This is a genomic window from Holdemania massiliensis (genome assembly GCF_022440805.1).
Classification (GTDB): domain Bacteria; phylum Bacillota_I; class Bacilli_A; order Erysipelotrichales; family Erysipelotrichaceae; genus Holdemania; species Holdemania massiliensis_A.
Map to the genome: position 1 here is coordinate 3973489 of NZ_JAKNTK010000001.1, position 57671 is coordinate 4031159.

Here is a 57671-nt window from a genome sequence, read left to right on the forward strand (position 1 = left end):
GTATCGCTCAGCAGTGTATCGACATCTTCACCAGCCGCCCCCACAACCGTGATCGACTGGTAGCCCTGGTTCGCTTGGGTGATCTTCTTACCCACAGCGGCAGGCACATACATCGAAGTCGTCAGATTGTCGCTGTCTGAAAGCGCCGTCATCATGCTGCTGGAAGTGTCGTAATGATAAATTCCTACAACGTAAAAGATCTGAACCTGGTTATTCAAACTGACTTCCAGCTTTTCCCCCATCGCTTTTTCCACTGATCCGTACAGCTTTTCAGCCAGATAATCAGAAATGACGGCCGAACGCTTGGTGTCAGCATTGTCTTTATCGTTAATAAATCGTCCGGTGATCATGTCCAGATCTTCGACCATCAACGCATCGGGATTGACTCCGGTGACATTGACGCTGCCGGACACTTCTGCCTGCGTGATCGTTCCGCTGCCGACACTTTCCGTGCAGGAAACAGCGGTGATGCGTCCGTCAAAGAGGGACCGATATTCCGCGATCATGGCTTCCGAGATCAGATCCTTTTCATCGGGATTACTGGGGCCGAACATGAACGTCCGGCCGCCGCCGCTGAAGTTGGAAGAGGAACTGCTGCTTTTTTTCTGCAGGGAAACCGTGATGTTGCTGGCCCCCATGCCGGCCATGCTGTCGGTGATGGATCCGGTCAGTGAGTCGCCGACCGTCATGATCGCGATTACGGAACTGATGCCGATGATAATTCCCAGCATCGTTAACAGCGAACGCATTTTATTGGCTTTTAAGCTGGAAAGCGCCATCAGAATATTGTCAAGCACGCCCATGAACGCCTGCTCCTTTCCGAACGCTGATGATCTGACCATCACGCAGGGTGATCACCCGCTGGGTTTCCTCGGCCAGTTCCGGATTATGCGTAATCAGCACAATCGTTTTCCGCTGTTCTTCATGCAGCTTATGAAACAGATCCATCACGATCCGGCTGGTCGCCGTATCCAAGGCGCCGGTCGGTTCATCCGCCAGAATCAAGGAAGGATCATTGGCCATGGCCCGGGCGATCGCAACCCGCTGCTTTTGACCGCCGGACAGTTCATTGGGCTGATGTTTCTTCCGCTCGCCCATGCCCACCAGCTCCAGCAGCCGGCCAGCCCGCTCAGTCCGTTCCCGGGCGGCAACGCCGGCATAAAGCATCGGCAGCTCTACATTTTTAAGCGCGCTCATCCGTCCGATCAGGTTAAATGTCTGAAAAACAAAGCCGATCTGCTGATTGCGGATCCGCGCCAGCTCCTGATCCCCGGCCGTTTGAATATCGACGCCGTTAAGCCGATAATGTCCTTCGGTAGGACGGTCCAGTGCGCCCAAGATGTTCATCATCGTCGATTTGCCGCTGCCGCTCTCCCCTACGATAGCGACAAATTCACCGGGTTCAACCTGCAGATCAATCCCATGCAGGATCTCAAGTTCATTGGGCTTGCCTATATAGTAGCGCTTGATGATGCCCTGCATGGTGATGACCGGCAAATGCGGCGTACTCATCCATTGCCTCCCCGGCCGCCTGGCGCACCGCCGCCGTTTCCGCCCGGTCCGCCGCCGGAAGGCATCTCACCGGAAGGCATGGAGCCGCCCATGTCAAACTGAATTCCGGCATTGTTGGAAAAGTCCTGAGAATTGCTTTCCGTCATGTTGACCTGGGCCTGTTCTGGATCGGCACTGCTGCGCACTTCCATCCCTTCACTCAGTTGGGAAGAACTGATTTCAATATAGTAATCATTTTCCTCGCCGGTCGTGACGCTTACTTCCTTAAAAACCGCCTCTGCGCCGGAACCTGACTCCTTGACGAAGACAACCGCTTCGCCCTGATCATTGGTCCCTACCGCGTCAATCGGAACGACAAAGACATTGTCTACCGTAGATTGGATGATCTCCACCGTTGCGTTAATTCCTACATATAAGCCGCTGTTGGGTGTCGTTACGGTCACTTCCGCTGAGAAGCCGGTGCTGTTCTGGGATGAAGCCACAGGGGAAATCTGCGTCAGCGTGCCTTCAATTTCACCCTCGGTCGCATCCGTTGTGATTTTCGCACGCATTCCCAGTTCAACATTCTGAATTTCATACTCTGGAATGGTCACTGAAATTTTCAGCGCTTCGGTATCCTGAATCGTTGCAATCGTCGTGTTGTTGCCGGCCATGGAACCGACGGTCACATTGATTGCCGTCACCTTTCCGGCTGTTTCCGCGGTCAACGTACAATTCGCTCTTTTTTCATATAAATCATCCAAGGCATCACTGGTGGACGCTTTTTCCAGCGCTTCCTTGGCATCCGTGACTTTTGTTTCCCAAGTATCCCGTTGGTTTCTGGCTGTGTTCCAGGCATTCACCGCATTGTTGTAAGCGGTCTGCGCAGAAGTATAAGCCGCGGCCAAGGCATCATAATTCATTGCGGACTGCGCTGTTTTTAAATCCTGCTGGGCACTGTCAACCTTGGATTTGGCTTCATTAGAAGCTTGTTTGGCATTCTGATAGTTCGTTCCGGCGGTGCATGCCGTATCCTCCAAGCCTGAACACTCTCCCGAATTGATCGCTGCATTCCATTGAGAAAGAGCCTCATTCTCAGCTTCCATTAAACTTTGATACGCAGCCTGTGCCTGATCAACATTAGCCTGGAAGGCATCTACAGAACTGCGCGCTGATTCATAAGCGGACTTCGCACTGTTCATTGCGGTTTCTTTTTCCGCCATGGTATTCCAGGCGCTGTCGGCATCACTCTGCGCCCATGTCAGATTCTCCTCAGCGCTGGCTAAGGTTTCTTTGGCCTGATCGACCGAATCCTGAAGACTTTCCAGTGTCTTTTCAATATTCTTGTCGATTTCCTCAGTGTCGAGCACACAGATGATATCCCCGGCTTCCACCCAATCCCCGACTTGGACGGGAATCGATTTAACGGACAGCGACTGATTGGTCGTCACGTTGGACACCGCCGCACTTTCCACCGTTCCGGTCAAACTGATTGAATTGTTGAGGGTCGTTTTCTTCAATACGGTTGTCCGCACAAACGAAGCCTGGGTGTTATTCCGCCGAGTTGTTCCCCGACGGGTAAAATAAAAGCTCCCCGCTCCCAACAGACAAACGCAGATCATGGTGATCCACGTTTTCTTTTTGTTCCAATGCAGGGATTTCCGCAATCCTTGGAATTTCATTTCATCACGCTCACTTTCCACTCTTTGATAAGCACCGCTATTCTCCCATGGCAATGTGAATTGTTTTTGAATTGTTCATGACAGTAAACTGAATTTTAAGCGAAGTTTCAGCGAAGTCTGCGCGTGCTCCGGTTTTCCCTCTTGAATTCTGACAAATTGCGTAATTTTTCACCTGCTCACTTTCTTTCAATATCGAATAGGTGTAAACTTAGCTTATCTGAACTACCGCTTCCTATGATCCCAGATACCGCGAAAGGAGATGTTCTATGAAAACCTCCGCGTCCCTTGTTGACTCCTGCATAAATCGTTTTATCCGGGCCTTGTTTGTCGATAATGACTGGGACACTCTGCAGTCACTCTTTGATGAGAATATTCGTTGGCATTCGGCCGAGGCAGGAATCGTTTTTACGAACAAAGAAGCCATTCATGAACATATTCAGCAGCAGCTGCGCCGACATCCAGAATTGTTAATCCAGACGACGGTGCCGGTCTGTTCCCAGCTGAATGATCGATATCAATTCATTACAGTGAAAGCCCTGATGCAGGGCGAAAACTGGTATACCTTGTACCTGTCTTTGATTCAGGATTGCAGCAGCGGTCTTTTCTGCTTTGTTCAGGCAGCCCCGGCACAGAGCAGCTCGAATTCACTGCAGCATCAGGAACTGACCCTGACATTCCTGCCGGATCAGATGCCGGGCGGGATTTTCCATTGTTTGTTTGACGAACCTTTAACGCTTCTGCAGACAAGCGACAGCTTCCTTCAATTGACCGGTTATACAAGAGAAGAAATCAGCACGGAGCTGAACAACAGCTTCCGCGCCTTAATCGATCCGCGGGATTATGAAAATACGCTGAAAGAAGTGCGGGAACAGCTCAGTCACGGCTGTGATAAAGAGCTGCAGTTCCGGCTGCTGCGCAAAGATAAAAAACCGATCTGGGTGCTGGACAAAGGCCGGTATTTACAGGACGAATGGGGCCGTCAGTATTTCTGCTGCATCCTGGTCGATATTACGGAGACCAAAAAGATCCAGGAAGAACTGCGGCTGAGTCTGGAACGTTATGAAATCATCATGAAGCAGACCCGAGATATCATTTTTGAATGGAATCTGGCAACCGATCAGCTGTTGTTTTCGGATAACTGGCAGCATCGTCTAGGTTATGCGCCGCCGGCCACAACGGCGATGATATTGAACAAATCAAAGCTGCATCTGTCCGATGAGCATCGCAATCTGTTTGTCAGCCTTCGCGATCAAATTCTTCAAGGCCAGCCGGTTCTTGAAGGTGAAATGCAGCTGTTGGATTGGGAATACCAGCCGATTTGGTACCGCGTCCGGATTACAACGCAGTTTGACGCTCTCGGCCATCCCGTCAAAGCCATCGGCATTCTGACCGATATCGATGAAGAGAAATACAAATCTCAGCTGTTACTGGACAAAGCCCAAAAGGATGCGCTGACCCAGTATTATAATAAGGAAACCGTCCAGCGGCTGATCGAGGACTGGCTGGCTCAATACCCCAAGGCTTTCAATGCTTTGATGATTATCGATATCGATGATTTTAAGCATGTCAATGATACGCTGGGGCATTTGTTCGGTGATGCTTTCTTAATTGAAGTGACTTCCCGAATCCATCAGCTGTTCCGCAGCGAAGATATTTTAGGCCGGATCGGCGGCGATGAATTCCTCATCTTTCTGAAAAACATTCCCAACCCTTCTCTGGCAGAGCGAAAAGCCCAGGAAATTCTTGAGGCCTTCCGCACTTTTGAGATCCGCAATCAGAAGATCGCCAATGTTTCCTGCAGCATCGGCATTGCCCTGACGACGGACTCCCGACTCAGCTACCATCAGTTATTTCAGCGGGCGGATCAGGCTCTGTATTCGATTAAGAATCAAGGCAAGAACCGCTATGCCTTTTACAGTGAGCTTTTACGCTCAGAAACCTTCCCGCTGCGCGACGGCATGACCGCAGTCAACACCCGCATCGATTCCGACACCAATCAGAAAAATGCTTATGCGCAAGTCAGCGATTATGTATTCAGTACGTTATACAACACCCAGAATCTTGAGGAATGCATCGAACATATTCTGGAAGTTGTCGGTCTGCATTTCAACGTCAGCCGTGTTTACATCTTTGAAAACAGTGAAGACGACCGTTTCTGCAGCAATACCTTCGAATGGTGCAATGCCGGGATTCTTCCGGAAAAAGACGCGCTGCAGCGGGTTTCCTATGAAGAGGATCTCAATGGCAATTATCTGGACAATTTTGATGAGAACGGAATCTTTTATTGTCCGGACATCATGACGTTGGATCCAAAACACATTGAAATCCTTGAACCGCAGCACATCAAATCCTTGCTTCAATGTGCGATCCAGGATCAGGGTGTAATTAAAGGCTATATCGGGTTCGATGAATGTCAGGAAAAACGGCTTTGGGATCAGGATCAGATTGACGTGCTGACGCATGTCGCGGAAATTCTCAGTGTTTTCCTGCTCAAACGCCGGGCTGAAAAACGCATCGAATCACTGCAGGCTCAGCTTAGCCAGTCTGAAAGCACCCGATGTTAATGCCCTTGCTTAGTCCCCGCTTAAAAACAGGATCAGATTTCCGGAAGTTTTTCACTTCAGGCTCTGATCCTGTTTTATTGTAAGCCATTGGAGCTCCCTAAAATTAAGACAGCTTTCCTCATCGGGAAAGCGGGGAAGCTTCCCGATTGGACTCGATCAGCAGCCGGCGCTGAACGTCCAGAGGCAAACTCCGGTACAGTCCCATTTCAAACGCATAATAGCCTAATAGATTCCCGTCCTTTTCAATATCCAGCTGGCCAGCCAGAAGGGTCTGCAGCTGTTGATACAACGCTTGTTCACCGCCGGTTTGAAGACGTCGAACCACCTCCGCCACCAGCTGCTGCATCTTTGTCAGATAGAGGCGGTATTCCGGATTATACTCAGCCATCAGCGTTCCCAGCGGACCGTTGAAAAACTGTACGAGCGGCAGCGTTACCTTTTCATAATTGAGCTTCCAATAAGCCTGTTCACGGTCATCCTCCGCCAAATGATGCAGGCAGTCCAAGATTCTCTGCGTATAGATCGGAAAGGTCGTTTCATCCAGCTTGAGTATCGCCTGGGTATCGCGGTATCGCTGCCGGGCATCTTTTTCAATCCATTCAGAATCCAAAGCATAGATGATCCGGGCCACATATTTCAGTGATCCTTTTAAATCCTGCTGCGCCTGTTCCGTCATTTTCCGCCACAGAAACAACCGGTATTCACTCTTCGAAACGTTGAGAAAAGAACTCCAGATAAAAATCGAGATCATGCGGGCATCCTGATCCGGACACAACAGATCCAAAGTTGACTGATCGGCTTCGCTGGGCGCGGTACTGCGGCCGATCTGTTCCTGCATGCTGCTCATGTTGTACTGCGGCGGCAGTTCCGTCAGCAACGCGGATAAGGAATGCACTAACCCCAGCTGCCGCAGCAGCTGATTGCGCAGCGCATTGAGCCGGCGATGCAGATAAAAATTGGTCATGCTGGGATAATCGAACAGCTCATGAACCTCACTGACCGGCATATCCCATTGTCTTAACAACGCGATGATCTGTAAGCTGCGGACATCGTCTTCACTGAACTCCAGGTAATGATTTTCATCACAGCGCTGCGGCGACACCAGACCTTCCTCAATATAAAAATAGATCGCTTTTTTCGTCAGTCCCGTTCGCTGGCAGACTTGTTGAATACGCATGCGGCTTCACCTCGATTTCCTCTTCATCCAAACCGTTCCCTAAGGGAATGGTTTTTTTAGCTCTTTTTCGTGAAAGCACTATCATTTCTCACATAGTCACCTTGTTTTCTTCATTATACACGAATTAAACGGACCAAAAAAGAGGGGATTGACCTTCCTGTCACAGGACATTGTATAATGAGCTTGCGAAAGCCTTAACAAAAAAGGAGTGGAAAGAAATGAAGAAACAAGCAAGCAAGTTCACAGCGCTGCTTCTGTGCGGAGTCCTGGCCTTGTCCTTGACCGCCTGCGGCACCAACGACAAGCCGGCGCCAACCCCGGACGCCAATGCGAAACCATCCTACACAGCCGGAACCTATACCGGAACTGCCAATGGCATGAAGGGTGAAATCAGCGTGGATGTCACCGTCAGCGCCGATGCGATCACCGATGTCACCGTTAAAAGCCATCAGGAGACCTATGGTATCGGCTACGGCCTGGAAACTTCTCCAGTAGAAGTTCTGCCAAAGCAGATCGTCGAAACGCAGTCACTGGGTGTGGACAACATCACCGGCGCGACAATTACCACTGCCGCAATCAAAAACGCAGTAGCCAGCGCGGTTACAGAAGCCGGCGGCGATGCTGAAGCCTTAAAGAATGTACCGGTGGAAAAGAATCCGGAAGATCTGACGCTGGACGCTGACGTTGTCATTGCCGGCGCTGGTGCTGCCGGTTTAGCCGCAGGCATTGAAGCGACTCGTGCCGGCGCAAAAGTCATCATTCTGGAAAAGCAGGGTGTGACTGGCGGCGCCACAACCCGCAGCGGCGGCAAGCTCTTGGCTGCAGGAACAGAATGGCAGAAAAAGCAGGGTTATGAAGATACTCCGAAAATGATGCTGGACTACATGAAAACCATGGACGGCGCTGCCGAACAGCTCAATGATGAAATGATCACCGCTTTCTGCAACGATTCTGTGGAAAACATGACGTGGCTGGAAGACATGGGCGTTATGATCTTTGACGTTGAAGCCATTCATCAGTCTTTAACTCCATGGCGTGTTCATAACACCACCAATGCGGCAGGCCACAGCGGCGGCGGCATGACCGACGGCTTCGGCGGCAACATCACCGTGCCGATGACAGAAGAATACCTCAAAAACAACGGCGAAATTTATTACAATACAACTGCAGAAACCATTCTGACCGATGCGGATGGAGCGATTGTCGGCTTAAGCGCAACCAAGGCCGATGGAAGCAAGCTGACAGTCAACGCTAAAAACGTTATCCTTGCGACCGGCGGTTATGCTCAGAACAAGGAAATGATGCAGCGTTATGCTGAATCCACAGAAGGCTTTGTAACATCCGTTCCGGCTGGCAACCTCGGCGACGGCTTAACGATGGGCAAGCAGGTCAACGCTCAGATCTTTGATGCTCCGGCGACTCAGACTGTTTACCTGGATTTCAATTCCGGCGTCGGTATCAATGAAGAAGCCGGCTTGATCGTCAATGCCGAAGGCAAGCGTGTCGCTAACGAATATACCTATCAGTATCATGTCGGCAATGCCCTCGCCAAGAGCGAAAGCAGCTATGGCTGGTATCTCGCCACAGCCAACGACACAACTCCAACTGTACAGTATGCTATGTCGTTAGAGAAGACGATCAAAGCCAATTCGATTGAAGAACTGGCTAAATTGATGGAAGTCGATGCCGCTGAACTGCAGGCAACGATCGACCGTTACAATGAATTATGCGCCAGCGGCAAGGATGAAGATTTCGGCAAGCCGGCAGAACACATGATGTCGGTTGAAGGCGAAACTTACTTCGCCCTGAAGCTGCGTCCAAGCGTAACAGTCACCTTCGGCGGTTTAGTCACCGATGTTCAGGCTCAGGTGCTGGATACAGAAAACAACCCGATTCCAGGTCTGTATGCGGCCGGTGAAGTCGCCTTCACCGGATTGTTCGGCGACGAATATCCATGCTGCGGCATGGCGATCGGCGGCGCTGTCTATTTCGGACGGATCGCAGGTCAGCAGGCAGCAGCCAACAAATAAGTTTTTCCCCTCGTTTCAAGCGGTTCGGCTTTCTGCCGGCCGCTTTCTTTTTGTCAGCTTACAGCCGCGCTTGCTTTTTCCTCGCTCAGCCTGCTATGCTTAAGCTAAAGAAAGAAGGAAACGTCATGAAAATTCAGGATGCCTGTCTGCCTTGTATCGTGTCGCAGGCAGTCCGCTGTGCCGAACAGATCTGTGAACCCAAACGCCCTGCTTTTTACCGTGCCGTCTTCGCAAAACTGGCAGTGATGGATTTTGATCAGCCCGCCCCGGCCGCAATTGGCGATCTTTATCGTTTCGTGAAGCAGGCAACCGGCACTGAAGATCCTTATGCCGGGCTGCGTCAGACAGTCAATGCCCGCTTACTCGCTGAGATTCCTGCTCTCGCCCAGAGGATTGATCAGGCTGCCGATCCATTTGCCGAGGCACTCTGGATTGACGCGCTGGCCAACGGGTTTGATTTCAATCCGATTCATCATCCCAATTTTGAACAAATGCTCAGTGATTTCCACGCTCCGCTGACCCTTGCTTTTACTGAGGACCAGACAGAAGCGCTGAGACAGGATTGTCTGCAGGCTAAAACCCTGCTGATGCTGGGCGACAATTTTGGTGAAGTTGTCGTCGACAAGCTGCTGCTTGAACAGATCCATCAGCTGAATCCCAAACTGAATCTGATCTATGCTGTCCGTGGTGCACCGGTGGTCAACGATGTAATCGAAGTGGATGCCAGGCAGGCTGGAATCGGACAATTCGCCCGGATTCTAAGCAATGGCGATGATGCCTTGGGAACATTGCTTTCACGTACCAGTGCGGAATTTCAGGCTGTCTATGACCAAGCGGATCTGCTTTTATGCAAAGGGCAGGCCAATTTTGAATGCTTAGTGGATGTTCCGGAAAAGAACCGCTACTTTATAATGAAAGTCAAATGCACCGTCCTCGCCGAACTGACGAAACAGCCTCATGGTTCTCTGGTCTGTCTTCATTATCCGGCCAAAGTCTAAGCTTTGAACAGTATTGATGATAAAACCCTTATAATTTCACCCAATTGCCTTGTGAAGAACAGTCACCTACAATAGGGTTAAAAAAGCGTAGGTTGTACTGGGCCGAAAATACGTATTCTACTAAATTGAATTTATAGGAGAAAAACTGTGATTATCAATCCAATGATGACCGTATTGGAACTATGAATCTATATCGTATGGGAATCTATCATCTTACGAATACTCAAGCACCGAATATTATAATTTCTTACGATTATCGGTAATCGCTCGTAGCGTACTGAAGATTGGTAAAACACTCCAAATTAAAAATAAGGTAATGATCACTTTTATCCTTACTTTACTGTCAATTTCCCACAAAAAACGCAAAAGGTGCAAGTAACGATTCATATAGCCCCTCATTTCGTGCAAATAAGTATCAAAATATACCTGTAGAATGGTGCAAGATAGGATATACTCGCTTTAACAGGGAAAAGGAACACTGAATTCTCTTGAGAAATTCTCCAATCATAATCAGTTTGAATATGCCATTAATGCCTCTAAAAACAACTTCGGCTACAATTTTGAACAAAAGCTGCTGACTGTTCCGTTCTATTTCTTCCCCTTTGTAGCAAAAGACCTCGCTGAAGGGAATATGACAACATTTTCTGATAAAAACCAATGATGTCTATTTAGCTTCAGATCTTTTACATCTATCAAGCATAGAAACACTATGCGAAGATTTCAGAGCTTATAGAAGGATTGTAGGGAATCACCAAATAGGAAATGTGTCACATCTTTGATATCTATGACAAAATGAGTTTACGAGAATCAATGAAATCATAAATTCATTCTCATAATAACGAGTGATTAAAGGAAATATCTGATAGCAAATTCCTATGCAAATTAGGCAAGTAGCATTAACTATAGAAAGATTGATAATTTACCCTATCGCTATTAATAAGGAAATCAGGATGTACAACTTACACTTAAAAGAATTATCAGCATACATTTAAAAAGACTCAATCCCAAGATCAAGTCTTTCAGAAACATTTGGATATCTGACCTGTTTACTTGACGGAGGTCACATCTTAATTAGCGGGCCTTCTTCTTTTCCAATCACAATCATCTTAATTCATCTAATAATTAATACAAGCTTGAAAATGGATGAACTTATCTGCATAGTTAAGTTCACTAACTATCTTTTACTGCGAGATAACCTGTCCCTTTTCTACTAAACCAAAGTCAATGAATTGAATTCTAAAATCATAGGCTTTCTTTTCTGTAACTGCAAGAATAACAGTGTTATTTAAATTGGATTCATTTAATACATTTAGATCGACTTTTACAGCTTTTTGACCCGCTTTGACTTTATCTCCTACTTTTAAATATGTAGAAAAACCTTTTCCATTGAGGGAGACAGTATTAATACCTATATGAACTAAATATCCATTGCCATCATTCCCTTCAATTCCAAAAGCATGACCCGTTGGAAACATAACTTTTACTACTCCATTTATAGGGCAAACAATGTCTCCATTTGCGGGAAAAAAACCAACCGTTTGTCCCATCATTTCTTCTGCAAATACATCATCTGGTATTTCACATGGAGGTACCATTTTTCCTTTCACAGGAGAAACAAGTTCTTCATCACCTCTTGGAACGATGTCTTCTTTTTTTAAAAATATATCCAATAGTCCCATATTCCTATCCTTTCTAACGAAAATTTAACTTTATTTTACAAGTTTCTGTGCAATTTCTTCTATTAATTCTACTGAAGGATTTTTTCTATTTATAAGTGACACTTCCATTATTAATTGATATAAATTGACTCCATACTTATCAGCAGTCAATTTGAACAATTGAGTAAAGCCTGAATGTGCACCTGAATAACCTAAAACTAAATCAAATGGTTTAATTGGTGCATGATAATTATATTTTTCAGCAATCGGCATTACATTTTTATCTACAAAAGCTAATAACTCTAAAAAATTAACTTCTTTTAACTTATGATTACGTTGAAACAATGAAGTAATAACCTCAGTTGCACAATTACCAGCACTTCTAGCCATTCCAAGTAATCCACAGTCAATTACATCTGCACCATTTTCAGCAGCTACAAGTCCATTAGCTGCGGATAAACCTAAATTATTATGTCCATGGAAACCTATTGGAATAGAAACTTTACTTTTCATAACAGTAACATACGATTTTACATCTTCTGGAGACATTGTTCCTGCAGAGTCCATGATTGTTATTTCATCCAACCCCCATTTCTCAAGCTGCACAGCTTCTTCAGCTAATTCTTCTGGCGTTAACACATAGGCTTTCATTAAAGAGTAACGACAAACTAAACCTGCTGCTTTAACTCTTTTTATTCCTTCATAAGCAGATTCAGCATCTCCAGCATTAGCACCAACTCTTAAGAAATTTAAATGATACTTCTTTGCTAGAGAAATGTTCTCATCAGTAGCGTTTTTAGCTAAACAAAACATGCCAATTTCAGCTTTATTAACATAGGGCTGAATAGCTTCTAAATATTCAATATCTGTTGGTGTATTAGGAATATTTTGTTTTTGAAATGAACCTATACCTGTACAATTCCCCATTTCAATTGTTGTAATATTACTTCTAATTAAACCTTCAATAATTGTCTTTGTATCTTCAACTGTGAACCCTTTTCCAGGAATATTTCCACCATCACGTAATGTGCAATCTAGTAATTTCATTTTATTTTACCTCCACAAAAAAATCATCTAAATTTTTTACAACTTCCTTTCCCATTCTAATAAGTGCTTCCTCACTACAAGCACCAATATGAGGAGTACCTATAAAATTATCCAATTTATATAAATTCGTATTTTCACTTGTTGGGGGCTCTATAACAAAGGCATCGCATGCAGCTGAAAATATTTTTTTGTTTTTCAAAGCTTCATATAAAGCATTCTCGTTGACCACACCCCCTCGGGCGGCATTAACTAAAATAGCATTCTTTTTCATCAAATCGAATTGTCTGTCGCTAATCAAATCTTGAGTGCTTGGATTTAGCGGTACACTCACATTGATTACATCACTTATCGAGACAACCTCATCAGCTGTTTCAAACTTTTCACATTCACAAACTTCCATTTGTTCTCTACTTACAAATGGATCATAAGCAACAAGTTTCATATTAAATCCATTTTTACAAATTCGTGCAACAATTCTAGCAATATTGCCAAACCCAATTAAACCTAATGTCTTATTTGAAATTTCAATCCCTGTCATTGATTGAGGTGCAATCGAATCAAATTCTCCCTTTATTGATTTTTCATGAGCCTTAGAAATATTTCTACAGCTATCTAAAATAAGCCCGATGATCAATTCAGCTACTGAGTTTGCATTTGCATTAGGAGTATTAATAGCTTTTATTCCTCTATTCTTCGCTTCCTGCAAATCAATTGTATCCATACCAACGCCATGTTTAGCAATTATCTTTAAATTAGTACATTTATCCAGTACTTCCCGGTCAACTTTAAATGTTCTAACAATAATAGCTTCAATTTCTTCTGGATTATCAAAATTATTGACTACTTTATACTTTCTTATTAATTCATCATAAGCATCTTGATGAATATTTTCATTTAAAAAAACTGTATGCATTAATAATTCCTCCAAAAATAGATCCGAAATACGGATCTATAAATTATTTTTCTAAAATTGATTCCCCATTTGTTGCAATTACATTTTTATACCAGTAAAAGCTATCTTTTTTGTAACGATTTAAGTTACCACCCTTTTCATCACGATCAACATATACTAAACCATATCTCTTTCTGAACCCTTCAGAAGTACTCACTACATCCATAAAAGTCCATACGTGATACCCAATCACCGGAATACCATCTAAAATTGCTTCATGAATTTGTTCAATATGTTCTTTTAAATATTCGATACGATAATCATCATGGATCTGTAAGTTACTTTCTAATGTATCTGGCGCGCCAAAACCATTTTCGCAAATCATTAATGGCATATGACATAATTCATATACATTTCTGAAAGCAATATGCAATCCAATAGGATCAATTCTCCATTTATTTAGTGAGCTTTCTTTCACATAGGTATTAGCAGTACATTTGCATAAACCAGGCAGCATTCGGCTTCTTGCATCCACTCTAAATTTTTCTACTTCTTCAATCGGTACATCCTTTGGACAAGCAACGGCAGCGTTAGAACGATAATAATTGAACGCATAGAAATCACAAATACCATTTTTTAAGATTGCTTTATCTTCATCAGTTATTTCTGGCAGCCAATTGTTTTCAGTTAGCCATCTTAAATAATAGCCGGGATATTCTCCTCGACAATGAATTTCAATCATATAGTGGAAATACAAGTCATTCACATTCCTTGCAGCTAAAACATCTTCTGGTTTTCCTGTTAATGGATAATGCGGCGCATAAGCCATTACGGGAGCAATTTTTGCTTCAGGGTCAATTCTATGACAAGAAGCAATTGCTTTTGCACAAGCAACAAACATATGATGATTACATCTATGTCTAATTTGTTCTCTTTTCAAAATATTTGTTTCTTTAATTCCTAAATATCCATCACGACGAATCATAGCATTTTGTTCATTATTAACTAACCAATAGCGGACTCTTCCTTTAAAGTGTTCAAATAAGTATGAAGCGTATCGGTCGAAGTCATTAATTGATTGTCTGTCGCTCCAGCCACCATACTTTTCTTGAAGACCATTTGGAAAGTCAAAATGATATAAAGTAACAATAGGTTCAATGCCATATTCATTTAATTTATTAATTAAGTTGTCATAGAATAGAACACCAGCTTCATTGGCATTTTCATCATCACCATTAGGGAAAATACGTGTCCATGCAATAGAGAAACGATAAGATTTTAGTCCGCATTCCTTCATCAACTCAACATCTTCTTCCCACCTGTGATAGTGGTCACTAGCAACTTTGCTATCCGCAATCTTATCGCCAACATTTGCCAATGCCTTTGTTGGTTCTTCTGCAGGATTAATATTTAAACTTCTAATATCAGCTAATGATAAGCCTTTGCCATCTTCGTTATATGCCCCTTCTACTTGAAAAGCAGAAGTAGCACACCCCCATAAAAAATCTTTATTAAACATATATAAACCTTTGATCACCTTTCTAATATTAATTTTGATTAAGCGCTTTTCTTATCATCATCTTTGTATAATATAAAAGTTATAATAAATGAAATTCCAATAGATAAAGCATAACCAATAATAGCTATAATAAAATTATTCGGATTTGCTGGATCCACGAATTGAGGTAAACCTAAGATACCTGTACCCATTAATGAAGTTGATCTTAATGAGAAGATAGCCATAAATCCAGCAGATATTAATCCCGATACTACTACACCTATTATCGCTTTTTTATTTTGTAAAGTAACACCATATAATGCAGGTTCAGAAATACCGAAGAAAGCAGAAATACCAGCAGAGAAAGCAACCGAGCGATAGTTTTTATCTTTTGATTTTAAAGCAACAGCAAAACATGCACCAGCTTCTGAAATATTATGAGCAACCTTTGCAGGAGCATTGATATAATCATAACCCGTTGAAGCAAATGCTGCAGTAGCGTATGGAACTAAAGGCTTGTGCATACCAATTGCCGTCATAAATGGTAATAATGCCCCTAAAATAGCAACGATAATCCAGCCAAAACTTCCGTGTAATGCCAGTAAACCATTAGTAAAGATTTCACCCATTTTGAATCCAATTGGAGATAAAACAATTAATGAGAGCGGTGTAACAACTAATAAACATACAAGCGGTACAAATACCATTCTAACTGGTTTCGGGCAAATTTTTCTAAAGTTCTTTTCAACTAAAGCTAAAGCAATAACAGTCAAGATGGCAGGGAAAATTTGTCCACTATATCCATAATTGGGTACAGTTATACCTAAGAAACTTAACGGTACATCAGCACCTAATATAGCGGTGAATTTCGAATAAATTGATAACGAAACAATAACAACAGCTAAAATCTTATCTGCATTTAGTTTTTGAGCTGTAGTAACAGCAACCATAATTGGCAAGAAATAGAAAGCAGCATCAGCAACATAAAATAATATTGAATACAGGCCGCTGTCTGAAGACAACAAACCAGCAGAGACGAGTAAAGTTAAAACTGCCTTTAACAAGCCAGCCCCAGTAATAGCTGGAACTAATGGATTAAAAACACCTATTAGGAAATCTAAGAATTTAGCACCTAAACCATTTTTATTATTCTTCTTTGAGGCAGAAATATCAGATTCATTCTCTCCATCTGCAACTTGCCCACCATTTTGAATGCCTAATTTAATTACTTCATCAAATACTTCTACAACATCGTTTCCAATAATCACTTGAAATTGAGCATTTACAACAACACCCATTACACCATTAATGGCTTTAATGCCGTCCACATCTGCCTTAGAATTATCTTTGAGATTAAAACGTAATCTAGTTGAACAATGTTCTAGGTAAGACACATTTGTTGGTCCGCCAATTTTTTCGACGATTTCTTTTGCAATTTGACTGTATTTGTCATTACTCATAATATTTCCCTTTTTCCTTTTCTTTCCTAAGTACTACATAGCGCTATTTTTGTACATCAATATTGTATTATTTTTACAACAGCTTGAATACATGATATTTTCTCTATATAATATCTCATATTGAGATATTTGAAAGAGAGAAATACCTATGGAAAATAGTCAAATCGAAGCATTTTTAAACATTATTAAATATGGGAGTATTTCCAAGGCTGCGGAAAATACATACACCGCTCAAAGCTATTTAAGTCATAAGCTCATGCTATTAGAAGAAGAATTAGGTGTAAAACTTTTAATAAGAGGAAAAGGAACAAGGAATGTTGAACTTACAAATTATGGTGAAGAGTTTCTAACACTGGTAGAATCTTATCAAGCTACTTGGAGAGATATGTTATCCATAAAAGATTTAAAAACCTCATTAAATTTATCTGTTGGGGGTGTTGACTCTGTTAATTCATTTCTCTTCAGAAAACTGTACACAAATTTATTAATGGATAAAAAAAATATTTTAAAATTATCAATTCATACTTATCATTCTAGGGACTTATACCAAAGAGTCAGTTCAAGAAAAATAGATATTGCTTACGTATATAACTCAATCAATTACCCGGATGTAATTACAACACCAATATTTTATGAATCAATGATTTTGCTTTGTAGGCGGGATAGTCCATATCATAACTTAATGGAGCCAAAAGACTTGCCCCCGGAATATGAAATATATATCAGACATAATTCTGAATTTGAAATATGGCATAATCAGTATTGGCTGCCAAACAAATTTATGATTAGGATTGCGGCAAGTTCAATTCTTCCAAATATGTTTGTGGACAAAAACTGTTGGTCTATTGCCCCAGCATCCGTTTTAAGCTACATAACAAAAAATGACAACATGAAAAGTTTTACTCTTGCGGTAGAACCACCATCCATTGTTTGTTACCAGATTGAACATCGTTATCCTCAACCAAGTCGCCAAGAAGCTATTAACATTTACAAAAAGTATGTAAATGAATATTTGAAATCAACTTATTCAATTAATATTTTCCCGAAAGATTAAATATAAATACTATACAGGCATCGATGTTTGCAGTACTTCAAATCATTTTTATACAAATAAATGAATTAGATGGACACATATATTCGGATATTAAGCGCTTTTATGGTAGGTTTGCTGTTTGGATTTGTGATGAAAAGGCAAAATTTAATTTACCATCCTGCTGTCCACACTTATCTTAAAAGAGATGGATGTTCCCTCAAGCTTGTCATTCCTCTCCTACGAGGTGTATACTAAAAAAATAAAGAATCAGAAAGTGGGGGAATACCATGAGAATTGAAGAATGTCTTGAAAAATCCAGATTTGAATCACAGGGATCAATTGTCCTAAAGGGCCAGACGATTCCTTACCGCACCGTCAGCGAAGATAATTTCTTTGTTGATGAAGAAGGTCAGCCGACCGCAACCCTTTTTTCTTACGCTTATTTTCGCAGCGATATCGAAGATCCGTCGACCCGGCCGGTTCTGTTTGCCTACAACGGCGGTCCAGGCTGTTCCAGCTTGTGGGTGCATGCCGGTTTATTTGGCCCACGGCGAATCAAGCTGGATGATGAGCTGCATCTGCCGACCGTTCCGCCATTTGAGCTGGAAGACAATCCACACTGTCTGCTCGATCTGTGCGATCTGGTTCTGGTCGATCCGGTCGGAACTGGCTTTGGACGGCTGATCCAGGAAAAAGCCCGCGCTGAATTCTATGACGCGGACGGCGATGTCAAGGCCATGGCCCTGTTCATTGAACAGTGGCTGACACGCTACAACCGCCGCAACAGCCCGATTCTGTTGGCGGGTGAAAGCTACGGTACCGGACGCTCAGCTTTGTTGGCGGCTGAATTGCTAGGAGCCGGGCCGGTTAAACCGGATACCCTGGGCCTGTCAGTCAGCGGCATCATGCTTTTGGGCAGTACCTTCTTTGAAGCCAATCCAGCCGAACCTTCCGCTGTTAATCTGATCACGATGGCAGCCACGCATCATTATCATCACCCTCAGGGCAAGCCTTCCCGCAGCGAATTCATAGAAGCGGCTTCTCAATTTGCCCAGACCGACTATCTCAGCGCCTTATTCCAGGGCGACGCTTTGCCGCAGGAGCAGCAGGAAGTTATCGCTGAAAAGCTGGAATACTTTACCGGCATCGAGAAAGCATTCTGGATTCGGCATCATTTGCGGATTGACATGCAGAAGGAATTTGCCCACCTGCTTTTAAAAGATCAGGGTTTGGCTGTCGGCTTCTATGACGGCCGCTATACCTGGAATGATGACCCGGCCATCCACGACGCCAACGTCATCGCCGATGATCCAGCCATGGGACAATACACCCCGGCCTTCCAGACCGCCTTTGCCTTAATCTGCAAGGAACTGAACATTACGTTCAACCGCAGCAGTAAGGGTTTGGTCTTCGATGTCAACGAAACATGGCAGCGCAAGCCAAAGACCTCCCCGGCCCAAGCTTTAGCCGGAGCGATGCGGCGTAATCCCAAGCTGCGTGTCTTCTTTGCCAGCGGTCTGTATGATCTGTGCACTACAGCCGGCAATGCCCGCTATCTGGCCACACATTCGCATTTAGATCCAAGCCGGGTTCTGGTTGGAGAATATCCATCCGGACACATGGCTTATCTGGGTGAGGAAAGTGCGAAATTATTAGCTGCGGATATGCGCCGCTTCTTCACACAGGCCATCGAAAAATAAAGTCAAGCATCAAAACGGATGTTCGCGCCTGAAAGCAAAGCATCCGTTTTTTTTCATTTGCGCTTGAGAAGACTTTGTTTTCATTCCTTGGCTTCTAATAAAAGAAATTAAATAATAAAAAACCGCAGCGTTCAGGAAACACCCAAGATGTTCCTTCTCACTGCGGTTTGATCTATCTGAATAACCTATGTTTGTTCAGGCCTAGGTTTACAGCTGCGACCTGCCTTTATTTCGCGGCGTTAGCTCCGGCAATTTTTCCGAAAACCATAATGTCCGCGATGGCATTGCCGCCGACACGGTTGCCGCCATGAATACCGCCGGTCACTTCCCCCGCGGCATATAAACCTTGAATCGCTTCGCCGGCTTCATTTAAAACCTGAGCTTCCGTATTGATCGTCAGTCCGCCCATCGTATGATGAACGCTCGGTTTTTCGATAACCGCATAGTAAGGGGCGGTCTCAATTTTACTGCCGAAAACATTCTTTCCGAAATCCGGATCGTTTCCCGCGTCGACATACGAATTGTATTTTTCAACCGAAGTTATCAGATTCTCGCTCGGACATCCGATTTGTTCAGCCAGGGCTTCCAGACTCTCTGCCTTATACAGAATTCCCTTTTCCACCATCGCGTCGACCTGTTCCTGCGTTGCTTTGTTCTGCAGCGTTGGAATCATATTCTGATCGGCAATGTGGTAGAAAACGCCGTCGGTCTGACTTAAAGCCGCACTGGCTAAGACATCCCGTTCCGCATATTCGTTGACAAAGCGATTCCCTTCCTGATTGACAAACATGTAATACTGACTCGGTACCAACAGGCCGTCCGCAAGCTGGCCGGTCACTGCACTGGCTGTCGGCATCAGCTGAACCATGCCCATGCCTGTCAGCGAAGCTTTTGCCTGCAGGCCAAGTTCAATTCCATCGCCGGTTGCCCCTGCAACATTGGTAGTTTTAATGCCTTCTGGAATCGCTGGCCAGTAGGTATTGTACTCTTTTACCATTTCCCCATTGGCGCCAAAGCCGCCGGTTGCCAGAATTACATTTTTCGCATGAATGGTTAAAGTGGATCCATCCTCTTTGCGGCAGATCACTCCGGTTACCGCATCTCCATCCAGAATCAGATCGGTGGCACGGGTGGCCAGATAAATCTTTCCGTTATGCGCTTCGATATACTGCTGCGCAGAAGTGAAAACGCCTTCCTTACTTTCGAAATTGTGTCCTCTTAACCACAGAGATCCTACCGGGCTGGATAGTTCGTCACTGAGCGCCACTCCGACGGTATCCCCCAGCCAATGGAAGGTTTCCAATGATTTTTCACATAAGAGCTGAACGAGATCAAAATCACCGCTGATTTCTCCGCCGCTGAGATCGGTTCTTTTTCCAGCCTGGTAAGTTTGAATGATATGCCATTCTGTCGAGTCAAATTCCTTGCTTGTATCCCCTTTAAGATATTCGCTAATCTGAGATTTTAAGGTTTTCAGCGTTTCCGCATAATCCCCGAACTCACTTTCATCATAGTCAAGCACAGCCTTCAAGGTTTCAACCTGACCATTGAGCGCATCCAGCTGATTTTCTAATTCCGGATCCGCGGCATTCATCGCAAAGCCGCTGGCCAGCGTGTTGCCGCCCAAAGCGGATGTTTTTTCAACAAGAATGACGCTGGCGCCCTGTTCCGCCGCACTGCTCGCTGCCGCAATGCCGGCTCCACCGCCGCCAACAACGACCACATCGACAGTTTCTTCGGTATCTTCACCGGCTGCAGCTGTCAAATGAATTTCTTTCAGCGCTTCCACATCGGCACCTGCGGAAGTCAGTGCGGACGAGGCCGCTGCCAGAATCGCTTCACTGGTTATCGTGCAGCCGGAAACCGCGTCAATTCCCAATCCCTGGGCTTCCACAATCGCACTGGGAATCTTTTCAATGGCTGGATCGGCAATGCCTTCTGTTTCCTGATGCGAGGTCACCGTGACTGATTCAATCTTATCCGCAGATAAAACAACTTCGACCGTCAGTTCACCATTTCGTCCCTCTGCCGCTGCGCTGTACGTTCCAGTTTTGAACGCTGATGTTTTCTTTTCCTGCGTTGTGCATCCCCCCAGAAGCAGCATCGCAGACAAGAACAAAACCGCTAGTTTCTTCACATTTATTTCCTCCTTGTGACTTTCCTATCATAACCCCTACAACGTTTGTAAGGTCAACCCCGTTTAATGACCGGAAGATAAAAACGATGAAAGCGGTGATGTTCCTTATCCTTGTCCACACAGTTCCCCAACGTGTAACCCCAACAATCGCCATTCACTTCATAACCCTGTTGGCAAACATACTCCAAAGCCCAATGAAAATGCGCCAGATTCAGCCGGTCCTCCCCAATGGTTTCGATCAGAAACGAATAGGCCAAACAAGAGGGATGATTCTCATAATTCTCAAACCAGGTTAACTGAAATTCCTGAAAATCGTTTAGCGTGATCCCAAAACCAAATTCGATTTGACTATTTTCATTCGTCCAGTCCTGTTTGCGGACGACCGGGGAAATAAAGGATATCGGAAGCAGATCTGTAAACTGGCGGTTTTTCTCACCGGCAATTTCACTCATGATGCGGGTTTTGGAAAACAGTGAGAACCGAACAATCGCCGGGCTGGTTGTCAGCTCAATTTCATGAAGGTTTGCTTTAACGTTTTCCAGTTCCCGCCGGCAGTCAATCATACTTTGCAGGATCGCCTGCTGCTTTTTCAGGTTCCACTCGAAATCCTCAATTTTCTGCGAGAGCGTTTCTTCCAGCGTTTCCAATGAACCTTCATAGATCAGCGTCTTGATCTGTTCCAGCGGAATATCCATGTTTTTATACCGCAGAATTCCGGTCAGAATCTCCACATCCTGCTGGGCATATTCGCGGTATCCACTTTCATTGCGCACTGGATGGATCAACCCCAGCCGTTCGTAATGCCGAAGCAGTTCATTGCTGACATTCATGGCGTTAGCGGTTTCTTTAATTTTACTCTTCATTGTTTTCTCCTTCATCTCCGTGAGCTTCATCTGCACCTTTCCGCTCCTTGATTGGCTTGTATTTCAAAAACGCCGTATTGAATAAAAACCGTAAGGTTTTCTTAATTGGCTTAAGATCCCTTACGGTTCATCAAACATCAGTTTTCGTCAGCGAACGATGCTGCCCACCGGTAAAGCTTCAACGGAAAGCACTTCGATCTGATCATCGCCCATACCGGCTAAAATCATACCCTGTGATTCAACCCCGCGCAGTTTCGCCGGCGCCAGGTTGGTAATGACCACAACCTTCTTGCCAACCATCTGTTCCGGCTTGTAGCTGCCCGCGATGCCGCTGACAATCTGCCGCGGTTTCTCCTCACCGATATCAATCTGAGAGACCAGCAGCTTATCGGCTTTCGGATGCTTTTCGCAGGCCAAGACCTGCCCGACCTTCATTTCAATCTTCGCAAAGTCGTCGATCGTGATCTGCGGCTTCGCTGGTTGGACCGGCTTGGCCGTTGCTTTCTTCGGCTGATCGGCTTCAATTTTTTCCAGCATTTCTTTTTCATCAATCCGCGCGAACAGAATCTGCGGTTTCGGCGTAACGTGAATGCCGTCTTCCAGCTGGCCGAAAGTCAGTACGGAAGCATAGCTGCGCTGTTGGGTCTGGAGCTGATCCAGAATCGCCTTTGATGTTTCAGGCAGATAGCTTTCAAGCAGAATTGCCGCAATCCGAATGCATTCCAGCAAGTTATACAGCACCGTGGCCAGGCGGTCTTTTTTCGTTTCATCCTTGCCCAGCGCCCATGGCATGGTTTCATCAATGTATTTGTTGCTTCGGCGCAAGAGTGCGAAAATTTCATCCATAGCATCCGCCACCCGCAGCTCATCCATCTTTTTCTGAACATTGGCCGGCGTCGCTTTCGCCAGAGCGATCAATTCCTCATCAATCGGGTCGCTGATCTGCGTCTTACGCACCAACCCGCCGAAGTATTTGTTGGTCATCGACAGCGTGCGGTTGACCAGGTTGCCGAGGATATTGGCCAGATCCGAATTAATCCGTTCAATCATCAGTTCATAGGTCACTGTGCCATCCTGGGCAAACGGCATTTCGTGAAGCATGATGTAACGTACTGCATCTACGCCGAAGTAGCGGACTAAATCATCCGCATAGATGACGTTGCCCTTGGACTTGGACATTTTGCCTTCTCCCACCAACAGCCATGGATGACCGAACACCTGCTTCGGCAGCGGCAGATCCAGCGCCATCAACATAATCGGCCAGTAGATTGTATGGAAGCGCAGAATATCCTTGCCGATCAGATGAACATCAGCCGGCCAGTAACGCTTGAACTTTTCTCCATGATTGCCGTCGCAGTCAAAGCCTAAACCCGTGATGTAGTTGGTCAGCGCGTCAATCCAGACATACACGACATGCTTCGGATCAAAATCCACAGGCACACCCCAGGTAAACGAAGTCCGGGATACACACAGATCCTGCAGTCCCGGTTTAATGAAGTTGTTGATCATCTCATTTTTACGGGATTCCGGCTGAATGAACTGTGGATTTTCCTCAATGTGCTTTAACAGCCGATCGGCATACTTGCTCATGCGGAAGAAATAGGCTTCTTCCTTCGCTTTTTCGACCGGTGCGCCGCAATCAGGGCATTTTCCGTCCACAATCTGGCTTTCGGTAAAGAAGGATTCGCATGGTTTGCAATACCAGCCCTCATATTCAGACTTATAGATATCTCCCTGATCATAGAGCTTCTTAAAGATCTTCTGAACCTGACGTTCATGTTCCGGATCGGTTGTCCGCATGAATTTATCATAAGATGTATTCATCAAATCCCAGATTTCTTTAATCTGACCGGCCACCTGATCAACAAACTGCTGCGGTTCTACCCCGGCAGCTTTGGCTTTGTCCTCGATCTTCTGTCCGTGTTCATCCGTTCCGGTCTGAAAGAATACGTCATATCCCAGCATTCTCTTATAGCGGGCAATGCTGTCAGCCAGCACGATTTCATAGGTATTGCCGATGTGCGGCTTGCCTGAGGTGTAGGCGATGGCCGTTGTAATGTAATATTTTTCGCTCACAAAAATTCCTCCTTTTTTATAATAAAAAAACGTCCCTGAAAGGACGCTGATTTCGCGCGGTACCACCTTACTTCATATCATTTCGATATGCGCTTGCTTCTTAACGCGAAGTCACGTCTTATCCTACGCTGTTCGGATAATCAGTTCCAAGACCATGTTCACTTTGATTTTCAGTCCTGCTTTCACCTGACCAGGCTCTCTAAATCTAAAATTTCAAAGCTACTCTTCTTTTCTCTACCTTTACGTCCTTAATTATAGTAGCAGAAATCGCCGATGTAAAGCCTTATTCTTTGCCATTCCTGCTTTTTTCTTACGTTTGTTTCACTACCTCTTCACTGATAAAGCATGCTATAATGGTTATTACAGAGGCGAGGTTATAATTATGAAAAAACAGAAGAAGCGTGGATTCACGTTAATTGAGTTAATTGTCGTCATTGCGATCCTGGTCGCTTTGTTATTAATATTGGTTCCAAGGTTAACCGGGTTCACTTCCACTGCAGCTGAGGTTCAGTGTCAGCAGACCCGCCAGAAGGTGATGGAGATGTATAAAGCCTATGAAATAAAAGGTGAACCTGTTTCCGCTAAGGATTTGTTAGCTAATAAAGATGATGAATATTTTATTTCTAAACCGCAGTGTTCTTCCGGTGGGGAATTGAGTGCTGTTGAAATCAAAGGCTTGGTAACTTTAATCCGTTGCTCCAAACATGGAAGCACGAACTCAGGAAATTTAGATACAACTCCTAAGGGGATTCAGAGCGCAATGTTAGAATTCATGAATTTTTTACTAGACGAAAAAACAACCAATCCTAACATTATAAAAGATCTTACCGGGTTTCCTACTTTAAATAATGACAGACTCCGAAATTTTATGAAAAATGAAATTTATGGCGGATCTTGGCCATCGTTAAGTGATGACATTGTCAAAGCTGCGAATCTGCCTGATGGAGATTACAAGATACAAATCTGCTTCAATCATTATGGCTACGGCGACATCTCTCCTGAAAATGCAATTATCTTTGCATCAACTAGTGAAGCGAATGGAAATTGGAACTATAATCTTATTTATGATCAAGATGAGAATTGTTGGTATACTGGCACCAAATCCTTCCCTATCAATAATCAAAGTTGGGCAGAAGTTAAAGAAAAAATGGAAAAAAATGGTTGGAAGCCTGTTGAATATACCGAATAAAATTCTTACAACTCCATGACATTCTTCCCGTTCATCAATTTTTATCCTGATGAATTTCTCTAATCTTCTGTAAGCCCCTGATGGGTGCAGGAGGAAATTAGATGAAAAAATTATGGATGATCGCTTTAACAACAATACTGTTATTCAGTGCTGCCGGTTGCGGAAAGGAAAAGAAACCAAGCCCGACTCCGGAAGCTACCCCCAGTCCGGAAATTTCAGAACCGATAAAAAGTCCGGATACTTCTGGATCGGAAGAGAAAACAATTACTGGCAAGATCAGCGAGATTAAAAATGTCATGTTTGTATTGGATGACGGTCAAGATGCTTATGTCTTTCCATTAGAAGAAGGAACAACGTTGGAAGGAATTCAGGATGGGGATCAGGTTCAGGTTACCTATACCGGAGAACTGAGTCTTACTGGCGACAGCGAATTAAATACCGTGAAGGTTGAGAAAATAAAATAAACTCTGTTTGCGAAGGTCAGCTTGCTGACCTTTTTATGTGTTGTCTTTTAATAAACCGAAGTCTTCGCTTCTACGCTCTCAAATATTCTTTGTATTACAAAACACTTGCAATCCCCCAGCATCAGTGGTAGAATGCTTAATGTTTTGTATATCAAATTATTTGGAGGAACTATGAAAAAAACAATCAAACGCCTGTTGTTAGGCCTACTGGCTGTTCTGATCATCGTGATCGCAGCTTTTGGACTGATGTTCGGCAAGGAAATTCAGACCATCGCTTCGATTAAAAAAGTGGATGATTACGGGATGTATTCAATCGAATACAAAGCTGATTACGGTTTGGACAAACTGGTGGAATCCGGCGGAGCATCCAGCGATTCTGAATTGGTTAACTTCGTGGTCGGAAATCTCTTAAAAGGACTTCCTTTGAAGTTCAATATTCCGGATTTTGGCTGCAGTACGTTTCAGGCAAAAACAGAAGACGGGGACTGGCTGTTCGGTCGGAATTATGACTTGAATTATGTTCCGAGCATGATCGTCAAAACGAATCCGAAAAACGGCTATGCTTCACTGTCAGTCGCGAATATTTCAGTTTTAGGTTACGATGCGGATAAGCTGCCGGATAATTTTGCATCAGGAATCATGAGTCTGGCTGCTCCGTATGTCATGATGGACGGCATGAATGAAATGGGCTTTTCAATCGGCGTCTTATTGATCAAAGATGAACCCACCCAGCAGAACACTGACAAGCTGGATCTGACTACGACCTCGGCGATGCGCTGGCTTTTAGACAAAGCTGCCAATGTCGAAGAAGCGATTGCGATGCTTGAAAATATGGATATGCATGCCTCTGCCAATGCTTCTTATCATTTCCAGATGGCTGATGCTCAGGGAAACAGCGCCGTTATTGAATACATTGACAATGAATTGCGTGTCATCCGCAAAGAACCAGATGGATTACAATATCTGACCAATTTTTTGATCAGTGAAGATGTCTATGGTTTCGGCAAGGGTCAGGATCGCTATGAAATTCTTGAAAACACGCTGACTCAGAATCATGGCATCTTATCCGAAATGGAGTCCATGGACCTGCTCCAAGCTGTCAGTCAGGATAAGATCAGTGAGGATACTGGAAAACAAACCGCTACGCAGTGGTCGGTTGTGTATAACAATACAAAAAAGACCGCAAAGATCGTTGCAGGAAGAAATTATGATACGGTGATTGAGGTTTCTCTCAGCCGTTAAATTCAATGAACTCTTTGTCTGTTTGCCAGACAAGGAGTTTTTTGTTTTACCCGTTGAAAACTTTTTCTTGAAAAATGAAAATTTATTCAAAAACTTGTTGACATTCTTTCATTCTTCGCATACACTAAGAACAACAAAACATCGAGGAACAGAAAAAGTAGTCAGAACAAAACCCCAGCGAGCTGATACAGAGTGGAAGGTCAGCGGTACTGATTCTGATGAAAACGCATCTGGGAGATGGCTTTCTGAAACCAGTAGGAAAGTCCGATTATCCGCGTTAAGGATCTGAGGAGGCCGGACAGACCGGCAATTAGAGTGGCACCGCGAATCCATCGTCTCTAGCTTAGGCTGGGGACGATTTTTATTTTCCCTAATGGGTTCTGGAAAGGAGTGAGAGGATGATCCAGATAGTACAGTTTCAAGTTGACAACCGAAATCGCCCGACCCATCATCCCGAGAAGCGTTACCGACGATGCTTGCTTAATCCAGATGCTTCAAACTCAAGAAAGGAAAATGAACATGAAAAAAATCAATTTACTTCTCTGCGCAGGCTTATTAATGCTAAGCACTGCCTGCTCTTCTAACCCTTCCTCATCTACGCCAACTCCGCAAACAGCACAGAACGCCATTACCGTTGCCGTCGGCAGCCAGATCACCACGCTGGATCCCGGCTACAATACAGAAACTGTCAACAATTACATTTTAGCTCATACCGTTTCCAGCCTGATGACTAAAGATGAAAATGGCACCGTCATTCCGGAGCTGGCTGAGGAATACACCGTCAGTGAAGATGGACTGACCTACACCTTAACATTAAAGGAAGGTCTGACCTGGAGCGATGGTCAGGCCCTGACCTCCCAGGATTTCAAATACGCGATTTTACGAAATCTGACTTATGGAGCCGATAATTCCTGGGCGATCTACAATCTGACAACCTATCTCAAAGGCGCGGAAGAGATTGCTTCCAACACCGATCTGGATGCCTCCGCGATTGAAATTGAAGGTGTTGAAACACCGGATGATTCCACGCTGGTACTGAATTTAAAACAACCGTGTGCTTTCTTTATCAATCTGTTGACCGGCAATGTCTGGGCACCGCTCAGAGCTGACTTTGCGGATGCGCATGATTCAACTTGGGCATTAAAGCCTGGTTATCCAAGCATTGGAGCCTATCAGCTGGCCGAATGCAATGAAAATGAAAAAGCGGTGATCGTCAAAAATGACAGCTATTACAAAGCTGACGAAATCACGCTGGATCAAATCACCTTCCTCGTCATGCCTGACAGTGATGCTCAATCGTTAGCTTATAAAAACGGTGAAATTGATGTGGCACTGAATGTTCCTGTTGATGTCGGCGTCAATTATCCAAATCAGAATGAAGTCTGGAATATCCCTTCACCTACTTCTTATTTCATCGCTCTCAATTCCGGAGCGACTGCCCCGGAAGCACTGAAAGAAGCAAAAGTGCGCAAAGCGCTGGCGATCTCGATCGACAAACAGGCTCTGGCTTCAACCTTGGGACCGGAACAATACTACCAGGCACTGGGCGGCTATGTTCCTGCCGGTCTGAATGGGATTGATCAGGATTTCCGGAAGGAAGCCGATGCGAAAGGAACAATGCAGGCCTATGATCCAGAACAAGCGAAAGCCTTGTTAAAGGAAGCCGGCTATGATGAAACTCATCCGCTGAAAATCAAATATAAGTATTCTTCTTCCTTTATCCATTCCGATGTTGCTCAGATTCTCGAAGCGATGTGGAAAAATATCGGGATCGACTGTGAATTGGAAGTCGTTGAATCCGGTGTCTTCTATAATCAGATTGACAATGGTGATTTTGAACTTTCCCGTTATGGCTACACGGCCAGTGATGATCCTTCTCAGTTTCTGACCTTGTGGACAACCGGTCAGCAAGTGGTAGCCGCCGTGGATGATCCGGCTTATGACAAAATGGTAGCCGAGGCCGCGGCACTGATTGATCACACCGAATATATGGAAGCTCTGCACGCGGTGGAAGAATATCTTGTGGAAGAACAGGCTTACGTCATTCCGCTGTTCAGCTACAACACGCCGATTCTTAAAAGTGAAAAGATCCAGAATGCGACAAAGAAGGGAACAACGCCATTCTACGGTTATGTCACTTTGCAATAATCTCTCCGTATAAGAGAAAAGGATGGATTTCCATAAAACAGTGGAAATCCATCCTTTTCCTTTACTCGCTTAAAAGTACCGCTTCCAAATCCTGAAGCATCACATCCAGCGCGGTAATCCCGCCTTCTGCCAGATACCAGACCGTCGGCGTCAAATAGACAATATGTCCCTGCTGCGCCGCTAACGTCTTGGCGGTCAGCTCGTTGTTCATCACTTCCTCAGCCAGCTTTGCCCCTTCAGTGTTAATCGCAGAATCCCGATCCAACACGAAAATGTATTCCGGGTTCAGCTTGACCAGCAGTTCCATGGAAGACTCATTGCCGTGCGTTGAATCCACATCGTCCGCCAAATTGGTGAAACCAATTTCATTGCCGATCAGCGAACAGCGGCTTCCATTGCCCAGAGTATTGAAGTTGCTGCTAGTGACCATGCCGATCACCGCGGTTTTGCCTTGGGCTGCCTGGCGCAGAGCTTCGACTCGGCTGTCAAAATGCTGCAGCTGTTCAGCCGCTTTTTCTTCCATCTTAAATAAGGAAGCGACCTTCATGGCATTCTGTTTTACACTTTCCACGACGCCCAGCTGAGCATCCGTGCTCAAATACACGACCGGAGCAATCTTAGACAACGCTTCATATTGGTCGCTTAGCCGGCCGCTGATAAAAATCACATCCGGCTCGCTGGCCATCAGCGCTTCCATATTGACTTCCTTTAAGGTTCCCAGATTGGCAATGGCTTCATTTTCATTATAAGCTTTTAAATAATCCACCGTAGATGACTTCGGCATCCCGACAACGCGATCGCCCAAGCCCCAGTTATCCAGCATATCCAAAACCGCCATATCCAACACGGCAATCCGCTGCGGATCGACCGGCACTTCCACGGAGATCATTTCCTGACTTCCGTTCAGGGTTGTCACTGTCATCGTTTCATTCGGCTTCTGTTCCGACTGACCGGCCTTTTCTGGTTTTGATGCACAGCCGGTAAGTGTCAGCAGTGCTGCCAACAGGAATATTGTTATTTTTTTCATTTCTTCTGCTCCTTTTGTTTTTAATTTCGAATCGCAGGGATGCGCCTGCCGCTGGATGCGTTTCATCGCAATTCCGCTTTTAAGCATAATCCCCCTTTTTTTGACAAGTCCGCTTCTTATCGATTAATAGTAAATGGATAACGGCCGGCCCTCGACCTGTTGAATTTCAAAATCAACGCCGTAGATTTCTGATAAATTTTCCTTGGTGATTACTTCCTGCACCGTTCCGAAGTGGGCTACCCTGCCCTCGACAAACGCGCAGATATAATCCGAGTAAAACGCGGCGTAATTGATCTCATGCAGGACGAGGATTACCGTTTTCCCCAATTCATCGCACAGCCGCCGGACAATTTTCATCATCTTGGTCGCATGGTAGATGTCAAGGTTGTTGGTGGGCTCATCCAACAAGATATAATCGGTATCCTGAGCGATCACCATCGCGATCATCGCCCGCTGCCGCTGCCCGCCGGACAATTCATCGATAAACTGATCGGCAATCGCATCCAGCTCCATATAAGCCAGCGCTTGGTCAACTTTTTCCTGATCTTCCGGCTGCAGCCGGCCCTGACAGTACGGAAACCGGCCGAAGCTGACCAGCTCCCGGACCGTCAGTTTCATTTGGATATTGTTGGACTGGGTGAGGATCGCCAGCCGCTTCGATAATTCACGGCTGTTCCATTTCGCCAGATCCTGACCTTCAAAGTGAATCAGACCGGCATCTTTGGCGACCAGTCTTGAAATCATACCCATGACGGTCGATTTTCCTGCCCCGTTAGGACCGATTAATGACAATACCTGACCCTGCGGAATCTCAAAGCTCACCTCATCAACAACTCGTTTTTTGCCATATTGTTTTGTCAGATGCTGAATTACCATACCTGCTGCCTCCCTTTGCCTAATAACAGAACCAAAAAATAGAAACCGCCGCCAATCGTAATCAATACGCTGATCGGTATGCTGTAAGCAAACAGGTGTTCCACGGCCAGCTGACCGCCGACCAGGACGATCATGCCCAGCAGCGCCGAACCGAAAATCAGCCAGCTGTGGCGGTAGGTCTGAAACAGCTGCCGCGACAGATTGGCGATGATCAGTCCCAGAAATGAAATTGGCCCGACCAATGCCGTCGCAATTGCGATCAGAATCGTCACGCCCAAAAGCAGCCGGCGGTTGGTTTTGTCCACGTCAACGCCCAGATTGACTGCCTGATTTTTTCCCAGCGCCAGCACATCGAGCAGCTTCAGTTCCCGCCGCAAAACGACAAGGACGCCTGTGATCAGCACTGTGGAAATCAAAAGCAGGCTGGAATTAACGTTGGAAAAGCTGGCGACTAATGAGCCTAACAAAGCGTCGTATTCATTGGGATCCATGATCCGGGTCAGCGTTGTCTGCATGCTGGAGAAAAAGGTCGACATGACCGTGCCTGCCAGCAGCACATATAAAATCTGATGCTTCATTTTCTTAAACAATGTCCCATAGATCAAAATCGCCGCGCCGCTCATGATGACCAGATCGACGACAAACGACAGCTGCGGATGCCGGGCGATCAGACTGCCGGAACCGAGAAAGAACACCACCGCTGTGTGAATCAGCGCATACAGAGAATTCATGCCCAACAGGCAGGGCGTGACGATCTTGTTCTGAATCAAAGTCTGAAAGACAATCGAAGCGCCGCCGATGCAGAAGGCAGTCACAAGCATCACCAGCAGTTTCGGCACGCGCAGCTCCATCGCATAGGCAGCATATTTCGGATTGACGTTGATCGTCAGATAGCCGATCACCGCCAGCACAGCCAGGCCGATTAAAATCAGAGCTTTGATCTGTAAACTGCGCTGTTTCATCCCTTGCAGCCTCCTTCCGCTTTTTTGATGAATCGACCCTTGCCGTTAAGCCGCATCCATAACAGGACAAGAAAGATCAGACTGCCCAGAACGCCCACAATCAGCTCAATCGGCAGTTCATACGGAGCTATCACAACCCGGCCGATCATGTCAGAAATCAGGACGAACAGCGCGCCGAACAGTGCTGTATCCGTCAGCGTCCCGCGCAGTTTATCGCCCTTAAACATCGTGACCAGATTGGGAACGATCAAACCGATGTAGGAAATACTGCCGGCGACAACGACGACACTGGCGGTGATCATGGCCGCGATCGTCAGTCCCAGAAACAAAACAGCATTGTAAGAAACGCCGAGATTTTTTGAAAAGTCCTTGCCCATGCCTACGATATTGAAATGATTGGCAAAGATAAAAGCGGCAGCGATCAGCGGCACCACCAGCATGACCAGTTCATAGCGGCCTTTCATCACCAGTGAAAAATGGCCGACCAGCCACGAGGACAGCGCCTGCGTCATTTCATATTTATAGGCCAGATAATTCGTAATGCCGCCGATCACATTGCCGAACATGATCCCGACAAGCGGTACCATCACGACGTCCCTAAATTGAATCCGCTGAATCAGCGCCACGAAGATCCACGTTCCGGCGATCGCCGCCGTGAAGGCAAAGCCGGCGCGTACCCATAGGGTTGATCCCGGCATAAACAACAGCGCCAACAGAATTCCCAGCTGGGCCGAGGAAATTGTCGCGCCGGTCGTCGGGGATACAAACTTGTTCATGCACAGCTGCTGCATGATCAAACCGGCAACGCTCATGCCCATGCCCGTACAAAGAATCGCCAACAGCCGCGGCAGGCGCGAAATCATCAGAATTTCAAACGCTTCCCAATTCCCGCTGAATATGTCCATCACGCTGAAATCCACAACGCCGATAAATAAGGAAGCGGCTGCGCATACCATCAGCAGCGCCGTTAAGATCAGCGTACTTTTAACTCGCAGAAGCATAGCATTCTCCTTTCCTGAATATTTGTTAGTTTAAACTAACTTAAGCGTGAAAATAAAAGAGTCGATGGCCCTTCGATTCTATCTTTCCATTTGTTAGTCGCATCTAACCTTAAGCTTGTTCAGTCTACCATGTTCCAGCCAAAAACGCAAGCTTCCCTTTTCTCCTTTCGTATGGCAGTTTTTGCAAATCTTGAAAACTGATCTTTCAGAAGAGCACCGAAACTTCGTCTTCGCCTGAATGAAAAACCGCCCATTTTGCCTGAAACGAAGAACTATGATACACTGGAAAGACAGAGGAAATGAGGGGCGTTATGACACAGACTGAATCTTCTTTATGCCGTGTTTTTCTGGTTGACGATGATCTTCTTGTACTGGATGATCTGCGGGATCTGATCGATTGGGAAGCAGAGGGCTTCATTCTGACAGGCACGGCGGGCAATGGGGAACAGGCACTGGAACGGCTGGCTCAGACACCCGCAGATCTGGTGCTGGTGGATATTGAAATGCCGCGGTTAAACGGGCTGGCTTTCATCCGGCAGCTGCGGCAACAGGATCCGCAAATCCAAACGCTACTTCTGACAGCGTTTTCCCGTTTTGATTACGCCCGCGAAGCTGTGTCACTGGGTGTGTATAATTATATCCTCAAACACGAACTGACCGCAGAAGGACTGCTCGAAAATCTGCGCGGCATGCGGGAGCAATGGGAACGCCAGAGAACTTCCCGTTATCTTGATGAACAGGCGCGGTTTCGACAGCTGCTTTTTACCGGAGATCACATTGACTTTTCCGACGTTGGATTCAGCAGCCCACATTCTGGAATCGGTTTGGTTTGTCTGCGGCGTCTGCCTTCGCTCCATGAATTGATCTCTTTCAAAGCAACAGAAGAGACCGACCACCTTTTTGCGCAGCTTCAGCAAGCCCTGCAGCCCTTGCGCAAAACCGCTGTTTTTCTTGTTTTTCTCCAATCCGTCAATGAATGCTGGATCGCTGTGGAAGCCGATCCTCAGCTTGCCAGTGTTCCGTATGAATTTTGTACTGCGCTGCGAAAGAGCTTGGAAAACATTCTGGCTCCGATGGGGCTGTTGGTCAGTCCGGTTGCGCAGGATCTGTCTGAACTGCGCCGATTGTATCATGAGATGAATGAGCGCCAGAATCAGTTGTTTTATTTTCCTAAACAGCGCATCACCCTGCTTCATGAATGTCCGGATGCCATGCCGTATGAGGCTTCGGATTGGGAAATTCAATTAGCTCAGATCGATACTCAGGCTAGCCTGTGCCAAACGTCAACGGCGTTTTTAAACGCTCTCGATCAGGCTCGGCCGGCTTTGCCGCAGATTCTTCTGGCCGTGAAGCTCCTGCTTCAAAAGCTTCAGAAGCGAACAAGGATCAGTGAATTGTCTGAGGATTTTTCAGCATGGAAAACAATCTGTACCTATCCGGCTTTATGCGACTTTGTCCGCCGTTGGCTGCCGCTTCAGCCCCAGCCGCAGACCAGCCGCAAAACCGACTTTATGATCCGCTACCTGCAGGATCACTGTGCCGATGAAAACGTTCTTGACGATCTTTCGCAGACCCTGCAGATGAATCGCGAGTATTTAAGCAAACTGTTAAAGAAGGAAACCGGCATGACCTTGGCGCAGATGTTGTTGGATCTGCGGCTGCAGAAAGCAATGCGGCTCTTGAAACAAAAGGATCTCAAGATTTATGAGGCAGCCCGGCAATGCGGATTCCACTCCAGTCAATACTTTGCGATCGTATTTTATAAAAAATATCATGTTTATCCCAGCGATGTATTAAAGGAGCCGTATGTATGAAGCGTAAAGACATCAAGACCTGGCTTGTATCGCTGCTTCCGCCCCGACTTTCGGTAAAGCTGGCCGCTGCGCTGGGGGCATTGGTTCTGGTGATGACCAGCGTCACCAGCTTTGTCACTTATCAATACTTCGCTCACATCCTGACCCAGGAAAATCTGAAAAAAGATGCGCAGGTGCTCCGCCAGAATGCCCAGCAGCTGGAAGGCTTTATCCGTGAACTGACAGTTCTTTCCCGCAGTCTGTTGGCCGATCCGCAGCTGCAGCAGTTCTGCCACACCGCGGATCCGGACTATTTCCAAAAGGAAGCGGCAGCGGATTTATTAACCCGGACGCTGTCGGTTCAGGATCTGATCCACAGCGCGCTGATTCACCACGAAGATCAGGTGCTCTGGAACCTGTATCCGCTTGATCATACCTTTGATCCGCTTGCCCAATCTCAGAAAACAAGACAGCTGACTGGATTTACCGAAGCCTTCCTGCTGAAATCCGGCGTGGAACAGCTGCGTCTGGCGGCTTATCACACGCCGATTGCCGATTTAGTTCATCCCCAGCAGAAAATCGGAGAGCTGTGGATTCTGCTTGATCTGCGGCAATTGGAAACGATGATTCAGGCATGGAATCTGCCTCAGCAGGAAATCACGCTGATGCAGAATCAGACGGTGCTGATCGCTTCCCCTTCTGGCCTGAATGAACAACAGCTGAACAAACTGGCCAACGATCAGCCCTTTCCCTCGCTCCAGTCGGTTCGCGGCGGATTTCTGCTGAGCAGTCCGGTGGCCGGTACGCCTTATACCTTATTCTCTTATCGATCCAAGGCCGCACTGCGCGGACAGGCGTCCTTTCTGATCGTGTTTTTCAGCTTGTTCTCGCTGCTCATCTTCCTTTTATTCGTGATGATTCTCTCCCGCATTGTCCGTCAGTTTACCGCACCGTTATCCACTTTGACGGCCGGCTTGAATCAATTTGCCGCCGGTGATCTGAACACCCAGATTACCCTGCACAGTCACGATGAGCTGGAAATGCTGGGCGATACTTTCAATTCGATGGTTGTCCGCATACATGAGCTTTTAGATCAGGCTGTTGAGGATGAAAAAATCCGCAGGAAGCTGAAATTTGATATGATGATCTCCAAAATCCATCCGCATTTTATCTACAATACGTTAAACTCTGTCATCGTGATGGCTCGCCGAGCTGGGAATCAGGAGGTTGTCGATATGGTGCGTGCCTTAATTCTGATCCTTCAGGATGGCATGGCGGTGCATGAGGACCTGTTGATGGACACCATCGAACGGGAACGAGCGGTCATTGAGGCGTATGTCACCATCCAGAATTATCGCTACAAGCAGAAATTCAGCGTCGTTTACGACATCGACCCAGCGCTGAACGAGCTGCTAATCGCCAAAAACATTCTCCAGCCGTTAGTTGAAAATGCGATTTTCCACGGCATCATCCCCAAAGAGGGACCCGGACAGCTGACGCTATCCATTCAGCGCCAAAACGATCAGCTGCATGTCGAGGTTCGTGATGACGGCGTGGGACTGAGCGCCGAACTGGCCAGCCGCATTGAACAAGGCTCCGCCGCCCTGAATGCTCATCGGGAAGCCGAGAAAAACAGTGTCCATGCGATTGCGCTGGTCAATGTCTGCGAACGGCTGGAATTCCTTTACGGCGATCCTGTGACGCTGCACGTCGAAAGTGAGCTGGGGAAGGGTTCCGCATTCATCTTTGATCTGCCGATCATAGAGAAAGGAGGGCTCCCACAATGAAGGCCTATCGCATTGTTTTTCTTCTGCTGACCCTGACGCTGGCGCTTTTTCTCTATAGCGCTTTTTCCGCCCCACGTTTGACGCCGGAACCCTCGCAGAAAGAAGTGATTACAGTCTGGGGCTGGGATGATTTTCTGCCGGATGCGTTTGCGGAGTATCAGAAATCTCATCCCGATGTCGCGCTTAATTACACCGTCGTTGAAAAAAGTGAATATCTGCAGCGCTTTAAACTGGCGCTGGCACTCAATCAGCCCTTGCCGGACATCTGCATTCTCGAAAGTGAAACGCTCGACGGCATCAACGGAGCCGAGCTGTTTATCGATCTGGAAGCCTCTCCGTATTTCCTGCCGCGGCAGGAAGTTCTGGAATTTCGTCTGGCTCAGTTTGAAAATGAACTCGGTCATCTGTGGGCTGTGCCGGCTACCTTATCCGCCAGCGGCGTCGCTTATAACCGCACTGTGGCCCAGGCGTTTCTGGCAACCGAGGATCCAGTTCAGGTGGGAATTGTTTTCAGCAGCTGGGCCGATGTTATCAGCAAGGGCATGAAGTTCAAGGAACAATTCCCAGATCGGGCCATGTTTGCCTCACTGGAAGATGCCGCCGTGATGTTGTTTGGACAATCACGCACGCCGTATATTCAAGACAACACGCTGCTTCAGCCCTACCGTTTCCTCAATGCCTTCCAGATTCTCGACGCCCTGCAGGAGGCTGGCCTGGTCTTCTCCCTGCAGCAGTATTCGCCGCAGTGGATGAACTCGCTGGAAACCGATCAGGTGTTTTTCTATCCGTGCTCACTCTGGCTGATGTCCATGGGTATTTTTCATACCGGACAAGCCTGGGGCTTTACCCGTGCGCCCAGCGGCAGCTTTGCCTGGGGCGGTACCGTCTGGGCGATTCCCAAAACCAGCACCCATGCCGCGACAGCCTGGGAATTCATGCAGACAGTGCTGCTTTCGCCTTCCGGTGCGGCTTATGCCAAAAATCATGGCACCGGAACTTTGATCAGCTACAGTCCGGCTTACAATGAAGAGGGATATTCAGATCTGATCATGGAGGATTTCGGCGGTCAGAATATCGGCAAGATGTATTTGGATCAGATTTTCCCGGAAGTTCAGACCCGTCCGGCGGGAGAGAACGAAGCGCTGCTGAAAGAAGTTTATCTGCAGACTGTCCGAGCGATGATCGGCATGCCGGAAATGAATGGCGAACAGGCTTATGCCCTATTCTTAGAGCGGCTGCATCAGCGGCTGCCGGATTTACAGGAGGAACCCGCATGAACTTGAAGAAAATCATCCCCGCGCTCTGTCTGATTTTGTGCTGCGGCTGCGCGTCTTCCTCCACTCATTGTCAAATTGACGGTTATTTAGGCCCGATGGAAATTGAAGTGCTGAGTGAAGATCAGCGCATTACCGCGATTCAGGTACTGAGCCATGCGGATACGCCGGAAATCGCAGATCCCGCCCTGGCCGACTTCATCGCTCAGATTTTAGAAAATCAAACGCTGCAGATCGATGCGGTCAATGGAGCAACCCAGTCCTGTGAAGCACTGCGCAAAGGAATTGAGCGCTTGTTGAAACGGCAGGGTTTTACCGAGGAACAACTCTATGCCGCGCGCCCCCAAACGCCGCCTGTCCAAGAGGAAGCCTCAGAAATCTATGATGTGGTGGTCATCGGCGGAGGCGGAGCTGGCTTAGCCGCGGCCGTCAGCGCCGCACGCCAGGGGGCTTCCGTTGCGGTGCTGGAAAAAGCCGACAGTCTGGGCGGCAATACAATCCGGGCTACCGCCATGTATAACTGTGTGGATGATCAGCTCCAGCATCCTTTGCAGATCATGGACAGCGAACAGCTTTTCTTTGAAGAAACCTTCAACGGCGGTCATCAGAAAGCAAAACCGGAGCTGGTGCGGATCCTGACTTCCCAAGCCGATGAGGGTCTGGCGTTTTTGCAGGAGCTGGGGTTAGAAATCGACACGGTGATCGACAACTGTTTGGGCGGCGAGCATGCCCGCGGTCATTATTCCAAGGCTCATAACGGTACAGATTTCATTCAGGTTTTGAGCGATGCCTGTGTTCGGGAACAGGTTGACTTTTATCTGAATACACGGGCGAAAGCGCTGATTCAGGAGGGTTCTGCCGTGATCGGAGTCCAGGCTGTCCAGCAACGTCAGCCGATCCAGTTCCAAGCGCGGCAGGGTGTGATCTTAGCGACTGGCGGCTTCGGCTACAATGTGGAAATGCGGATGCAGTATGATCAGAGCCTAACCGGGGATCTGCTTTGCAGCAATACGCCGGGAACAGTGGGCGATGGACTTATCATGGCGCACGCCATTGGGGCTTCACTGATCGACATGGAATATATAGAGCTTTATCCGATGGCGGATATTTACGACGGCGGACTGCACAACTCCATTCCCAATGCGATCAATCATGGGATTTTGGTCAACACCGAAGGCGATCGGTTTATCCGTGAGGATGCCGGCCGGGATGAACTGGCCCAGGCGATCCGGGCGCAGGATCACGGGTTTGTCTATTCCCTCGCCGACGATGATTTTTCCTCGCTGCAGGAAGACCGCGACTTCCTGGAGGGGCTAGTACTGATGGGACAAGTGGTCAAAGCCGATACGTTGGAAGACCTGGCTTATCAGCTGGAACTGGATTTCAAGGTTCTGGAAGCAGCGGTGAATGACTACAACCGCAGTGTTGAACAGCAGTACGATCCCCGCTTTCAGCGCAGAACGTTAATCAATAAAATTGATCACCCACCATTTTACGCCACCGCCAAGACCGTCACTGTGCATCACACGCTGGGCGGTGTTGAAATCAATGAACAAGCCCAGGTTCTCGATCAAAAGAAACAGCTGATTCCCCGGCTTTATGCGGCCGGCGAGGTGACCGGCGGGATTCACGGCGCCAATCGCCTGGGCGGCAACTCGTTTCCTGACTGTATCGTCTTCGGACGGATTGCCGGAACGGAGGCTGCCGCTCAGCCGCCGCGGCCAATATCCTGAACTTGAACAGAATGTCCGGTTTTTAACTCGACCTCAACTTGTGATTTTTTTATAATTTCCTTATTCAAGGAGGAAAGAGAAATGAAGAAATTACTTGCCCTGACCCTGGGCGCCTGTTTGGCTCTGGGCTTAGGCGGCTGTGCGAATACGCCGGCTGAAAAAACACCGGAACCTCAACCTGAATCCGGCAACGAACAGTTTGATATCGTCATCGTCGGCGCAGGCGGAGCCGGCCTGGCGGCCGCGGTCGAGGCGCACGAACAAGGTGCAGACAACATTCTGGTCTTAGAGAAGATGTCCTTTGCGGGCGGAAGCACCACGATGGCTTTCGGCGGCTTTAACTGTACGAACTCCCGGTTTATGGACGAACAGGGAAAAGAAGAAACACCGGTCATGTTGGTGGATAAAATCATCAAGAACGGCGCCGGCTTTGCGGATGTGGATATGGCAGGCGTCATCGCCATTGAAACGCCGAAAGTCATCGAATGGCTGGACGGCTTCGGATCGGAATGGGGAAAGATCCGCTACGCTGATCTGCATTGCCCAACTGACGGCACCATTCCCGGTGTGGAATTAGTCCGTGTTTTAAAAGAACAAGCCGAGAAAAACGGCATTGAAATCCGCTACAACAGTCCGGCTGTCGATCTGACAACAGATGAACACGGACGGGTTAACGGCGTGCAGGTCAAAGACGCCCATGGTGAATATACGATTGATGCCCAAGCTGTCATTCTGGCGACCGGCGGTTATGAAAGCAATCCGGAAATGATCGCCAACTATGACAATCCTGGACTGGCCAACATTCATTTAGCTCCAAGTCAGGGCAATATGGGCGATGGTATCGTTATGGCGGAAAAACTGGGAGCGGAACTGGTCAACATGGATCTGATTCAGCTGTCCTGTGCAGTTGCGCCGTTCTCCATCCAGATGCAGCTGCCGATCAAAAACAACGGCGTCGTCTTCGTCAACAAGGAAGGCAAGCGCTTCACCAATGAATACAGCGAAGCCAGTTCAGATCGCCGGATTACTGAAGATATCCTGAAACAAACGGATGCGGAATGCTTCGGTGTTTATAATGAAACGATATACCAGACATTCATGGCGATTGAAGAGAAGGATTTCTTCGATGAATACCGGATGACTGGCATCGATAACAGCGGCACGGTGATCCAAGCGGATACGCTGGAAGAACTGGCTGAAAAGATGGGTGTGGATCAGGAAGCATTCCTGGCCACGATGAGCAGCTTAAAGACAGACGGCATCGGCAATGAAGAAGTTGTCAAGCTGGCTGATACCTACAAATCGGGCCCTTACTATGCCGTGAACTTAACGCCGGGCGTTATGGACACGCTGGGCGGTGTCAGAGCCGACACAACCGGACGTGTTCTCAACCAGGAAGGCAAGCCGATTAAGGGTCTGTATGCTGCCGGGGAAGTCATCGGTAATGTTCAGGGTGCTTATTATTCTGTTGGTCTGGGTGAAGCCGTCGTCTTCGGCCGGCTCTCTGCCCGCAATGCGATCGAATACATTCAGGACCGCCAAGGCTTAACCGAACACGTTCCATTTGACCGCACTCCGGTCCAGTCAGAAGGTTCAGAAACCGTCAAAGGCAGCTTCACAGACGGTACTTATACCGGCGAAGGTCAGGGCAATAACGGACCGATTAAGGTTGAAGTCATCGTTAAAGACGGAAGCATCACTGAAATCAACGTTTTAGAACAGGCTGAAACAGCGAATATCTATGCCGGGGCTGCAGAACAGTTCATTCCAGAGCTGATCAGAACGCAGAATCTGGATCTTGATGCCGTTTCCGGCGCTACCAATTCCAGCAATGGCATCCGGGAAGCCGTCAAGAACGCGCTGGGACAATAACCAGCGGAACACTCAATTCAAAATAAGATATATCCAAGCAGAAAGGAAGCGCCGGAATTAGGGTTTCCTTTCTTTTGCTTCCCGTCTGAGCAGAATAAGAAAATAAGCGGCATCGACAACTCAAAAGATTGTTTTGAGCTTTTACGCTTCTCCTTGATTGATTCCGCGGTGAAACGATGCTCCGCCTTTTCAGACGCTTTGGCTTCCTGACTTTGATTGGACCATCAGGAATTGTTTGAAAGAGGTATACTCTAAAATCCTTTATTGATATAATTAGAAGTAATCGTGGTATGGGGATGGTTTTTCCTTCGCTTTTTAAGCCGCGGCATTTCTTTTACAGAACGGAAGATGATGATGACCTATTCAAACAGTAAAACCAAGCAGCGAATTTTAGACGTTGCCGTTACCTATTTCACCTTGTATGGTTATGAAGGTACCAATCTTGAAGACATTGGCAAAGCCCTGGGCTTATCCCGGGGTCCGCTTTATTATTATTTTAAGAATAAAAATGATCTTTATCTGGCCGCTATCCGATATCAGATGGAAATTTCCTCACAGGATCTGCAGCGGATTTATGCGGAAGACCTGGATGTTTTCAGCAAAATCTGCCGGGATCTGACCTACTGTACCTCCTATCGGAAGATTAACCGGGATACCGATCATAACACCGGCGAAGGGCCGACGCTGGAAGAAATTGCGAAATACAGCAGGCACTTGTTCTCCCTGCGCAAAACGGCTTTAACAACAGCTCAGGCACAGAATATCATCCGTCCGGATGCCAACCTCAATGAAATGACAAGCTTTATCTATCTGTATTACTATGGGATTCAGGGCTTCAATCATGAAAACGAGCTGTATCACATGCTGGACTTTAACCCCAACGAGCAGGCCATGGAAATCTTCCGGGAGACGTTCATTGCCAAATACGCGGTGAACCCTGAGAAATGGCTCAAAAAGGAAACTTGACGATCAAAATAAAACCTCCGTCGCTGTGGCGGAGGTTTTATACGTACTGATCCTCGGTAAAGGAATAATTGTTTTCAGGCAGCCGCTCGCAGCATAAAAAGCTCCCGAAAATACCGCTCAGCCGCGGTTATAATCCAGACCGCTGAGCGCTGAGCTTATTGATTCAGAATAATCTCCACCCATTGCCGGCCGGCAGCTTCTGCTTCTTCCAGCTGCTTTGGTGATGGCTTAAACCGGACTTTGAATGCCGGCATAACCTGGATTCGCAGCTGTTTCAGGCGTTCTTCCAGGTGCGCAAAGGCTTCGCCGCTCCAGCCATAGCTGCCAAAAACCGCGGCATACTTGCCGCCGTGAATCACCGGATTCATCAATGACAGAACAGCCCATACCGGCGGCAGGGCTTCCGCCAGAATCGTCGGCGATCCCAGCAAAAATCCTCGCGCGTTTTCAATCTTTTCCACAACTTCGGCAACGGATGTCTGTGTCAGTTCAACCAGCTCAGCCTGCCAGCCGGCACTTTCGATTCCGCGGGCTGCCGCCTGCGCCAGCTGTTCGGTATATCCATAGGCGCTGACATAAGCCAAAATCAGTTTGTTTTCCAGCTGCGGTTCTGCATTCCATTTTCGATACTGCGCAAACATTTCCGGCAGCCTGCAGTCCAAGATCGGCCCATGACCCGGACAAATCATGTTCAGTTTCAGAGGTTCAACTTTATCCAGCGCCTTCTGCATAAACGGCCGGAACGGCTTTAAAATATGATCATAATAATACTTTAATGCCCGCTCATAGCCATTGTGATCCTGAACTTCGCTCAGCCGCAGCCCCTCAAACGCATAATGCGCTCCGAAGGAATCACAGGTAAAGAGAATTCCATCTTCCTGAACCCAGGTATACATGGTATCCGGCCAATGCAGATTCGGGACGATCATAAACTGCAATGTTTTTCCACCCAGGTCCAATGTCTGCCCCTCTTTCACCGCCAGCGCTTTAAAGTCACGGTTGACGATCTCTTTCAAAAACTGCAGCGCCGCCGGACTGCCGATCACGGTCAGATTCGGATTGATCGCCAAACATTTTTCGATCGAACCGGCATGATCCGGTTCTGTATGATTCACGATTAAATAATCGACGTCACAAAGCGAAACTACCTTCTCAATCTTCTGTTGAAATTCTTCAAAGAAAGGAAGTTTTACCGTTTCGATCAAGGCGTTTTTTTCCGTTCCCTTCAAAAGATAAGAATTATAAGTCGTTCCAAATTCAGTTTCCATAATGATATCAAAAACCTTCAGCTGGGCATCCTGAACCCCTGTCCAGATTAAATCCTGCGTTAACTGTTCGTTGACTGTCATCTTCATCACTCCTTTATTCATTTTTCCCATTCCCTTAGAAATTAACAGGAAACTTTTTTCAGCAGATTCATCATAATCAAAACGATCCTTGATTTCTATTGTAATGCTCATATCAAGCATGAAAGGAGCAGAGTAAGCCGGACTGATCCTGTTTTTCAGAAGAAACGATTCCGTTTCAGGATCATTTACGCTGCTTTCTCACTTTTCTTACGGGTCCTGATTTATCCTGATTTAATTATGATTACGAACAATTATAGACCTTTTTCGCGCAATCTGCCATGAAATCCGGATTGATTCCGATAACGAATCGTGCTATATTGTAGATAGATTTTGAGGCTATAACTATAATTTCACATGGGGAAGGATAGTTAATGTCCATCCGCATGGGTTTTTTATTATAGTGGCATAGGAGGACAGTTCATGGTCACAGGAAAAGTAAAATGGTTTAATGCAGAAAAAGGCTACGGATTCATTACCACCGATGAAGGGAAAGATGTTTTCGTTCATTATTCCGCGATTCAGATCGACGGTTTTAAAACGCTGGATGACGGCGATGCCGTCAGCTTTGAAGTCGTACAGAGCGACCGCGGCGAACAGGCTGCGAATGTCTGCAAGCTTTAATTTCACTGACAAAGCGACAAAAGCACTCCTGTGAGTGCTTTTTCTTTACTCGGGCAGAGTGTTTTTAAGGCTCTGCCTGATCCTTCTTTCTAATCCAATTTCCTAAGCTGCCGCATAAATGAAACAGGCGACATTCACTTCCGCCTTTTGCTTCATCCAATAGCACTCTACCGGAAACGGAAGTTCCTGGGTATCCAATTCCAACGTATCATTCTGACGGTCCTGAACAAACAGCCACAGCGCATCCGGGTAATCCTTCGGTTTTGTCCCCTTCAGCAGATGTTCCAGCTCAGCACTGAGCTTTCTTTCCTTCTTCACTTTAACAAATTCCAGTCCCTGATTCTGATCCAGCCGCTGCTTGTGCAGAACCAGCTGACTGATCATCTTCACGAGCCATTCCCCATTCCAGGGCTCCATCAGTCCCTTTTGAATTTTCCAGCAGGGATAGCCGGAAATCGTCTGCGGGGAAAGGATCAGGACAGGCTCTTTAAACGATGCGGCAAGCTGCGGACTGATCGCCGCAGAGGAGCAGAGAATCGTCTGATCCCAGGTTTCTTTGGAAAGGGCAGTGTCTATAATTTGGATGTATTCAATGATAAGCTCACCCGTCTGATGACGGATGCGGTGAACCTGATCCTCGGCCTGCGGATCAAACGGGTCACATTGCAGGATTCTGATTTTCATTGTGGTCTATCCTCCGATTCTGTTTTCAGTGTATGAATCAGTCTCGAAAAATATGTGTTCCTTTCCTGCCTTTCAAAGTGAAAAAAAGGGTCCGCAGTGGGATCCTTTCAATCAGAGAAATTAATAGTTTGCTTTTTCAACTTCAAAGAAGGATTTAGCATAGCCGCACAGCGGGCACAGACCCGGAGCGTTCTTGCCGACCATGGTATAGCCGCAGATCTGGCATTTCCACATGACGTCTTCTTCTTTCTTGAAGACTTTGTCTTCCTTGACATTGCTTAACAGAGCCAGGTAACGTTCTTCATGGCGCTTTTCGATCTTCGCAACCATATCCATCTGTGCTGCGATCTTATTGAAGCCTTCTTCGCGGGCAACTTTGGCGAATTCTGCATACATATCCGTCCATTCATAGTTTTCACCATTGGCCGCATCCTGCAGATTGACGTCAGTTGTCGGGATCTGATCACCATGCAGAGCCTTGAACCACAGCATCGCATGTTCCTGTTCGTTGCGGGCGGTTTCCTCAAAGATGTTGGCGATCTGTTCCATGCCTTCAGCACGAGCCTTCATCGCATAGTAAGTGTACTTGTTGCGAGCCTGAGATTCTCCGGCAAAAGCGCTCATTAAGTTCTGTTCAGTTCTTGATCCTTTTAATTCCATTGTTCTTTACCTCTTTCTTTCTCTTTTTCCTGTTTGTCTTTACACTCGTTGCAGCAGCCTTCCAACGAAATATTCAGATCTTCCACGCTGACGCCCATCTGGTCTTCAACCTGGCGGATCATCTGCTCCTCCACGGAGAATGAAACGTCGAAATACCGCTTACAGTATCGACAATAGAAGTGATGATGTTTTTTCGGATTTCCATCGTACATGAATCCGGTGCTGCGGTCCTGAAACTTCTGTATTTCGCCCATTTCCGTCAACAGATTCAAGTTGCGGTAGACGGTCGCGATCCCGATGGAGGGATCCGCCTGCTTCACTTTTTGATAAACCTGATCGGCGTTCAAGTGAATTCCTTCTCCGCGCATCACATCCAAGATCAGCTGGCGTTGCCTTGAATTCCTGCGAATCATCATCTCACCTCCTAATAACGATAACTGTTATCATTATAGCATAAGTTTTTAGATCGTCAAGAGGTCTACCGACATTTTAATCCGAATTTTTTCATTATTGAGCTTCCGCTTTTCCTGTGGAGGATCGCAGCGGATCTTATGGCAGGCGCAAAAGAAAACGGGATAGGCTTCCCGCTTTCTTTCCTTAATGAACGTAATAGACCTGACGGACAGATTTGCCGAAGTACGGGCTTTCCGGATCATACCATTCCGGACGTGTGCTGCCCTCTTTGTTATAGGACCACTGCAGTGAATTCACTACGTATTCAGTCGGATCAATTTCAATCCAGTCATTGACTTCCAACAGTTTGGCGATGATCGTCGGCTGCTTTTCGCCCATCGCAGCCCAGCCTTCAGCACCATAGAGCGTTTCCAGATATAACGCCGCTGCTTTCTGTGCTTCTTCCGAGGCTGGATCCATCAGCTTCGCCGTGCCTTTGATCTGAACGCCGTAGGAGTTGAAATAATCATTTTTATAGGCAATGTATTCTTCTTCCGGAATCTGCTTGTACCAGTACAGCACAACCTTCGGATTCTTTGCGATATGCACGCATTTTTCAGTGCCTTTTTCACTGGAAGCATAGAGCTTCATCGTCTGAGGATCCAGAACAAATTCGACCGAGGACAACCCTGGCTCATTATTGTAGGAGGTAGCGATTTGATACATTTCACGATAAGCATAGATGGTCTGACCTGCTTCATCGGTTTTTAACGGCCAGCCCCGCAGATAATCCAGAGCCAGTTCGCGGATTTCCGGCTGACTCAGCTGCTGACTTTCATCAATGGCTACCGAAGCTGTCGTCAACGCATCTTCCATTTTGATATAACCGTTGGCTTCCGGATTCTTAACCCAGCCTTCCGCTTCCAACTCCGCATCGGTTTTCTGAGCCGGAGCTGTGCTGCAGCCTGCCAGAAGCAAAGCTGCCAAAAACAACATTCCTAATTTCTTCATTATTCTTCCCTCTTTCTATGTTCTTATCATGTCATATTGTTTATTTTCACACAAGATTCCAATCAGACCGACTAGGATAAAATTCAGAACTTCGATATAATAATTTAAAGGAGAATCCAGCCAATGAAATACCGCAATTTATTAATACCTGATCAAAGCTGTTCGGATTCTGTTTCCTCTGTTCTGCAGAAATATCAATATCAGATTTTCGCTTACCGGCATACTTTTCAGAACCGTGTTCGCCAGTTGTCCAATGTCCTGATTCCTCATATCAAGCTGGCGGTGATCCGGCAGGGAGAATGCTCCGTCACCATTCAAGGTCAGACCTTTCATGCCGGGCCTGGCGATTTATTCCTGATTCCGCCTTATCTGCTTCACAGCGCTCAGTTCATCACGGATTCATTAGAAACTTATGAGCTGCTTTTTCAAGTCAGCGGTCTGTTCAATCAGGAGCAATGGCTGACCTTATTTCACCATCAGCTCTGGTTTAAGCAGCTGATTGATGAGCCGACTTTTGAGCTGATCCGTTATTGGATTGACAACGCGGAAAAACAGAATGCCGGTTATGTTTTAGGTCTTCAACATTTAATCAGCCTGCTTGCGGTCATGATGCTCAAAAATAATCAAGGCCCCTTTATCTCAGCCAGCGCAGACAGCGCCATGCTTTCCACCGCAGAGAAATTTTTATATGAACTGGAAAAATCCGATGAAGCGCTAAGCGTTCAGGATTATTGCGACCGCCTGCATGTTTCTCAAAGTTATCTGTGCCGCTGTACGCTGGCTATCATTCAGCTGTCACCGCAGTCCTTAATTATTCAGCATCGGTTATACCGCTCACTGACGCTGCTTGCCGATCCGGATTTATCAGTCCGGCAGATATCAGAACAGCTGCATTATCTGCATCCCAGTTATTTTTCCAAACAGTTTAAGGCGACGTTTTCCCTGACGCCCAATGCGTATCGGAGAATATACTATCGAAAACCTTAACGGATACCCAAACTAGACCGCTGCGCAGCAAAAGCATTACCATCATCAAATTCAGCTGCAAGAAAACGAACTTAGATCTGCGGAAATGAAGCATAAAAGACCGCGGGAATGATCTCTTTCACAGGCGGCAAACACGGAAAGACCAAAGCAGAAGACAAGCATAAACGGGCTGTCATTCATTATTCAACGTAATTTTTGTTATAAATCACCATTTTTCATCGTAAAAAGTGTTATATTCTATCTAAATATCGTTGTATTTTATGTAATTCTGCGGTATTCTGATCCTATACTCAGATAAGGGAGAGGTGTACATGTACCGAACTGCGATTGAAAAATTAATAAAATGGAAAGCCAGTCCGCGCCGGAAGCCCTTAATTATTGAAGGGGCACGGCAGGTAGGGAAAACTTGGCTGATGAAGGAGTTTGGCAAACAAGCCTATGCAGATACCGTATATATTAACTTTGATTCAAATTCCAGAATGGCGGAACTGTTTGCTTCGGATTTAGATACAGATCGTTTAATATTGGGCTTGGAATTGTATTCAGGCCGCAAAATTGACCCAAACAACACGCTGCTGATTTTTGATGAAGTCCAGGAAGTTCCGCATGCTCTGGCCTCGCTCAAATATTTCTGCGAAAACGCTCCCCAATATCATATAATCTGCGCAGGTTCCCTGCTTGGAATCGCTTTGCATGAAGGTACGTCTTTTCCGGTTGGCAAAGTCAATTTTTTAAAGCTTTATCCTCTCACTTTTAAGGAGTTCCTGATGGCTACCGGCAAGCAGCGCTTTTCCGAACTTCTTGACAGTCATGATTTTCAGATGATAACAAGTTTTAAACAAACCTATATCGATGCCTTAAAGCACTATTTCTTTGTGGGAGGTATGCCTGAGGCTGTACAAAGCTTTGCGGAAAACAAAGATTTCAATGAAGTTCGTGAAATACAAAAGGGAATTCTTGAAGCTTATGAACAAGATTTCTCCAAGCATGCCCCCAACGTTATTGTTCCAAAGATTCGTATGTTATGGAACAGTATACCTTCTCAGCTTGCGAAAGAAAACAAAAAATTTATCTACGGTCTTATTCGTGAAGGCGCCCGTGCCAAAGAATATGAAGAGGCCTTGATGTGGCTCTGCGACTGCGGTCTTGTCCATAAGATCAGCCGGGTAAATACTGCAGGCATCCCTTTGAAAGCTTACGAAGACTTAAAGGCCTTCAAGCTGTTCGTCGTTGATGTTGGTTTACTTGGATGCCTGGTTGGACTTCACCCGCACACTTTGCTGGACGGCAATGATCTCTTTATTGAGTTCAAGGGCGCCCTTACTGAACAGTATGTTTGCCAGCAGCTTAAAACCCTTGAAGATTTAGGCATTTACTATTACACCAATGACAGAGGCTCCTGTGAGATTGATTTCGTAGTGGATACGGGTGAACAAATCATTCCGGTTGAAGTTAAGGCTGAGGTCAATCTTAAAGCTAAAAGTCTGAAATTTTACCATGAGAAATTTTCTCCGGAAATCTCTGTCCGGACATCCATGGCTGATTTCAAAAAAGAAGATTGGCTAATTAATCTGCCGCTGTACCAAATAGAACAAATAACACGGATTGGGGAGGAAAAATAAAATGGCGGATATTAAATTATTCAATATAAGCGGAAAGGTCAAAGAATATCAGAGCAGTACAGTCAACCTGGAAAAGGAATTGCAAACTGTAATTGAAAATAATATGAGTGCTTTTTTCGGCGTTACGTTCCTTGCCTCCGAATATCGGACAACAGACGGCGGCCGCATGGACAGCATTGGAATAGATGAAAATCACTGCCCCGTTATCTTCGAGTATAAGCGGTCGATGAAAGAAAATGTTATTAATCAGGGTCTGTTTTATTTAAACTGGCTGCTGGATCATAAGGATAGCTTTAAAGTTCTTGTTATAAATAAACTTGGCTTAACTTTCGCTGACAAGATTGATTGGACAATGCCGCGTGTCATTTGTATTGCAAGTGATTTTACAAAATATGATGAATCCGCAATTAAACAGATGAATCGCAATATCAGCCTGATCCGTTATAAAAAGTTTGGTAAAGACCTACTGATGTTTGAGCAAATCAATGAAAATATCGCTTCGGTCATTCACGAGGAGAATGCAGTTAACAAGCCGAAATCCACAGATAAAACCTTTGAGGAACAGATTGCCGGAGCGGATAAAGAAATTAAACTGCTTTATCAGGATTTATCCAACTACATTTTAAGTCTTGGAGATGATATCAACGAATCTCATCTGAAACTGTATGCGGCATTCAAGAAAATTCGTAATATTGTTACGGTGGTTGCTTTGAAAAAGAAACTGGTTATCAATCTTCCTCTTGATGTGAATACAGTGACTTTCGAGGAAGGCTTTTCCCGCGATGTTACCAATATTGGTCATTGGGGCTGCGGTGCAGTTGAATTGCATTTGAAAAATAAAGCTGACTTCGAAAAAGCGAAAACGCTGATTGATCGTGCCTATAACGAAAATTGAGTATAGAAAGAAAATACGCGAATAAGCCTCTAAAAATAATAGAAAAAACGGGTATCCCTTGTTATGATTAAGGTAACAAAGACCAAAAGAAAGAGGTGATCCCATGAATCCGATTTTCGATTTTCTTGTTCATCTGATGATTCTGTTTCTGGATCGTACCGCCAGGTCCCCATCCTTGCCGCGGCCGCTGCGGGCAGCGGGTCTTTTCCTTACCTCGCTGGTATTTCTTTTTCTGATCGGTTTTTCAGGATGGCTGGGTTTTCAGGCTTGGATGGCTTTGCAGCGCCAGTCCATGACCACCGCCGTATTTCTAACGCTTTTCACAGTGGGACTTGTGGGTTTCTGCATTCTGTTGTTAAGAAGCCTGCAAACCGCACTGCGCCAGACCGCAAAGTAAGCGTCAGACTTTGCATTTCCTTTGTCACGCTGAAGAAGCAAATTTTATCAAGAGTGATCGAACAGCCGTCCCCTTAAGCCCTGCATTTATTAAGCATAAAAGCTCTTTCTCCGATGACTTGTAGTCGCTGGAGAAAGAGCTTTATTTTAGGATTCCTGATGATAAACCCGATAGATTTCGTTTTTAGAAATTCCGGCTTCCTTGGCAATTTGTTTAATCGCTTCCGAAGCTGACATTCCGGATTGAATTCGTTCGTTGATCTGTTCCGTGATCAGCGCCATATCGACTGCCGGTTCACTTTCTTCAGCACAGCCTTCAATCACGACGACCATCTCGCCTTTAAGACCGCAGGCGGCATCTTTCAGCTCACTGAGCGTACCGCGCAGAAATTCTTCATGCCGCTTCGTGATTTCCCGTGCCAGACAAGCTTTGCGGTCGCCGAACACATCCAGGCAATGTCCCAGCATGCGTTCGATCCGATGCGGTGCTTCATAGAAAATCATCGTAAACGGCAAGGTTTTCATCCCTTCCAGCTCCCGCACACATTCACGGTCATTGCTGGAAAGAAAGCCTTTGAACAAGAAAGGCTGTGCCTTTAACCCGGAAGCCACCAACGCATTAATCGAAGCGCTGCAGCCGGACACCGGGACAACATTGTAGCCCGCGGCGGTGACCTGTTCGACAATATTCTGACCGGGATCGGAAATCAGCGGATAACCAGCATCAGAAACCACCGCCACCGACTGTCCCTGTTCGAGCAGGTTCAGCAAACCCTTCGCACTTTCCCGTTCATTGTGGGAATGGTGAGCGATCAGGCGCGTATGGATATCAAAAACTTGAAGCAGCTTCATCGTATTGCGGGTATCTTCGGCGGCGATCACATCCACCGTGCGCAGAATCTCGATCGCCCGCGGCGTCATTTCATCCAGATTACCAATCGGCGTTGGAACGAGATACAACGTTGGTTTTTCATTGGAAAAACTTTGCTGCCGAATCATTTCTGACCCTCTCCCGTCTCATTTTTCGGCTGTCCCTCCCGACGGCCCGGATGCCGGCGCCGCCGATTCGGCCGTTTATGCTCCTGCGGTTTGACTTCGCCTTCCGTGGTCTGCGGCTTGACTTCGGCCTCAGACTTCATTTCTTTAACGCCCTCACGCGGCTTTTGATTTCTGCGGTTTTCCTGTGGTTTGCGCTCCGGACGTTGATCCTCAGCTTTTCGTTCTTCCGCTTTCTTTTCTGCCTTCTTCTCCACAGGACGTTTTACGCCCTCTTTGCGTTCCGGCTTCTTTTCTTCCGCCAGCTTTTTATCGTTCGCTTTCCGTTCTTCCCTGCGCTGGGCATCCTTATTTTCCCCACGGCGTTCCGGACTTTCCTTGCGGTCGTTTTCCTTGCGTTCCTCTTTGCGCTCCGGACGAACTTCTTTTTCTTTGTTCTTGGCATTCTGGGCTTCCGGACGGCGGAATACGCCCTTTTCCATCAAATCCGTCAAGGCGATGAACTGCACGTTTTCACGGTTTTCCAGTTTGGCAGTGCCGTTGATCACATTCATCGACGTCACGCGGTACAGCTTGCCTTCATATTCAACCTGGGCGTTCATCTTCGGCAAGCCAGCGCGCAGCTGCTTGTAATTTTCATCTTCAAATTTCAGACAGCACATCAATTTGCCGCACTGTCCGGACAGTTTCTGAATATTCAGTGCCAACAGCTGATTTTTCGCCATGTTGATCGACACGACGTCAAAATCGTCCATAAACCGTGAACAGCACGTTTCCATCCCGCAGGTTCCCAAACCGCCGATAATCTTGGCTTTGTCCCGCGGGCCGATCTGCCGCAGCTCAATCCGGCATTTGAAAATACCGGCCAGCTCCTTTAACAGTTCACGGAAATCAACGCGTTCATCCGCGACATAGACAAAGATAATCTTGCTTCGATCCAACGTGTACTCACAGCTGATCAAATTCATATCCAACTTCAGACGCGCTACCGCTTCCTGACAACGGGTCAGAGCTTCCTTTGCCAGATCTTTATTTTCAGCATACATCTCCCGGTCACGCCGGCTGGCCTTGCGCAGTACTGGTTTCAACGGTGTATTCTGAGTATGCATCGATACATCGCGAAGATTGCTGATAATCTCGCCCATTTCCACGCCGCGGACCGTTTCTACAACGACATAATCTCCATATTCCAGCGTCTCATCGTCGGTGCCGAAGCTGTAAGCCTTCCGTGAATTCTTAAACCGCACTGAAACGACAAAGCGGTACGCCGGTGCAACAGGTTTGACTTCTTCCGTCGTTACCGCTGCTTCCTGATTCTCACTCATGAATCATTCCCTCCTTCATTTGATAAATTAACTGATCCGCCAATAACGGCAGATTATAACTGCGGGACAGCTTGTCCCGGCATTCTAATAAAACAATGATCAGACGATCCAGCCGCAGCGGACGCTGATTCCATTTGACCACTTCCTCAGCCATCCAGGCCGGGCCTTCGGTATGCCCTACCGCCGCATCACGGAAAAATTGAAGCAGACAATCGAGAAAATAGCCAAAGGTTCGCTTATCCTTCTCTTTATCCTTGCTTCCCAGATACTCGGTCTGCATCCAGACCAGCACTTCTTCTTCCCGCACAGGAAATTCCCGGATAAACCGCCGCATCATCAGCATTCCGTTCTGATATGCTTCATCCTCAGCCGTGGCCTTGATCTGATCCACATCGCGGATCAGATGCGACAACAGATAGCCGTCGGTTTCATCCAACTGTTCTTCTAAGGCGATCTGATGAATCTGACGCTGCGTCAGCGGCCGGAACGTCAGGGTCTGACAGCGGGAAACAATTGTCGGCAGAATGCGGTCCTGATTTTCTACAATCAGAATCGCCAGCGTATCCGAGCCCTGCGGCTCTTCGAGAAATTTCAGCAGGCTGTTCAAGGCTTCCGGCGTCGTGTTTTCCGCGTTGTTGAGAATATAGACTTTTTGACCGCTGCGTTCCAGTCCGGTTTTGTTAAACCGCTCCTGCAGACTCAGAATTTCATCTTTCTTAATCGACTTGGCCGCTCCATCCAAAACGATCAGGTCAGCATAGTTTTCTTCAGCAACCCGCCGGCACTCATCGCATTCTTCACAGGCAAAACCTTCATGAACATGCGAACAGATCAAGCTCTGTGCCAGCAGCAGTGCTGTTTCCAGTCTTGGCGTTCCCTTTTGTCCGACAAACAAAAACGCATGTGCCAGCTTCTTCTGAACTAAGGCGTGTTTCAGCGTTTGATAAACTACCGGCTGCTGAACCGCAAGCCGCTCAGCGAACTTCACGGTCAATCAGCGCTCCAATCGCTTCCAGACAGGCATCGATCACCTGATCTGCCGGTTTAGACGCATCGATCATGATCATCCGATCGTGAAAACGCTCGCGTACCTGTTGATAGCCTTCGCAGACACGCAGATGGAAATCGATTTTTTCCTGATCCAGCCGATCCTTGTTCTGCCGGCCTGCAATTCGATCCAGCCCCTGCTGCGCGGTCAGATCCAGATATAAGGTTTTATCCGGCCAATGGCCTTCAATCGCAAATTCATTGATCGACAGCACTTCCTCGATGCCCAGATTCCGGCCAACGCCCTGATAAGCCAGGGAACTGTCGACGAACCGATCACAGATCACAACCTTGCCGGCGGCCAGTGCCGGCAGCACTTTTTCAATCAGATGCTGACGCCGGGCTGCAGCGTAAAGCAAGGCTTCCGTCTTGCTGTCCATCGACGTATTGGCCGGATCCAAAATCACGGAGCGAATCTGTTCCGCGATCTCAATCCCTCCCGGCTCCCGGGTATATACCGTATCAATGCCCTTTTCCTGCAGGCGTTTTGCCACTGCAGTGCTGACTGTGGTTTTTCCGCTGCCGTCCGGGCCTTCAAATGTAATAAAAAATCCTTTTTTCATGTGCTTTCACCCTTGATCTCTTGTGCTATTATATCACGGTTATCCACCATTACGCCACAACCTTTCCCTTCCTGTTCTCCGTCTTTGGGCAACAAAAAGAACTGCCTGCTCAGGGCAGACAGCTCGGTTTTGTTTTCTTTTTCAGCTCAGGGAAAAAACGGAATGAAACGCCTACTTTCGGGAAGCCCTAATCAGCCGATAAAAATGTTCATCGCCAGTATCTTCGAGTTCCGCACTCCAATGCGGCAACCGGTCCAGATTTTCCTTGACGGTCTGAACGATCTGCGGATTAGCATTGTTTCCTTTCACCTCCGCAACCTTCACACCTTCAACAAACAGTTCATTATCTTTCCACTCCACACGATAGGCAACAAAATCCACGGTGATTCGATTGTCCTTTTTCGTCTGATCCAGAATCATGATTCCTGGGCTGGCCGGCAGCCAGTCGCCTTCCCGTGAATAAGTGATGTAGCTATTGGCACTCTGACTGTAAACAGCGCCGCTGCTCAGTTTGCGATTTTCATAATCATCATAAACAAAGTCCTGACCTGTTAAGACTTTGGCAGCCCGATTCATCTCTGGCTGCGTAGTCAACGCGCCATAACCTTCCGGGATCGCAAAGTCCGCAAAACGTACCTGACCTTCGCGATCTTTGCAATACTTACCATCACAGCCATAATTAGGAATCACACTCATTAAACTCGGCGCCAGTGCTTCCCAATCAATCTTTGACGGATCATCAAAGCCCTGCTTCATCGCCGTAAACAAATACAGCGTGCGCTGCAGCTTATTGGCTTCCGACAAAGATATATCCGTGATTTCATTGAAATTCATCTCAACTTCCAGCGTAATATCCGGAGTTATTGAACCGGGTTCCAAAATATTAACCATTTTATCCAGGGGTCTTTCGACATTCACTGTCCCGGCGGTTGAGTTTGTATGCGCCTGACTTGCTTTGACAGCCTGTTCGATCAGCGCCTGCTGAACAACCGATTGATTCCAGTATCGCTTCATATAGCTCAGACATTGACCATACAGCGACGGTGAGAAATTCATCTTCTGCCCCTTCGTTGAAGACCCACTTTCCCCATCCTGAATTTCAATCTTCTTCGGATCAAATTGAATTGGATAATGCTGCCGGTCTTCCGTATCCACTGCGGACTGCCAGGAAAAATCTGAACCGTCCAGCCGCATGTTCAGCTGAGCCGAGAACACAGCGGTTTTCATGACGCGGTCTTTCTTCTTGTATTCAATTGTAACGTCCGGAAAGTCAAACGTGATTTCCTCGTTGATCAGGTTCACCACAATATCGCCTTGCTTCAGATCATCTGTGAAAACCCAAGCAGAATCTGTCATCTCCAGCTGATAATCATGGCTGAATTCGTAAAGTGCAGTGTCCATATCCCGCAGCCAGATCGGTTTTGATGAATCCTCTTTTTCAATCGTTTCTGGACTCAGCGTGGACGTGGGAACTATGGAAGGCTGCGGCAGCTCCGGCCCTTCCTGCACGCTGCAGCCACAAAGCAGAACTGCCAGGATCCCTAACCCCCATCGGTATCCCTTCTTCCATTGTTGTTTTAACATACTTTCACCCCCTGTCTTTTTGTATGTTTTCCTTACTTTCATTATATAGGGCGGATGGATGGGAAAGCAAGCGTTTCCGGGAAAGATCAGGCGGCAGAACCGCAGTGAGCTGCCCCTTCTGCACATGTCGCAAGTCCGCCTTAGTATAAAGTAAAAAAAGAAATCCGTGGTTTCAAGGAAAAAGAACGGATTTCCAATATCAATTTAGATTATTTAAAGTCATGCTCGGATTTGACAGCCTGTTCTGCCGGCAAATGTCTACCTCAGCAGCTGGCTTTCACAATATTCCCGAAGCTGCGCAGTTTCCTGTTCATAGAGCTTCGGTACATTCTGAACCGGAAGGACGTCGGCCGGATCGCACAGCTGGTACGGATATTCCTCACGATAACGGAACCCCTCAAATAAGATCGGCATATCCTGCTGCATGCGCAAATGCAGATCATACGCCCCATCCATGCTCGCCCAGTCAAAATTATAGCCGCGGGTCGCCGCCATCACCAGATCAGCCAGCTGCTGCGGTGTTTGATCAGCCCGAATCTGCCGGCGAACCTGGCCATTATAAATCACTGTGCACAGGATGATAAAATACGGACGATTGCGCGGGAACAGCTGTTCCACAGTCAGGGAAACTCGTGCCTTTAAGTATTCCAAGGTCAGCGTTTTATCCGAAGCTGACGCATCCCGACTGAAAAAATGGGCAAACTGAATTAAACTGTCCCAGGCATCCGGATTGTCGATCAACCGATGCGCGACCTCTAAAAATCCCATATCAAATTTTTTAAACTGGCTGATAATTAAATCATTTTTATTATTAAAATAGTGATAAAACGTTCCCACCGAAACTTCGGCTTCCTCACAGATATCAGTAATCAGTGTATAGGCCATTCCTTTGCGAATA

Annotated in this window: 47 protein-coding genes, 1 pseudogene and 2 other annotated features (2 of these 50 only partly in view); of the genes and pseudogenes, 21 read left to right on the forward strand and 27 right to left on the reverse strand. The window is 46.6% G+C overall.

Annotation, left to right across the window (positions count from 1 at the left end; genetic code table 11):
* The 3 genes in view from MCG46_RS18515 to MCG46_RS18525 are tightly spaced (each overlapping or abutting the next) and all read right to left on the reverse strand, a layout consistent with a single transcriptional unit that may run on beyond the window.
* A protein-coding gene (locus MCG46_RS18515; protein WP_240281290.1) for an ABC transporter permease crosses the window boundary here: on the reverse strand, positions 1–803 show its 5' portion. It extends 487 nt beyond the left edge of the window; 803 of the gene's 1290 nt are visible here — the first part of the coding sequence; it begins with the start codon at positions 801–803; its stop codon lies beyond the left edge, outside the window.
* The gene (locus MCG46_RS18520) at positions 790–1512 is read right to left on the reverse strand and encodes an ABC transporter ATP-binding protein (RefSeq protein ID WP_240281291.1); all 723 of its coding nucleotides are present in this window, start codon (positions 1510–1512) and stop codon (positions 790–792) included. The genes MCG46_RS18515 and MCG46_RS18520 overlap by 14 nt, the downstream gene beginning before the upstream one ends.
* Positions 1509–3173, reverse strand: coding sequence for an HlyD family efflux transporter periplasmic adaptor subunit (locus MCG46_RS18525; RefSeq protein ID WP_240281292.1), 1665 nt, complete (start codon positions 3171–3173; stop codon positions 1509–1511). The genes MCG46_RS18520 and MCG46_RS18525 overlap by 4 nt, the downstream gene beginning before the upstream one ends.
* A gap of 266 nt (positions 3174–3439) precedes the next feature.
* On the opposite strand from MCG46_RS18525, the gene MCG46_RS18530 reads away from it, so the two are divergent.
* The gene (locus MCG46_RS18530) at positions 3440–5737 is read left to right on the forward strand and encodes a diguanylate cyclase domain-containing protein (RefSeq protein ID WP_240281293.1); all 2298 of its coding nucleotides are present in this window, start codon (positions 3440–3442) and stop codon (positions 5735–5737) included.
* A 118-nt stretch (positions 5738–5855) separates the two neighbouring features.
* On the opposite strand, the gene MCG46_RS18535 is transcribed toward MCG46_RS18530, so the two are convergent.
* Positions 5856–6914, reverse strand: coding sequence for a MerR family transcriptional regulator (locus tag MCG46_RS18535; RefSeq protein ID WP_240281294.1), 1059 nt, complete (start codon positions 6912–6914; stop codon positions 5856–5858).
* A 218-nt stretch (positions 6915–7132) separates the two neighbouring features.
* Between MCG46_RS18535 and MCG46_RS18540 the strand changes: the two genes are divergently transcribed.
* Positions 7133–8944 carry an FAD-dependent oxidoreductase gene (locus MCG46_RS18540; protein WP_240281295.1) on the forward strand — a complete coding sequence of 604 codons (1812 nt, stop codon included), beginning with the start codon at positions 7133–7135 and terminating at the stop codon, positions 8942–8944.
* 125 nt (positions 8945–9069) lie between these two features.
* The gene (locus MCG46_RS18545) at positions 9070–9942 is read left to right on the forward strand and encodes a damage-control phosphatase ARMT1 family protein (RefSeq protein WP_240281296.1); all 873 of its coding nucleotides are present in this window, start codon (positions 9070–9072) and stop codon (positions 9940–9942) included.
* Between the two features lie 1181 nt (positions 9943–11123).
* Here the strand turns inward: MCG46_RS18545 and MCG46_RS18550 are convergent.
* The 5 genes from MCG46_RS18550 to MCG46_RS18570 are packed head-to-tail and all read right to left on the reverse strand — an operon-like array spanning position 11124 to position 16497.
* Positions 11124–11621: a PTS sugar transporter subunit IIA gene (locus MCG46_RS18550; protein WP_240281297.1), complete on the reverse strand. Its 498-nt coding sequence runs from the start codon at positions 11619–11621 to the stop codon at positions 11124–11126.
* A 30-nt stretch (positions 11622–11651) separates the two neighbouring features.
* Positions 11652–12647, reverse strand: coding sequence for a hypothetical protein (locus MCG46_RS18555; protein ID WP_240281298.1), 996 nt, complete (start codon positions 12645–12647; stop codon positions 11652–11654).
* 1 nt (position 12648) lies between these two features.
* A complete protein-coding gene (locus tag MCG46_RS18560) occupies positions 12649–13560 on the reverse strand; it encodes a hydroxyacid dehydrogenase (protein WP_240281299.1) in 912 nt (303 codons plus the stop codon).
* A gap of 43 nt (positions 13561–13603) precedes the next feature.
* On the reverse strand, positions 13604–15058 hold the full coding sequence (locus MCG46_RS18565; protein WP_240281300.1) for a glycoside hydrolase family 1 protein: 1455 nt from the start codon (positions 15056–15058) through the stop codon (positions 13604–13606).
* A gap of 38 nt (positions 15059–15096) precedes the next feature.
* Positions 15097–16497: a PTS transporter subunit EIIC gene (locus tag MCG46_RS18570; RefSeq protein WP_240281301.1), complete on the reverse strand. Its 1401-nt coding sequence runs from the start codon at positions 16495–16497 to the stop codon at positions 15097–15099.
* Positions 16498–16645: 148 nt separating this feature from the next.
* Here MCG46_RS18570 and MCG46_RS18575 point away from each other — a divergent pair, with 148 nt between their 5' ends.
* Both MCG46_RS18575 and MCG46_RS18580 read left to right on the forward strand, forming a co-directional pair.
* Complete coding sequence (locus MCG46_RS18575) at positions 16646–17551, forward strand: LysR family transcriptional regulator (RefSeq protein WP_240281302.1); 906 nt, start codon at positions 16646–16648, stop codon at positions 17549–17551.
* Positions 17552–17817: 266 nt separating this feature from the next.
* Positions 17818–19230, forward strand: coding sequence for a S10 family serine carboxypeptidase-like protein (locus tag MCG46_RS18580; RefSeq protein WP_240281303.1), 1413 nt, complete (start codon positions 17818–17820; stop codon positions 19228–19230).
* A gap of 226 nt (positions 19231–19456) precedes the next feature.
* Here MCG46_RS18580 and MCG46_RS18585 read toward each other — a convergent pair whose 3' ends face one another.
* From MCG46_RS18585 to metG, 3 genes are all read right to left on the reverse strand, one after another.
* The gene (locus tag MCG46_RS18585; RefSeq protein ID WP_240281304.1) at positions 19457–21367 is read right to left on the reverse strand and encodes a flavocytochrome c; all 1911 of its coding nucleotides are present in this window, start codon (positions 21365–21367) and stop codon (positions 19457–19459) included.
* Between the two features lie 53 nt (positions 21368–21420).
* Entirely contained in the window at positions 21421–22230 is an 810-nt protein-coding gene (locus MCG46_RS18590; RefSeq protein WP_240281305.1) for a MerR family transcriptional regulator, read from the reverse strand.
* A gap of 147 nt (positions 22231–22377) precedes the next feature.
* Positions 22378–24306 carry a methionine--tRNA ligase gene (metG, locus tag MCG46_RS18595; RefSeq protein WP_240281306.1) on the reverse strand — a complete coding sequence of 643 codons (1929 nt, stop codon included), beginning with the start codon at positions 24304–24306 and terminating at the stop codon, positions 22378–22380.
* 36 nt (positions 24307–24342) lie between these two features.
* Positions 24343–24550 (reverse strand) — a binding site (T-box leader).
* A 138-nt stretch (positions 24551–24688) separates the two neighbouring features.
* Here metG and MCG46_RS18600 point away from each other — a divergent pair.
* The 4 genes from MCG46_RS18600 (at position 24689) to MCG46_RS18615 (ending at position 29349) form a co-directional block, all read left to right on the forward strand.
* Entirely contained in the window at positions 24689–25495 is an 807-nt protein-coding gene (locus MCG46_RS18600) for a prepilin-type N-terminal cleavage/methylation domain-containing protein (RefSeq protein ID WP_240281307.1), read from the forward strand.
* A 101-nt stretch (positions 25496–25596) separates the two neighbouring features.
* Positions 25597–25959: a DUF1344 domain-containing protein gene (locus MCG46_RS18605; RefSeq protein ID WP_240281308.1), complete on the forward strand. Its 363-nt coding sequence runs from the start codon at positions 25597–25599 to the stop codon at positions 25957–25959.
* 171 nt (positions 25960–26130) lie between these two features.
* Positions 26131–27201, forward strand: a complete 1071-nt coding sequence (locus MCG46_RS18610) for a linear amide C-N hydrolase (RefSeq protein ID WP_240281309.1) — start codon at positions 26131–26133, stop codon at positions 27199–27201.
* 135 nt (positions 27202–27336) lie between these two features.
* Positions 27337–27544 (forward strand) — a binding site (T-box leader).
* A 176-nt stretch (positions 27545–27720) separates the two neighbouring features.
* Entirely contained in the window at positions 27721–29349 is a 1629-nt protein-coding gene (locus tag MCG46_RS18615; protein ID WP_240281310.1) for a peptide ABC transporter substrate-binding protein, read from the forward strand.
* Between the two features lie 61 nt (positions 29350–29410).
* On the opposite strand, the gene MCG46_RS18620 is transcribed toward MCG46_RS18615, so the two are convergent.
* From MCG46_RS18620 to MCG46_RS18635, 4 genes are all read right to left on the reverse strand, one after another.
* Complete coding sequence (locus tag MCG46_RS18620) at positions 29411–30376, reverse strand: siderophore ABC transporter substrate-binding protein (protein ID WP_240281311.1); 966 nt, start codon at positions 30374–30376, stop codon at positions 29411–29413.
* A 123-nt stretch (positions 30377–30499) separates the two neighbouring features.
* The gene (locus tag MCG46_RS18625; RefSeq protein ID WP_240281312.1) at positions 30500–31252 is read right to left on the reverse strand and encodes an ABC transporter ATP-binding protein; all 753 of its coding nucleotides are present in this window, start codon (positions 31250–31252) and stop codon (positions 30500–30502) included.
* Positions 31246–32214, reverse strand: coding sequence for an iron chelate uptake ABC transporter family permease subunit (locus MCG46_RS18630; RefSeq protein WP_240281313.1), 969 nt, complete (start codon positions 32212–32214; stop codon positions 31246–31248). Before MCG46_RS18630 ends, MCG46_RS18625 begins: the two co-directional genes overlap by 7 nt.
* Complete coding sequence (locus MCG46_RS18635; RefSeq protein ID WP_240281314.1) at positions 32211–33215, reverse strand: ABC transporter permease; 1005 nt, start codon at positions 33213–33215, stop codon at positions 32211–32213. Before MCG46_RS18635 ends, MCG46_RS18630 begins: the two co-directional genes overlap by 4 nt.
* Before the next feature lie 311 nt (positions 33216–33526).
* Here MCG46_RS18635 and MCG46_RS18640 point away from each other — a divergent pair, with 311 nt between their 5' ends.
* From MCG46_RS18640 to MCG46_RS18665, 6 genes are all read left to right on the forward strand, one after another.
* Entirely contained in the window at positions 33527–35029 is a 1503-nt protein-coding gene (locus MCG46_RS18640) for a response regulator transcription factor (RefSeq protein ID WP_240281315.1), read from the forward strand.
* On the forward strand, positions 35026–36795 hold the full coding sequence (locus tag MCG46_RS18645) for a sensor histidine kinase (RefSeq protein ID WP_240281316.1): 1770 nt from the start codon (positions 35026–35028) through the stop codon (positions 36793–36795). Before MCG46_RS18640 ends, MCG46_RS18645 begins: the two co-directional genes overlap by 4 nt.
* Entirely contained in the window at positions 36792–38072 is a 1281-nt protein-coding gene (locus tag MCG46_RS18650; RefSeq protein WP_240281317.1) for an extracellular solute-binding protein, read from the forward strand. The genes MCG46_RS18645 and MCG46_RS18650 overlap by 4 nt, the downstream gene beginning before the upstream one ends.
* Complete coding sequence (locus tag MCG46_RS18655; RefSeq protein ID WP_240281318.1) at positions 38069–39802, forward strand: flavocytochrome c; 1734 nt, start codon at positions 38069–38071, stop codon at positions 39800–39802. Before MCG46_RS18650 ends, MCG46_RS18655 begins: the two co-directional genes overlap by 4 nt.
* A gap of 81 nt (positions 39803–39883) precedes the next feature.
* Positions 39884–41674: an FAD-dependent oxidoreductase gene (locus tag MCG46_RS18660; RefSeq protein ID WP_240281319.1), complete on the forward strand. Its 1791-nt coding sequence runs from the start codon at positions 39884–39886 to the stop codon at positions 41672–41674.
* Positions 41675–42028: 354 nt separating this feature from the next.
* Positions 42029–42640 carry a TetR/AcrR family transcriptional regulator gene (locus MCG46_RS18665; RefSeq protein ID WP_240281320.1) on the forward strand — a complete coding sequence of 204 codons (612 nt, stop codon included), beginning with the start codon at positions 42029–42031 and terminating at the stop codon, positions 42638–42640.
* Positions 42641–42795: 155 nt separating this feature from the next.
* Here the strand turns inward: MCG46_RS18665 and MCG46_RS18670 are convergent, their stop codons facing one another.
* A complete protein-coding gene (locus MCG46_RS18670) occupies positions 42796–43989 on the reverse strand; it encodes an FprA family A-type flavoprotein (protein WP_240281321.1) in 1194 nt (397 codons plus the stop codon).
* 420 nt (positions 43990–44409) lie between these two features.
* Here MCG46_RS18670 and MCG46_RS18675 point away from each other — a divergent pair, with 420 nt between their 5' ends.
* Complete coding sequence (locus MCG46_RS18675; protein WP_020225884.1) at positions 44410–44610, forward strand: cold-shock protein; 201 nt, start codon at positions 44410–44412, stop codon at positions 44608–44610.
* Positions 44611–44712: 102 nt separating this feature from the next.
* Here the strand turns inward: MCG46_RS18675 and MCG46_RS18680 are convergent, their stop codons facing one another.
* The 4 genes from MCG46_RS18680 to MCG46_RS18695 form a co-directional block, all read right to left on the reverse strand.
* On the reverse strand, positions 44713–45294 hold the full coding sequence (locus tag MCG46_RS18680) for a hypothetical protein (protein WP_240281322.1): 582 nt from the start codon (positions 45292–45294) through the stop codon (positions 44713–44715).
* Between the two features lie 120 nt (positions 45295–45414).
* Positions 45415–45954 carry a rubrerythrin gene (gene rbr / locus MCG46_RS18685; protein WP_020225882.1) on the reverse strand — a complete coding sequence of 180 codons (540 nt, stop codon included), beginning with the start codon at positions 45952–45954 and terminating at the stop codon, positions 45415–45417.
* A complete protein-coding gene (locus MCG46_RS18690) occupies positions 45945–46367 on the reverse strand; it encodes a Fur family transcriptional regulator (RefSeq protein WP_020225881.1) in 423 nt (140 codons plus the stop codon). The genes rbr and MCG46_RS18690 overlap by 10 nt, the downstream gene beginning before the upstream one ends.
* Positions 46368–46551: 184 nt before the next feature.
* Positions 46552–47358: a pyridoxamine 5'-phosphate oxidase family protein gene (locus tag MCG46_RS18695; RefSeq protein ID WP_240281323.1), complete on the reverse strand. Its 807-nt coding sequence runs from the start codon at positions 47356–47358 to the stop codon at positions 46552–46554.
* Positions 47359–47481: 123 nt separating this feature from the next.
* On the opposite strand from MCG46_RS18695, the gene MCG46_RS18700 reads away from it, so the two are divergent.
* From MCG46_RS18700 to MCG46_RS18720, 5 genes and pseudogenes are all read left to right on the forward strand, one after another.
* Positions 47482–48345: a helix-turn-helix transcriptional regulator gene (locus MCG46_RS18700; protein WP_240281324.1), complete on the forward strand. Its 864-nt coding sequence runs from the start codon at positions 47482–47484 to the stop codon at positions 48343–48345.
* A gap of 311 nt (positions 48346–48656) precedes the next feature.
* Positions 48657–49100: pseudogene (locus MCG46_RS18705) on the forward strand (ATP-binding protein); the annotation flags it as partial.
* A gap of 12 nt (positions 49101–49112) precedes the next feature.
* On the forward strand, positions 49113–49967 hold the full coding sequence (locus MCG46_RS18710; RefSeq protein ID WP_240281467.1) for an ATP-binding protein: 855 nt from the start codon (positions 49113–49115) through the stop codon (positions 49965–49967).
* 79 nt (positions 49968–50046) lie between these two features.
* On the forward strand, positions 50047–50862 hold the full coding sequence (locus tag MCG46_RS18715; RefSeq protein ID WP_240281325.1) for a DUF5655 domain-containing protein: 816 nt from the start codon (positions 50047–50049) through the stop codon (positions 50860–50862).
* 103 nt (positions 50863–50965) lie between these two features.
* Positions 50966–51259, forward strand: a complete 294-nt coding sequence (locus tag MCG46_RS18720; RefSeq protein WP_240281326.1) for a hypothetical protein — start codon at positions 50966–50968, stop codon at positions 51257–51259.
* Positions 51260–51405: 146 nt separating this feature from the next.
* Here the strand turns inward: MCG46_RS18720 and rsmI are convergent, their stop codons facing one another.
* The 6 genes from rsmI to MCG46_RS18750 all read right to left on the reverse strand — a co-directional run.
* Positions 51406–52257 (reverse strand): 16S rRNA (cytidine(1402)-2'-O)-methyltransferase, encoded by an 852-nt coding sequence (gene rsmI / locus MCG46_RS18725; RefSeq protein ID WP_240281327.1) that lies wholly within the window; start codon positions 52255–52257, stop codon positions 51406–51408.
* A complete protein-coding gene (ricT, locus tag MCG46_RS19595) occupies positions 52254–53579 on the reverse strand; it encodes a PSP1 domain-containing protein (protein ID WP_345893089.1) in 1326 nt (441 codons plus the stop codon). Before ricT ends, rsmI begins: the two co-directional genes overlap by 4 nt.
* A complete protein-coding gene (locus MCG46_RS18735; protein WP_040452314.1) occupies positions 53572–54567 on the reverse strand; it encodes a hypothetical protein in 996 nt (331 codons plus the stop codon). Before MCG46_RS18735 ends, ricT begins: the two co-directional genes overlap by 8 nt.
* Entirely contained in the window at positions 54554–55189 is a 636-nt protein-coding gene (tmk, locus tag MCG46_RS18740) for a dTMP kinase (RefSeq protein WP_240281328.1), read from the reverse strand. Before tmk ends, MCG46_RS18735 begins: the two co-directional genes overlap by 14 nt.
* Positions 55190–55360: 171 nt before the next feature.
* On the reverse strand, positions 55361–56773 hold the full coding sequence (locus MCG46_RS18745; protein ID WP_240281329.1) for a hypothetical protein: 1413 nt from the start codon (positions 56771–56773) through the stop codon (positions 55361–55363).
* Positions 56774–57031: 258 nt separating this feature from the next.
* On the reverse strand, positions 57032–57671 hold the 3' portion of the coding sequence (locus MCG46_RS18750) for a TetR/AcrR family transcriptional regulator (protein WP_240281330.1). It continues 77 nt past the right edge of the window; 640 of the gene's 717 nt are visible here — the last part of the coding sequence; the start codon falls outside the window, past its right edge; its stop codon occupies positions 57032–57034.

Excerpts from the sequence above, each read along its gene's own strand:
- tmk (WP_240281328.1), bottom strand. The coding sequence starts at position 55,189 with ATGAAAAAAGGATTTTTTATTACATTTGAAGGCCCGGACGGCAGCGGA.
- MCG46_RS18525 (WP_240281292.1), bottom strand. The coding sequence starts at position 3,173 with ATGAAATTCCAAGGATTGCGGAAATCCCTGCATTGGAACAAAAAGAAA.
- MCG46_RS18640 (WP_240281315.1), top strand. The coding sequence starts at position 33,527 with ATGACACAGACTGAATCTTCTTTATGCCGTGTTTTTCTGGTTGACGAT.
- MCG46_RS18675 (WP_020225884.1), top strand. The coding sequence starts at position 44,410 with ATGGTCACAGGAAAAGTAAAATGGTTTAATGCAGAAAAAGGCTACGGA.
- MCG46_RS18745 (WP_240281329.1), bottom strand. The coding sequence starts at position 56,773 with ATGTTAAAACAACAATGGAAGAAGGGATACCGATGGGGGTTAGGGATC.
- MCG46_RS18535 (WP_240281294.1), bottom strand. The coding sequence starts at position 6,914 with ATGCGTATTCAACAAGTCTGCCAGCGAACGGGACTGACGAAAAAAGCG.
- MCG46_RS18575 (WP_240281302.1), top strand. The coding sequence starts at position 16,646 with ATGGAAAATAGTCAAATCGAAGCATTTTTAAACATTATTAAATATGGG.
- MCG46_RS18555 (WP_240281298.1), bottom strand. The coding sequence starts at position 12,647 with ATGAAATTACTAGATTGCACATTACGTGATGGTGGAAATATTCCTGGA.
- MCG46_RS18695 (WP_240281323.1), bottom strand. The coding sequence starts at position 47,358 with ATGAAGAAATTAGGAATGTTGTTTTTGGCAGCTTTGCTTCTGGCAGGC.
- MCG46_RS18720 (WP_240281326.1), top strand. The coding sequence starts at position 50,966 with ATGAATCCGATTTTCGATTTTCTTGTTCATCTGATGATTCTGTTTCTG.
- MCG46_RS18590 (WP_240281305.1), bottom strand. The coding sequence starts at position 22,230 with ATGAAGAGTAAAATTAAAGAAACCGCTAACGCCATGAATGTCAGCAAT.
- MCG46_RS18710 (WP_240281467.1), top strand. The coding sequence starts at position 49,113 with ATGGCTACCGGCAAGCAGCGCTTTTCCGAACTTCTTGACAGTCATGAT.
- rsmI (WP_240281327.1), bottom strand. The coding sequence starts at position 52,257 with ATGATTCGGCAGCAAAGTTTTTCCAATGAAAAACCAACGTTGTATCTC.
- MCG46_RS18630 (WP_240281313.1), bottom strand. The coding sequence starts at position 32,214 with ATGAAACAGCGCAGTTTACAGATCAAAGCTCTGATTTTAATCGGCCTG.
- MCG46_RS18615 (WP_240281310.1), top strand. The coding sequence starts at position 27,721 with ATGAAAAAAATCAATTTACTTCTCTGCGCAGGCTTATTAATGCTAAGC.
- MCG46_RS18700 (WP_240281324.1), top strand. The coding sequence starts at position 47,482 with ATGAAATACCGCAATTTATTAATACCTGATCAAAGCTGTTCGGATTCT.
- rbr (WP_020225882.1), bottom strand. The coding sequence starts at position 45,954 with ATGGAATTAAAAGGATCAAGAACTGAACAGAACTTAATGAGCGCTTTT.
- MCG46_RS18520 (WP_240281291.1), bottom strand. The coding sequence starts at position 1,512 with ATGAGTACGCCGCATTTGCCGGTCATCACCATGCAGGGCATCATCAAG.
- MCG46_RS18545 (WP_240281296.1), top strand. The coding sequence starts at position 9,070 with ATGAAAATTCAGGATGCCTGTCTGCCTTGTATCGTGTCGCAGGCAGTC.
- MCG46_RS18530 (WP_240281293.1), top strand. The coding sequence starts at position 3,440 with ATGAAAACCTCCGCGTCCCTTGTTGACTCCTGCATAAATCGTTTTATC.
- MCG46_RS18560 (WP_240281299.1), bottom strand. The coding sequence starts at position 13,560 with ATGCATACAGTTTTTTTAAATGAAAATATTCATCAAGATGCTTATGAT.
- MCG46_RS18660 (WP_240281319.1), top strand. The coding sequence starts at position 39,884 with ATGAAGAAATTACTTGCCCTGACCCTGGGCGCCTGTTTGGCTCTGGGC.
- MCG46_RS18605 (WP_240281308.1), top strand. The coding sequence starts at position 25,597 with ATGAAAAAATTATGGATGATCGCTTTAACAACAATACTGTTATTCAGT.
- MCG46_RS18625 (WP_240281312.1), bottom strand. The coding sequence starts at position 31,252 with ATGGTAATTCAGCATCTGACAAAACAATATGGCAAAAAACGAGTTGTT.
- MCG46_RS18690 (WP_020225881.1), bottom strand. The coding sequence starts at position 46,367 with ATGATTCGCAGGAATTCAAGGCAACGCCAGCTGATCTTGGATGTGATG.
- MCG46_RS18670 (WP_240281321.1), bottom strand. The coding sequence starts at position 43,989 with ATGACAGTCAACGAACAGTTAACGCAGGATTTAATCTGGACAGGGGTT.
- MCG46_RS18550 (WP_240281297.1), bottom strand. The coding sequence starts at position 11,621 with ATGGGACTATTGGATATATTTTTAAAAAAAGAAGACATCGTTCCAAGA.
- MCG46_RS18565 (WP_240281300.1), bottom strand. The coding sequence starts at position 15,058 with ATGTTTAATAAAGATTTTTTATGGGGGTGTGCTACTTCTGCTTTTCAA.
- MCG46_RS18665 (WP_240281320.1), top strand. The coding sequence starts at position 42,029 with ATGACCTATTCAAACAGTAAAACCAAGCAGCGAATTTTAGACGTTGCC.
- MCG46_RS18645 (WP_240281316.1), top strand. The coding sequence starts at position 35,026 with ATGAAGCGTAAAGACATCAAGACCTGGCTTGTATCGCTGCTTCCGCCC.
- MCG46_RS18680 (WP_240281322.1), bottom strand. The coding sequence starts at position 45,294 with ATGAAAATCAGAATCCTGCAATGTGACCCGTTTGATCCGCAGGCCGAG.
- MCG46_RS18610 (WP_240281309.1), top strand. The coding sequence starts at position 26,131 with ATGAAAAAAACAATCAAACGCCTGTTGTTAGGCCTACTGGCTGTTCTG.
- MCG46_RS18600 (WP_240281307.1), top strand. The coding sequence starts at position 24,689 with ATGAAAAAACAGAAGAAGCGTGGATTCACGTTAATTGAGTTAATTGTC.
- MCG46_RS18650 (WP_240281317.1), top strand. The coding sequence starts at position 36,792 with ATGAAGGCCTATCGCATTGTTTTTCTTCTGCTGACCCTGACGCTGGCG.
- MCG46_RS18655 (WP_240281318.1), top strand. The coding sequence starts at position 38,069 with ATGAACTTGAAGAAAATCATCCCCGCGCTCTGTCTGATTTTGTGCTGC.
- MCG46_RS18580 (WP_240281303.1), top strand. The coding sequence starts at position 17,818 with ATGAGAATTGAAGAATGTCTTGAAAAATCCAGATTTGAATCACAGGGA.
- MCG46_RS18540 (WP_240281295.1), top strand. The coding sequence starts at position 7,133 with ATGAAGAAACAAGCAAGCAAGTTCACAGCGCTGCTTCTGTGCGGAGTC.
- ricT (WP_345893089.1), bottom strand. The coding sequence starts at position 53,579 with ATGAGTGAGAATCAGGAAGCAGCGGTAACGACGGAAGAAGTCAAACCT.
- MCG46_RS18635 (WP_240281314.1), bottom strand. The coding sequence starts at position 33,215 with ATGCTTCTGCGAGTTAAAAGTACGCTGATCTTAACGGCGCTGCTGATG.
- MCG46_RS18620 (WP_240281311.1), bottom strand. The coding sequence starts at position 30,376 with ATGAAAAAAATAACAATATTCCTGTTGGCAGCACTGCTGACACTTACC.
- MCG46_RS18570 (WP_240281301.1), bottom strand. The coding sequence starts at position 16,497 with ATGAGTAATGACAAATACAGTCAAATTGCAAAAGAAATCGTCGAAAAA.